Consider the following 56,269-nt stretch of genomic DNA (forward strand, 5'->3'; position numbering starts at 1 on the left):
CTCCGGCGGCCATACCCAGATCGTCGCGGTCACCGGCGTCGGCCAATATGTGCGGCTCGGCACCACGGTCGACGATGCCATCGGCGAGGCCTTCGACAAGGTCGCGAAGATGCTGGGCCTGCCCTATCCCGGCGGCCCGCAGGTCGAGCGCGCGGCCGCAGGCGGCGACGCCACGCGCTTTGCGTTTCCGCGGCCGATGCAGGGACGCCCGGATGCCAATTTCTCGCTGTCGGGACTGAAGACGGCGGTGCGCACCGAAGCGAGCCGGCTGACCGAGCTCACGCCGCACGACATCAGCGATCTCTGCGCGAGCTTCCAGGCCGCCGTGCTGGATTCGACGGCCGACCGGCTGAGCGTCGGCCTCAGGCTTTTCCGCGAGCAGTTCGGCGCACCGCGCGCGCTGGTCGCCGCCGGCGGCGTCGCCGCCAATCAGGCGATCCGCGGCGCCCTTGATGATGTCGCAAGGCAGGCCGGGACGCAGCTGATCATGCCGCCGCCCGCGCTTTGCACCGACAACGGCGCCATGATCGGCTGGGCCGGCGCCGAGCGCCTCGCGCTCGGCCTGACCGACACGATGGACGCGCAGCCGCGCGCACGCTGGCTGCTCGACGCCAACGCGACGGCGCCCGCGGGTTACGGCAAGACGCGGGCGGGATATTAGCGATGACCGCGCCGCAATCCGTCGCAGTAATCGGCGCGGGCGCCTGGGGCACGGCGCTGGCGACGGTGGCGGCGCGAGCCGGGCGAAACGTGACGCTGTGGGCACGCAATGCCGAGCATGCCGCGCGGATCGCATCGACGCGTGACAATCCAAGGCTGCCTGGCGTCCAGCTCGTGCCTGAGATCGTCGTCACGAGCGATCTGTCGCTTGCCGCGCGTGCGGACATGCTGCTGATCGCAACACCGGCGCAACATTTGCGCGGCGCGGTCAACATGCTGGCCTCGCACATCACGAAGCCAATGCCGATCGTCGCCTGCGCCAAGGGCATCGAGCACGGCACCCACAAGTTCATGACCGACGTGATCGCCGAGGCCGCGCCGCACGCGCAGCCGGCGATCCTGTCGGGGCCGAGCTTTGCCGACGACGTCGCACGTGGCCTGCCGACGGCAGTGACCCTGGCGGCAAGCGATGAGGCGCTGGCCAGCAGCCTGGTGCAGGCGCTGGGCTCGCCGACATTCCGCCCCTATCACTCCACCGACATCCGCGGCGTCGAGATCGGCGGCGCCGCCAAGAACGTGCTGGCGATCGCGGTCGGCATCGCGGTCGGACGCAAGCTCGGCGCCTCCGCGCAGGCGGCGCTCACGACCCGCGGCTTTGCCGAGCTGACGCGCCTCGGCCGCGCGCTCGGCGCACGCAGGGAGACGCTCACCGGCCTCTCTGGCCTCGGTGATCTCATTCTGACCTGCTCGAGCCCGCAATCGCGCAACTTCGCCCTCGGCCTCGCGCTCGGGCGCGGCGAGCAGCCTCCCGCCGGCAAGCTCGCCGAGGGCGAGTTCACCGCCCCTGTGCTGATCGAGCTCGCCGCTTCGCAAAACATCGAGTTGCCGGTATCGGAGGCGGTCGCATCCATCCTGAGCGGCCGGAGCACGATCGATGCCGCGATCTCGGGGCTGATGACGCGCCCCTTCAAGGCAGAGGAATAAGCATGGCGTACTGGCTCGTGAAATCCGAACCGTCGGTGTGGTCCTGGGACCAGCAGGTTGCAAAGGGCGCCAAAGGCGAAGCCTGGACCGGCGTGCGCAATTTCACCGCACGCCAGAACCTCGTGAACATGAAGAAGGGCGACAAGGCGTTCTTCTATCATTCCAACGAGGGCAAGGAGATCGTCGGCATCGCCGAGATCATCAAGGAGGCCTATCCCGATCCGACCGACAAGACCGGCAAATTCGTCTGCGTCGACATCAAGGCCGACAAGCCCCTGAAGACGCCGGTGACGATGGCCGCAATCAAGGCCGACAAGAAGCTCGCGGACATGGCGCTGGTGAAATATTCGCGCCTCTCGGTGCAGCCGGTGACGGCGGAGGAATGGAAGCTCGTCTGCAAGATGGGTGGGATTTAGTCGTATCTAGCCCTGGATCTGTAGGGTGGGCAAAGCGCAGCGTGCCCACCCTTCAGGATGAAAGCTCGCGGTGGAATGGTGGGCACGGCGCGCGTAAAGCGCGCCTTTGCCCATCCTACATATCTGGCAACGCAAACACCTCGCACGGCGCGGCAATGCCGCGGAGCTCATGCGTCCCGAGCGCGACCAGCGGCATCTCCGTCTCTGCAGCGACCGCGCCTGAGACCAGCACGGTCCGGCCCAGCGGCTTGCACAATCCCTCCAGGCGGCTGGCGAGATTGACCGCGGGGCCGATCGCGGTGAAGTCGAGCCGGTTGGCGGCGCCAATATTGCCCCAGAGCATCTCGCCGAGATGGAGCGCGGCGCCAAACGACAGCGGCGGCAATCCTTGCGCGCGGCGCTCCTTGTTGAGATACGCCATCCCGGCCTCGGCTGCGCCTGCAGCACGCAGAGCAGCGTCACAGGCGCGGCGCGGCGACGCCTCGAGCACCGGAAAGATCGCCAGCACGCCGTCGCCGATGAATTTCAGCACCTCGCCGCCGAAGGCGTGAACCGCGCCGGCGATGCGATCGAACCAGGCGTCGAGCGCCGCGATGACGTCGGCCGGCGGTGTGGTCTCCGACAGGCTCGTGAAATTGCGCAGGTCCGCATAGAGCAGTGCTGCCTGGATGGTCTCGCCGAGATCGCGGCGCAGAGGCGCCGCGAGCACCCGCTCCGCGCTGCGCGTGCCGAGGTAAGCATCGAGCGTCGCCCGCAAGGTGGCGCGCGCGGCGAGCACGGCAAGCGGCGTCGCGGCGAAACGCGCGGCCTGACGTAGTTGCTCGATCTCATCCGCCGTGAACGGACGCGGCCCGATCCAGCCGAGCAGCGGCCCATCGGACCGTCCGGCGACATCTTCATGCACCTGCCCGCGCGCGCTGTCGCGCAGCCAGCGGCGGCCGGCGTCGTCGGGGGGATCGGGCGCGAGGCCGCCGGGCGCGAAGCCGAGCGCTTCGATCACCTGGCCGCTATCGGCACGCCACAGCCAGGTCCGTTTCGCGATCAGGGGATGCGGCACCGCCAGCGTCAAGGCGCCTGCCGCGAGCGGCACGCCGTCGGCGACCAGATGCGCGCCGAGTTCCGCGAGCAGGCGGTCGGCCCCGGGACAATCCGAGGCGGCATCGAGGAGCCAGGCGAGGGTCGAAGAGAGGTGCATGGCCCGATGATGACGAAGCCGGGCCGTCTTTGTCACGGGCAAACCTTGACGGAGCGCCGGGCCGCCGCCATGTCCCATCGTCAGACCAGGGATGATCGCCGATGCCCGAGCCGTTCATAGTGCGACGCGAGACCCAGATCGCGGCCCCGCGCGCCACCGTCTTCGCCTATCTCACCGACCCCGAAAAGATCCTGAGCTGGATGGGCTCAGATGCGACCACCGAGCCGTATCCCGGCGGGCTCTATTTGCTCAAGGGCGTCAGCCCGCGCGGCGGTGTCGCCCGCGGTGTCTTCCGCGAGGTCGTGCCGGTGCATCGTCTGGCCTACACGTTCGGCTGGGAGGGCGGCCAGGAAGTTCCGCCCGGCTCGAGCCTGATCGAGATCGACCTGATCGAGCAGGACGGCGGCACGCTGCTGCGCATGACCCATAGCGGCCTGCCGAACGAAGCGCAGGCCGCCGCGCATGCGACGGGATGGGCGCACTATCTGGAGCGGCTCACGATCGCAGCCGCGGGCGGCGATCCCGGTCCGGACAAGGGTGTGTCAGAAAAGAAGTAGCGCTCGGTAGGGTGGGCAAAGGCGCGCCCTTCGCGCCGTGCCCACCACCTTTCACCATGAGCAAATGGTGGGCACGCTTCGCTTTGCCCACCCTACGAGAGTGCGGCGCGCCGTTACACCGCTGCGGTCGCCACCACCTGCGCTAGCAGCTGTTCACGCCTCGCCTGCGAGCGCTGGCCCTTCATGGTCGCGGCGAAGCGCTCGAGGATGCCCTCCTCGAAGGCGGTGACGATGGTGTCGTGGACGTAGCTCTTGCGGCAGATCGCCGGCGTGTTGGAGAGCTGGTCGGCGGCGGCGCGGATCGCGTCGAGCACCTGCTTCTTGCGGCCGCGCTGGCTGCTCGCCGGCGTGATCCGCGACAGCGATTCCACCACGACCGCGGAGGCCATCAGCGTACGGAAATCCTTCAGCGAAATCTTGATGCCGGCGATCTCGCGCAGAAGCGCGTTCACCTGGGTGGTGTTGACCGCGCGCACGATGCCGTAGGCATCGCGATACTGGAACATGCGCTTGCCGGGAACGCTCTGCAAAATGCCGATGGCGCGCACCAGCTTGGCGGCGTCGCACTCCTTGCGCACCGCTTTGCCGCCCTTGGCCTTGAAGGTCAGCACGAAGCAATCGTCTTCAAGCGTGACGTTGGACTTCAGCAGCGTGGTCGCGCCGCGGGTGCCGTTGAGGCGGGCGTAGGATTCATTGCCGGGACGGATCGCGGTACGCGCGATCAGCTCGATCACGGCCGAGAGCGCGAACTCGCGCGTCGGCTCGTCACCGGACAGGAACGCCGAGACCTTGCGCCGGATTTTCGGCAGCGCGCCGACGAGCTTTGCCAGGCGATGCGCCTTGCGCTGCTCGCGGACCTTCTCCCAATCGGCGTGATAGCGATATTGCAGCCGGCCCGCGGCATCGCGGCCCACCGCCTGCAGGTGCGAGTTCGGATCGGCGGAGTAGCGCACCTCGCGATAGGCCGGCGGCACTGCCATGGCGTGCAGCCGGCGGATGGTGCGGGCGTCGCGGATATGCGCGCCGTTGGGACGGACGAAGGAATAGCCCTTGCCGCGCTTGATACGGCGGATGGTCAGCTCGTTCTGGTCGCCGAGCCGCAAGCCCAGCTCCTTGGCGAGGGCCTCGACCGTCGCCGCAGGCGCCGTGTCGTAGGTCTTCTTCGGGCTCGGGCGCCTGAAACCGGTCGGTTTCGGCCATTGTCCGAGGGCCTTGGCCAGGGCAATGGCTGCAGGATCGGCTGAAGCGGGCCGCATCGTCCCGAGATTCTGCTGATCCATCATAGTCTTATGCCTTAGCCCAGTCTGTTATCGATCAATGCCGCTGTTCTGATTTTTGTTCCGAAGGGTCTCTTTGGACCCGGGTTGGCCATTTAGGGTGTTCCGAACGCTATTGCGAGTCCCGAATCAGTGGGGAACGGTTCCTAAATACCTCCGACTGACGCATAGGGGCTCTGCGGCGTCCCTTCTGGCGGCCTGGGTCAAGAGCCGAAAGGCGCCTGTCGGCCTGTTTCAGATTTGCGACAGCGGGCCTTCCGGACCTTGATCCTCCGCATGGCCGGCTGCCCGCCGAAGGTCCAGCTTGTGCTCCTTGTCGGGTCCGGTTAGCCCGACGCATAATCCGTCAAACGATGCTGTCGGCATTGCCTGAGCTTGCCGCATGTGGAGGGAAGCATGTCCGAGAAGATCTACGACGTCCCCGCGGAGTGGGCGAAGCGCGCCTGGGTAGACCAGGCCAAGTACAAGGAGATGTACGCCCGCTCGATCTCGGACCCGAACGGCTTCTGGGCGGAGCAGGCCAAGCGCATCGACTGGATGAAGGCGCCGACGAAAATCGAGAACGTCTCCTTCGCGCCCGGCAACATCTCGATCAAATGGTTCGAGGACGGAATCCTCAACGTCGCCTATAACTGCATCGACCGGCATCTCCACACGCGCGCCCACCAGACCGCGATCATCTGGGAAGGCGACGATCCCTCGCAGTCCCGCCACATCACGTACAAGGAGCTGCACGACGAGGTCTGCCGGATGGCCAACATCCTGCGCACCCGCAACGTCAAGAAGGGCGACCGCGTCACCATCTACCTGCCGATGATCCCCGAGGCCGCCTATGCGATGTTGGCCTGCGCGCGGATCGGCGCGATCCACTCCGTGGTGTTCGCGGGCTTCTCGCCCGACAGCCTTGCTCAGCGCATCAACGATTGCCAGTCCAAGGTCATCATCACCGCGGACGAAGGCCTGCGCGGCGGCAAGAAGGTGCCGCTGAAGGCCAATGTCGATGCCGCGCTCAGTAAAGCCGACGGCGTCGACTGGGTCGTCGTGGTCAAGCGCACCGGCGCCAAGGTGGACATGAACCCGACGCGCGACCTCTGGTACCACGAGGCCGCGGCGATGGTGACCACGGAATGCCCGGTCGAGCACATGCACGCCGAGGACCCGCTGTTCATCCTCTACACGTCGGGCTCGACCGGCCAGCCCAAGGGCGTGCTGCACACCTCCGGCGGCTATCTCGTGTTTGCCTCGATGACGCATCAATACGTCTTCGACTATCACGACGGCGACATCTACTGGTGCACCGCCGACGTCGGCTGGGTCACCGGCCACAGCTACATTCTCTACGGACCGCTGGCGAACGGGGCGACGACGCTGATGTTCGAGGGCGTGCCGAATTATCCGGATAATTCGCGGTTCTGGAACGTCATCGACAAGCACAAGGTCAACATCTTCTACACCGCGCCGACCGCGATCCGCGCGCTGATGCAGAGCGGCGATGAGCCGGTGAAGAAGACCTCGCGCGCCTCGCTCCGCCTGCTCGGCTCGGTCGGCGAGCCCATCAATCCCGAAGTCTGGGAGTGGTATCACCGCGTCGTCGGCGACGACCGCTGCCCGATCGTCGATACGTGGTGGCAGACCGAGACCGGCGGCATCCTGATCACGCCGCTGCCGGGCGCCACCAAGCTGAAGCCGGGCTCGGCAACGCAGCCATTCTTCGGCGTGATGCCCGAAATCGTCGATGCCGACGGCAAGGTGCTGGAAGGCGAGACCACCGGCAACCTCTGCCTGACGCGGTCCTGGCCGGGCCAGATGCGCACGGTCTATGGCGATCACGCTCGCTTCGAGCAGACCTATTTCTCGACCTACAAGGGCAAGTATTTTACGGGCGACGGCTGCCGCCGCGATGCCGACGGCTATTACTGGATCACCGGCCGCGTCGACGACGTCATCAACGTCTCCGGCCACCGCATGGGCACCGCCGAAGTCGAAAGCGCGCTGGTGGCGCATGAGAAGGTGTCGGAAGCGGCCGTCGTCGGCTTCCCGCACGACATCAAGGGTCAGGGCATCTACGCCTATGTCACCCTGATGGCCGGCGTGCAGCCGACCGACGAGCTGCGCAAGGAGCTCGTGACCTGGGTGCGCAAGGAGATCGGTCCGATCGCCTCGCCCGACCAGATCCAGTTCGCCCCGGGCCTGCCAAAAACCCGCTCCGGCAAGATCATGCGCCGCATCCTGCGCAAGATCGCCGAGGACGAGCCGGGGAGCCTCGGCGACACCTCGACACTCGCCGATCCTGCCGTCGTCGATGATCTCGTCAAGAACCGGCAGAACAAGAAGTCAGCGTAAGGCAAGCTCGTGGCCCGGACGCAGCGCAGCGCTTCTTCAGCGTTGAGCTGCTGAGCCGGGGCCCATCTAACGACAAGCGTGTGGCTTGCTGGGTCCCGGCTCTGCGCAGCAGCGTTTCACGCTGCAGCGCGTCCGGGACACGAGACTAGTTTTCGCGTCAGCCCCCAAAAGACAACAGCCATTCACACCCTCACGCTCTTGTCAGCGGGCGCGGTGGTGCGCCGGCATCTTTCCCGCCGAGTGTTGTTTTCAGGTCATTTACTTTATTTCGAACATTTCCTTTGTTCCCCCTGCTGGCCGGCCCTCGGCAGCCGCGCGTGGAAACCATTGGGTTAACGGGCGCGGTTAAGAATGAGCATCGATGAGGGCTTGGTGCGGCGGCGATTGCCGGGTTCTGCGTCATTTTGGACGATCCGTTTGGGGTTAAGGGGAAGCATCGATGTCGATGAGGATTGCTGTGGCGCTGGCCGCCACCATCGCGGCAGGGGCCTTGACGTCGACGGCGGCGCAGGCGCGGCCGGAAATGGTGGGGTCACACCTGGCCGACTATTCGCCGGGCACCATCGTGGTCAAAACCAGCGAGCGGCGGCTTTATCTCATCCTCGGCAACGGCCAGGCCGTGCGCTATCCGGTCGGCGTCGGCAAGGCCGGCAAGCAGTGGGCCGGCACGACGCGGATCGACGGCAAATATCTCAATCCGGCCTGGGCGCCGCCCGCCGAGGTGAAGCGCGACAAACCGAACATGCCCGACGTCATTCCGGGCGGCTCGCCGCGCAACCCGATGGGCGTTGCGGCGATGACGCTCGCCGGCGGTGAATATGCGATCCACGGCACCAACGTGCCGGGCTCGATCGGCGGCTTCGTCTCCTATGGCTGCATCCGCATGCTCAACGACGACATCACCGATCTCTATGGCCGCGTCTCCGTCGGCACGACGGTGGTCGTGACGCGCTGATCGAGGAGCTCGCGAGAAGACCGTCAAAGCCGCGTCGCTCGACGCGGCTTTTTGCTACCAGAAGCGCCAGCCCCGCGCGCACCAGCCGTCGCGATGGCCGCCATTGTAGCTGCGCACGTAGCCGCCCGCGAGCAGCGCGGCCGCGACGTCGGCGGTCCGTCTGGTCGCAACATCGGCGAGGACGCGCCCGTACTTGTCGGCACCGAGATTGCTGATCGTGACGCCGCCCTGGCCGAGTAGATCGCGCAATGCGCGGGTCGCAGCTTCGGCCTTATCCAGCTCCTCCTGGCAGGACGCCTTCAATTCAGGCGCATCGATGCCGCGCAGCCGAACGCGCGCAACGAGACCGCGGCCGTCACGGTGGCGCAGGCGCGCGAGAAAAGTGTCGCCATCGACGGTGCGGATGACCTCGACCGGACGGAGGTCGGCATTGCCGGTCTGCTGCAGGATAATTTCGGCATTCTGCCCCTGGTCGTCAGTCGCATGCGGCTGCGGCCAGTTTGTTCCGTGACGAAAGGTGATCACGATCGCCACCGCCACGCCGACCACGAACATCCATGGCAGCAGGCCCGAGAATTGGCGGCGGAACGGAGAACCGCTGAACGACGACCGATGAGGATTGATACGACCGGGGGAACGCATCGTTCCACGCTAGAGCTGAGTCGGGCAACCTCGCAAGCGCGTGCCTTCCACGCACTTCAATGCCGACTGCGTCGCTATCGCTGTTCCAAGCGCTCTCCGGCGGTGACCCCCTGTAGTTGCACGGGTTCATCGGCCGTACTTCTACGGTCACTATGGAATGTTACCCAATTTTCAATCTTTGGTTGCGAATACGATTGCTGTAGGGTGACGATCCAAGGAGGCAGAGGTGGGGACATTCAGGTTTCGCATCGGAACCAAGCTCGGCATCGTGACGGGCATAAGTGTCGTATTGGTCGGCGGCATGCTGATCAACCAGATGCTCGGTAACCGTTCGATCGCCGAATCCAATCGCCTGGTCACGATCAACTACCTCAACAAGGGCAATGCGCAGGCAGCGCAGACGGCGATGGCACGGGCGCAGCTCGCCGCTCTCGAACTCGGCTCGGCGCCGACAGCCGGAGAGGTCGACAGGCTCCTCGAGCTTCTCCGCACCCGAGGGGGCGAGGCCGGGTCGGAAATCGATGCCGCGACCGAGCGGGCGACCCGGAAGGTCACCCAGGACGCCTACCGTGAGACCAAAAAATTCGTCGAAGCGTATCTGACCAGTGGCATCGAGCTGGCGGGGGCGCAAAAGGCCCTCATTGCCGCTCCTGCCGGTGGTGCCAGGATTGCAGCGGAATCGGCGAAGGCAAGCATTCTCGCAGAGCACATGCGTCCGGCCGCTCTGGAAGTCAGCAAACGCATCGACGACCTCGTCGGCGTCGCCAACGAATTCGCCGCGCGCCGCAAGGGCGAGATGCTCACCGAGCTGGACCGGGTCGCCAATTTCGCATTGATCGTCGGCGTATTCGTCGTTCTGACGTTGGTCGGGTCCGCGGTGTTTTCCGTGATGAGTATCGCCAGGCCGGTCCGTCGCATCGGCGACGTGCTGCTGCAACTCGCGGGCGGCAACAAGGCGATCGAGATTCCCTACACGGGCCGCGGCGATGAAGTCGGCGACAACGCTCGCGCCGCCCAGACCTTCAAGGAAAATCTGATCCGCATCGAGCAGATGGAAGCCGAGACGAAGAATCAGGAAATCGCCGCGGCCGCTCAGCGCAAGCAGGAGATGACGCGGCTCGCGAGCGCATTCGAAACTGCGGTTGGCGGTATCATCGACTCCGTGTCGGCGGCCTCCCACCAACTCGAATCCGCCGCCGGCACACTGTCCGGCACGGCGGAACAGACCCAGCAGCTCTCGGGAATGGTCGCCGCCGCTTCGGAAGAAGCCTCCACCAACGTCGGAGCCGTGGCGTCCGCAGCCGAGGAAATGAGCACGTCGGTCGTCGAGATCGGCCGCCAAGTGCACGATTCCAGCCGCATCGCTAGCGACGCGGTCAAGCAGGCCGAGCGCACCGACGTCAGGATCAATGAGCTGCTCAAGGCTGCGGGCCGCATTGGCGACGTCGTCAAGCTGATCACCGCGATAGCCGAACAGACCAATCTCCTGGCCCTGAACGCAACGATCGAGGCGGCGCGGGCGGGCGAATCCGGCCGCGGCTTCGCGGTCGTCGCCAGCGAGGTCAAGGCGCTCGCAGCACAAACCGCGCGTGCGACCGAGGAGATCAGCGCACAGATCGCCGGCATGCAGGCGGCGACCGAGGATTCCGTCGGCGCGATCAAGGAGATCGGCGCAACCATCGCCCGCATCTCGGACATCTCGACGACGATCGCTGCGACCATCGAGGAGCAGGGCGCGGCGACGGCCGAGATTGCGCGCAACGTCAGCGAAGCCGCCAAGGGCACCGTCGAAGTTACGAACAAGATCGCGCAGGTCAGTCAAGGCGCCAGCGCCACCGGCGCGGCATCGGGACAGGTGCTGGCATCGGCGCGCTCGCTGTCGAGCGAAAGCAGCCTCTTGAAGACAGAGCTCGAGAAGTTCCTCAAGACCGTGCGCGCGGCCTGATCCGCAAAACGTCGGCGAGCATTCGCAGTGCTCGCGGGCGGTGGGCGGCACCCCCCCGGGATTCTCCGGGTTTGACGACAGCCATCCCACAACTATAGCCTGCATGTGATGCCGCAAGCAACCTCGTTTGCGGAACCACTAGAGTGAGCTCCCCCATATGAACATCGACGGGACTTTCCCCGATTCGCTCCAACGAATCGCCGATCTGATTCGGCAACAGCACGGCTCCCTCGATGCTTTGCCGCTTTCGCCGGTCGGCGAATTCCAGACCAGGACCGTCACGCTTGAGAGCTTGATGCGCGAGGTCACCGGGTGCCTTGCGGAGAATTTCCGGCATCGCCCGGCGCAAGACTTCCCGATGCTTTATTTTGCATGCGGCAAGGCTCGTGTCGGCTCGACGGCTCTGAGCAATCTGTTCGGCATGACGGGGATGCCGTCATATTACCAGCCGCTGAAGGCGATCTTGCGCGACGCGCTCGTCGGCCGCCCGCTGACGCCCTGGATCGTTCCATCGACCACCGACGAGCCGCACATCTTCAGCAAGGAAACGATCGGGCCCTACGTGCTTGCCGAGAGCCTGTTCAATCCGTTGCAGCTCTTGATCGAAGCGGGCTATCCGCGGCACCGGCTCCATCTCATCATGCTTGATCGGGAGCCGGCGAGTTCGCTGGCGTCGTGGCTCGACAAGCTGATCTCGCGCGCGCCAGCAGACGTGTTGCTGCGGCACTATGTGGTCGCAGCACTCAGCGCGGCTCGGATCTCTAGCTACGCCGAGCGGCAGGGCGTTCCCGTCACTCACTACGTCTACGAGGTGAGCAAGGAGGCTTTGTCGTCCGTGCGCGTCTTGTTCGACCGCCTCGGACTGTCCGGCAGCTTTACCGAGAATGCCGTGACGTCGTGGCGGGAGCCCGGACAAATGGAGGCGAACAACGCGCGCGTCATCTTCCCGAGCGAAGCGGCGATCTACAAGGTGCCCAATCTGCACACCTCCGACAGCGCCTATCGCTACCAGCGCCGCGCGACGGCCTCTCTCAGCGAAGCTCAGCTCGAAACTCTCGAGCGCTGTGGGGTCAATGAATCCTATCGCACCTCCGTTGCGGCCTGCGCTCGCGATCTCGGCCTGAATACGGCGATGTCGGCGCGACTGTTCGGCGATTGGTTTGCTGCGGCCGCGTGATGAGCATGCTGGACATCCCCACGACCGCCAGATCCGCCCTCCCTGAAAGGGCCGGCGGCAAGCAGCTTCACGTCACAAGCCATCTCCGACGGCTGGAGGCGGAAAGCATCCACATCCTGCGAGAGACGGCGGCCGAGTTCCGCAAGCCGGTCATGCTGTATTCGATCGGGAAGGATTCGTCGGTGCTGCTGCACCTGGCGATGAAGGCCTTTGATCCCGGCAAGCCGCCGTTTCCGCTGCTGCATGTCGATACGACCTGGAAGTTTCGCGAGATGATCGCGTTTCGGGATCGACGCGCGCGCGAGCTCGGCCTCGACCTGATCGTCCATACCAACGCTGACGGATTGAGCCAGGGCATCGACCCTTTCACCCACGGCTCGGCCCGCTACACCGACGTCATGAAGACGCAAGCGCTGCGACAGGCGCTGGACCTCCACGGCTTCGACGCCGCGATCGGAGGCGCGCGGCGCGACGAGGAGAAGTCGCGCGCCAAGGAGCGCGTGTTCTCGCACCGCAGCGCTGCGCATCGCTGGGATCCGAAGAACCAGCGGCCGGAGCTGTGGGGCCTGTACAACACGAGGCTCGCGCCCGGCGAGAGCATGCGGGTGTTTCCACTGTCGAACTGGACCGAGATCGACGTGTGGGACTACATCCTGCTCGAGGACATCCCGATCGTTCCGCTCTATCTCGCAGCTTCGCGCCCCGTGGTCGAGCGCGACGGCGCGTTGATCATGGTGGACGACGACCGGATGCCGCTCCAGCCTGGCGAAGAGCCGCAATGGCGCTCCGTCAGGTTTCGCACCCTCGGCTGCTATCCCCTCACCGGCGCAACGAGCTCAACGGCGGCAACGCTGCCCGAGATCGTGCAGGAGATGATGGCATCGCGCACCTCCGAACGACAGGGACGCATGATCGACCGGGACAGTCCCGCATCGATGGAGCGCAAGAAGGCGGAAGGTTATTTCTGATGTCCTATCACGAGGCACCGACGATCGCCGCGACCGATGCGCCGCGGCTCGAGCATGACGATCGGCCGACTCTGCGTTTCGTCACCTGCGGCAGCGTCGACGACGGCAAGAGCACGCTGGTCGGCCGGCTGCTCTACGATTCGAAGACGCTGCTCGACGACCAGCTCGACGCGCTCGCCTCGGAGAGCAAGACCGCCGGAACCACCGGCGGCGACCTCGACTTCGCGCTGCTGGTCGACGGGTTGCAGGCCGAGCGCGAGCAGGGCATCACCATCGACGTGGCCTACCGCTTCTTCGCCACGAAGCTGCGCCGCTTCATCGTCGCCGACACGCCGGGACATGCGCAATATACCCGCAACATGGCGACCGGTGCCTCCAATGCCGACCTCGCCGTGGTGCTGGTCGACGCGCGCAAGGGCGTGATCACGCAGACGCGGCGCCACAGCCACATCCTGTCGCTGCTCGGCATCCGCCACGTCGTGCTCGCCGTGAACAAGATGGACCTGATCGGATTCGACGGTGATCGCTTCGCTTCCATCACCGCCGAATACCTGACTTTGGCCGGCCAGCTCGGGATCTCCCAGGTCCAGTGCATCCCGGTCGTGGCGCCCGACGGCGACAACATCGTCGCCGCGAGCACGCGCATGCCCTGGTACACGGGGCCGACCATTGCGGCCTATCTGGAATCCGTGGACGCGGCCGGGGACGCCTCGCAGCAGCCGTTCCGGCTGCCGGTGCAATGGGTGAGCCGGCCGCATGCGGATTTTCGCGGCTTCTGCGGACGGATCGCGAGCGGGACGATCGCGGTGGGCGATGCAGTCCGCGCGCAGCCGTCGGGACACCAGACCCGCATCGCACGCATTCTCACGCCCGCCGGCGAACGCAATCACGCAGGGCCGGGCGAGTCCATCACCCTCACGCTCGCCGACGAGATCGACGTCAGTCGCGGCGACGTGCTGACCGCCGGATCTGCCGCGCCGGTGTCGGACCAGCTCGCGGCCCATCTCGTCTGGTTCGATGACGAAGCCATGGTCGCCGGCCGGCGCTATCTGCTCCGGTGCGGCGCCGCCTCGACCGGTGCGGTGATCACGACGCTCAAGCACCGGATCGCCATCGACACCATGGCGCGGGAAGGCGCCACCACGCTCGACGTCAACGAGATCGGCTATGTCCATCTCGATCTCGACCGGCCGCTGGTGTTCGAGGCCTATCGCGACAACCGCGACATGGGCAGCTTCATCCTGATCGACCCGATCAGCCATCGCACCGCCGCGGCGGGAATGATCGACATGTCGCTCCGCCGCGCCACCAACGTTCATTGGCAGCGGCTTGCGGTCGACAAATCCGTGCGAGCCCGGCTGAAGCAGCAACGGCCCTGCGTGCTCTGGTTCACGGGGCTGAGCGGCGCCGGCAAATCGACCATCGCCAATCTCGTCGACAGCCGGCTTGCCGAGCTCGGGCGCCATGCCGCGTTGCTCGATGGCGACAATCTTCGTCACGGCATCAACAGCGACCTCGGCTTTTCCAATGCGGAGAGAACGGAGAACGTCAGGCGCGTCGCGGAGATCGCGGCACTGTTCGTCGATGCCGGCTTGATCGCGCTGGTGGCGCTGATCTCGCCGTTTCGCAGTGAGCGCGAGCTGGCCCGCCAGCGGCTCGAGGCGGGTGAGTTCATCGAGATCCACCTCGCGACGCCGCTTGCCGAATGCGAGCGCCGCGATCCCAAGGGGCTCTATCGCAAGGTCCGGGCGGGCGAGCTGCCGGCATTCACCGGCATCGATCATCCCTACGAAGCGCCGCTGGCACCGGACATCACCCTCGACACCTCGGAGCTGTCGAGCGAGGCGGCCTGCGAACGCATCATCCGCTACTTGCGAGAGCACAATTACCTGTGACGACCGGGACGAGCCATGCCGGCGTTATCCGACCGCAAGTTCAGAAGTCGGAAGCGATGCCCTTGCGCTCCCAATCGCCGTAGCGGGTGGGCTCGGGCCCCTGCGGACCCTGCAACTCCTTCGCCTTGACCTCGGCCTCGTTCTTGGCCTGGGCGGCGGCCGCAGCCTGCCGGCGCGCCTCGGCCTCGGCCAGCGCACGCTGGGCGGCCGGCGACAGCGGCTTGCGATCGGGAACGGGGTCACTCATCGCCGCGCGTTCTAGCGCAGGACCGGGCGTAACGCGATGCCCAATAACGCATTCCTGAAATCGGCTCGGAGCGCTGAAAAACCCGCAAGCGATTCTTACATTTGGCATATTCGCGTGTCAGAGATCGAGTTCTCAAGGCATGCGCCCATTGCGGCGGAACTGCCGCTCGTTCAGAACCTTGCTTCCGCATGCCATCTCAACGTTTCGTCCCTCCGTCCGAAGTGCCCGGCCTTGCGGCGCGACGGATTGCCGCCGACATCGTCGACGGCGTGCTGCACAAGCACCGCACGCTCGACGACCAGCTCGACGGCGGCGGTGCCCATCCCGGACTGAAGACGCTGGCCGACCGCGACCGCGCGCTGATGCGGCGCCTGGTCGCCACCGTGCTGCGCCGGCTCGGCACGCTCGGCCATGTGCTGTCCCGCCTGCTCGACAAGGGCATCCCCTCCGAAGCGCCGCGGGCGCAGAGCGCACTTCTGATCGGAGCCGCGCAAATCCTTTGGATGGACGTGCCGGATCACGCCGCGGTCGATCTCTCCGTCCGCCTCGTGCAATCCGACCGCCGCGCCGCGCGCTATGCCGGCCTCGTCAATGCCGTGCTGCGCCGCTGCGCGCGCGAGGGCAAGGCGCTGGTCGAGGAGGTCGCGACGCAATCGCTGGATCTGCCGCCATGGCTGCTCGCGCGCTGGAGCGCGCATTATGGCGAGGCGACCGCACGCGACATGGCATCCGCGCTCGGCCACGAGCCTTCGCTCGATCTCACGGTGAAATCGGATCCCGCGCAATGGGCGAGCCGCCTGCATGGCGAGACGCTGCCGACGGGAACGGTGCGGATGCTGCTGCACGGTGCGGTGACCATGCTGCCCGGCTTCGCCGAAGGACAATGGTGGGTGCAGGACGCCGCCGCCGCGCTACCGGCGCGGCTGTTCGGCGACGTCAAGGGCAAATCCATTGCCGATCTCTGCGCCGCCCCCGGCGGCAAGACCGCGCAGCTGGCGCTATCAGGCGCGCATGTGACGGCGATCGACCGCTCGCCCGCGCGGGTGGCGCGTTTACGCGAAAACCTGACGCGGCTGTCGCTGCAGGCCGAGACCGTCGTCGCTGACGCCGTCGAATGGGCCGGCCCGGCCGAGGCATTCGACGGTATTCTGATTGATGCGCCCTGCACCTCCACCGGCACGATTCGCCGGCATCCCGACGTCGCATGGCTGCGGCAGGACTCCGACATCGCCCCCCTGGCCGCGCTCCAGCAGCGGCTGCTGAAGAAATCCGTCTCGCTGCTCAAGCCGGGCGGGACACTGGTCTATTGCACCTGTTCGCTGGAACCCGAGGAGGGCGAGCAGGCGGTGGCGGCGCTGCTCGCCGCCGAGCCCGCGCTTCGCCGCGCCCCAATCATGGCGTCGGAGGTTGCGGACCTCGGCGAAATCCTCAACCGGGACGGCGATCTGCGCACCCTGCCCTGCCATCTCCCGAACGCCGATCCCAGGCTCGGCGGGCTCGACGGATTTTTCGCGGCCCGGCTCGTTAAATCCTGATTTTGCACTGGATTTTGCGACCACGACGCTGATTCGCGCCGTTCAAGGTGGTGTCAGACGTCCGATTTTGGGATTAATAAGGATTCGTCACTGATCCTCTCCCCCATCAAGGCAAGGCGTGTCGGTCGCTCAACGCAGACGTATCTCGACGCTGGTCATGAACCGCTTCGCGCGGAACATGCTCGCGCGCGCGAGCGGCGGTTCCGTTGCGCTGTCGCGGGTCTGGCCCGGCCGCACCGACCGGCTGATCATCGCTCCGCACGATCTGCGTACCGCGGATGCGACCCGTGCCGCCGAGATCTATGCCGGCCGCTTCGTCTTCGCCGGCAAGATCGTCAACTGCCACGGCCGATCGATCTTCGATCTCGAGCCGCCGTCCGAGGATTGGGAGGTTGCGCTGCTCGGCTTCGGCTGGCTGCGGCATTTGCGCGCCGCCGACACGGCGCTGACGCGGGCGAATGCGCGCGCACTCATCGAGGACTGGATCGGCAACCCCGCCAACAAGCGCCGTCCCGTCGCACGCCGCGCCGACGTGCTGGCGCGGCGCGTGATCTCGCTGCTGTCGCAGGCGCCGCTGGTGCTGAACGAGACCGACAACAAGTTCTACCGCCGTTACTTGCGCGCCCTCGCGCGCGAGATCCGCTTCCTGCGCTACACCATGGTCGACATTCCGGACGGGGTGCCGAAACTGCAGGTGCTGATCGCGCTGTGCTATGCGTCCCTGTGCCTCGCCAACCAGACACGTCATATCCGCACCGCCTCGAAGAAGCTGTCCGACGAATTGCAGCGGCAGATCCTTCCCGATGGCGGCCACATCTCGCGTAATCCGGGCGCGCTGATCGAACTGTTGATCGACCTCTTGCCGCTGCGGCAGACTTTTGCCGCGCGCAACATCGCGCCGCCGCCGGCGCTGCTCAATGCGATCGACCGCATGATGCCGATGCTCCGCTTCTTCCGGCACGGCGACGGCAATTTCGCCCTGTTCAACGGCATGAGCGCGACGTCCTCTGACCTGCTCGCCACGCTGCTCGCCTATGACGACACCCATGGCGCGCCGATGGCGAACATGCCGCATACCGGCTTTCAGCGCCTCGATGCCGGCCAGACCACCGTCATCATCGACACCGGCCCGCCGCCGCCGGCGGGCGTCAGCCACGACGCCCATGCCGGCTGTCTGTCGTTCGAACTGTCCTCCGGCATCAGCCGCATCGTCACCAATTGCGGCATGCCGACCACGGGCCGCGACAATTGGCGGCCCTTCGCGCGCAGCACGGCGGCGCATTCGACGCTGACCTATCACGAGACGTCGTCATGCCAGTTCGTCGAGATGTCGGCGATGAAGCGGCTCCTGCACGGCGCGCCCGTCACCAGCGGCCCGGTCGAGGTCGAGAGCTATCGCGAGGTCGTGCAGAACGGCACGCTGCTCACGACCTCGCATGACGGCTATCTCGGCAAGTTCGGCGCGATCCACCGCCGCGTGCTGATGATCGCCAATGACGGGGCGCGCATCGACGGCGAGGACACGCTGTCGCCGCCGCAGGGCGGACGCTTCAAAGGCGCCGATGCCGATTTCGCGCTGCGCTTCCATCTGCATCCGGCGGTGAAGGCGAGCCGGCTGTCGGATGCGCGCGGCGTCATGCTGGTGCTGCCGAACCGCGACGTCTGGACCTTCGAGGCATTGGACGACAAGGTCGATCTCGAGGACAGCGTATTCCTGGCCGGCAATGACGGCCCGCGCCGCACCGCCCAGATCGTGATCCGTCAGAACGCCCGCCAGGCCCCCTCGATCCGCTGGAGCTTTGTCCGCTCCACCGCCTCGCCCGCGGTGACCAATGCCCGCCGCAACGCCCGGCGCGAGCCGGAACTTCCGTTGTAAACAGGCGCGATCCGGCCCCATCTACCCGTTGAGAGCGACGCCAAAAGCTGCTATCGAGCGCTCGCTCGCGCGACTGGCGACCTTGGATGGAGCACCATCGGGAAGCGCGGGACGTATCCGCCGCGCGCCTGGGCATAGACACTCCCTGAACAGAGGATCTTGCTCATGACTGATCATCCCCGCCGCGTCACCCGCGCTCTCCTTTCCGTCTCCGACAAGACCGGCCTGATCGAGTTCGCCAAGGCGCTTGCCGCGCACGATGTCGAGCTGGTCTCGACCGGCGGCACCGCCAAAGCGATCGCCGCGGCCGGCCTCAAGGTGAAGGACGTCTCCGAGCTGACCGGCCTCCCCGAGATGATGGACGGCCGCGTCAAGACGCTGCATCCGAAGGTGCATGGCGGCCTGCTCGCGATCCGCGACAACAAGGACCATGCGGAGGCGATGAAGGCGCACGGCATCGCGCCGATCGACCTGCTCGTCGTCAATCTCTATCCGTTCGAAGCGACCGTCGACAAAGGCGCGGGCTTCGAGGATTGCATCGAGAACATCGACATCGGCGGCCCCGCGATGATCCGCGCCGCTGCGAAGAACCATGACGACGTCGCCGTCGTGGTCGAGGCGCAGGACTATCAGGCCGTGCTCGACGAGCTCGCCGCCAACAAGGGTGCGACCACGCTGGGCTTGCGCCGTCGGCTGGCCGCAAAGGCCTATGCGCGCACCGCGGCCTATGACGCCGCAATCTCCAACTGGTTCAACCGTCAGCTCGAGATCGACGCGCCCGACTTCCGCGCTTTCGGCGGCCGGCTGATCCAGTCGCTGCGCTACGGCGAGAATCCGCACCAGAGTGCCGCATTCTATGCGACCCCGGACAAGCGCCCCGGCGTCTCCACCGCGCGGCAGCTCCAGGGCAAGGAGCTCTCCTACAACAACATCAACGACACCGATGCGGCCTATGAATGCATCGGCGAGTTCGACGCCAAGCGCACCGCGGCCTGCGTCATCGTCAAGCACGCCAATCCCTGTGGCGTCGCCGAAGGACCGAACCTCGTCGAGGCCTATCGCCGCGCGCTGGCCTGCGATTCGACGTCCGCGTTCGGCGGCATCATCGCGATGAACCGTCCGCTCGATGCCGACACCGCGCGCGAGATCACCAAGATCTTCACCGAGGTCATCATCGCACCCGACGCCAGCGAAGAAGCGATCGCCATCATCGGCGGCAAGAAGAACCTGCGCCTGCTGCTCGCCGGCAGTCTGCCCAATCCGCGTGCGCCGGGCCTGACCGCCAAGACGGTGGCCGGCGGTCTACTGGTGCAGAGCCGTGACAACGCGGTCGTCGACGACATGACGTTCAAGGTGGTGACCAAGCGCGCGCCGACCGACGCAGAGATGCGCGACCTGAAGTTCGCGTTCCGGGTCGCAAAGCACGTCAAGTCCAACACCATCATCTATGCCAAGGATCTCGCCACCGTCGGTATCGGCGCGGGCCAGATGAGCCGGGTGGATTCCGCGCGGATCGCGGCGCGCAAGGCGCAGGATGCTGCTAGCGAGCTGAAGCTCGCCGAGCCGCTCACCAAGGGTTCGGTGGTGGCCTCGGATGCGTTCTTCCCGTTCGCCGACGGGATGCTCGCCTGCATCGAAGCCGGCGCCACCGCCGTGGTGCAGCCTGGCGGCTCCATGCGCGACGACGAGGTGATCAAGGCCGCCGACGAGCACGGCATCGCCATGGTGTTCACGGGCACGCGGCACTTCAGGCATTGACACGATCTGCGTAGCGGGCTGCAAGAGCTACGACGATCCTGTCGACCTCGTCATTGCGAGCGCAGCGAAGCAATCCAGAATCTTTCCGCAGAGGAAGTCTGGATTGCTTCGTCGCTTCGCTCCTCGCAATGACAGGGGGTGAGATCGCGTAATGTGGCTACTTCCGCACCCGCATCAACAGCCCGAGACCCGCGACGAAGAACACGACCAGCACGGCCATGCCGGCCTTCTGGCTGGCGGTCAGCGCGGTGACCATGCCGATCAGGAGCGGGCCGATGAAGGACGTCACTTTCCCGGTCAGCGCGAACAGGCCGAAATACTGCGCGATGCGGTCTTTTGGTGCGAGGTGGATCAGCAGCGTGCGGGAGGCGGCCTGGAGCGGGCCGCCGGCTGCGCCGATCAGGCAGCCCAGCACGAGATAAGCGCGCTCGGCCGCACTCGAGAACAGGGGAGCGCCGGCCTGCGGCAGCGCGGTCTTGACGAACAGCACACTGTCCTTGTCGACCAGGAGGATCGCGGCCACCGACAGCAGCAGGACCAGCAGGCTGCCGGCGATGACGCGCTTCGGCCCGAGACGATCATCCAGCTTGCCGCCGAGCCAGGCGCCGAGCGCACCGGCAATCGCGAGCATGATGCCGAACGTCCCGATCTGGATCGTGTGCCAGCCGAAGGTGCCGGCGGCATAGATGCCGCCGAAGGCGAACAGCGACACCAGACCATCGGTGTAGATCATGTTGGCGAGCAGGAATGCCGCGAGCGATTTCTGCCTCGGCAGACTCTCGATCGACTGCTTCAGCTCCGACAGACCCTCGCGTAGCGCCTCGCGCAACGGCCGCTTCGCCGGGTAATCCGGCGTGAACAGGAACATCGGCGTCACGAAGATGATGAACCACAGCGCGGTCAGCGGGCCGGCGGCACGGTCGCCCTGATGCGTGACGGGATCGAGCCCGAACAACGGCGTGAAGCCGAGCAGCGTGCGGCCGGTCTCGGGATTGGCAGCGAGGAAGCCGAGCACGATGATCAGGCTGACGATGCCGCCGATGTAGCCCGTGGCCCAGCCGGTGCCGGAGAGCCGGCCGATCCGTTCCGGTGGCACCAGGGTCGGCATCATCGCATTGTTGAAGACGGTGGCGAATTCTGCACCGATGCTGGCGAGCGCCACCGCAGTGAGCAGCGGGGGAATGACGGCGGCATCGCCGGGCTTGCCGATCCACAGCGTGCAGGACGCCAGCACCAGAACCGCACCGAACCCCGCGATCCACGGTTTCCTGCGGCCGGCGGCGTCGGCGATCGCTCCCAGCACCGGCGACAGCAGCGCGATCGCAAGGCCCGCCGCAGCCATCGCAAAGCCCCACAGCGACTGTCCGGTGGCGGGATTTGGTGCCACGCTGGTCGCGAAATAGGGCGCGAACACGAAGGTCGTGATCAGCGTGAAATAGGGCTGCGCAGCCCAGTCGAAGAAGATCCAGCTGACGACGGCAGCGCGCGGCGGGTAGGACCGCGGCGCGCCAGCCATACGCACATCCGGGGCGATCGTCGTCATCACGCAGTCCTCATCACAAACAGTTTTGTCTCTCTCGGCGCAAACCGTATAGCATTACCGAGACAGCTGTGAACCGGGTCGAGCGTGCGACGGTAATTTCGATGATGTCGTCATATACAACACGGCGAACCTTTTTCGCGATCGTCGCCAGTCTGGCGTTCGCTCTCACGCCGGCGGCCGCTCAGGATGCGCGGACGGGCTATGTCCCGCCGGCACGCGATGCGGTGCGGGCCGTCGCCGCCGAGCACGGCATGGTGGTGGCGCAGGAGAAGATCTCCGCGCAGATCGGCGCCGACATCCTGCGGCGCGGCGGCAATGCCATCGACGCCGCAGTCGCGACCGGCTTTGCGATGGCGGTGACCTATCCGCGTGCCGGCAATATCGGCGGCGGCGGCTTCATGGTGATCCATTCCGCCGACCGCAATGAAGACATCACGATCGACTATCGCGAGACCGCGCCGGCCGCGACCACGCCGCAGATATTCCTCGGCGCCGACGGCAAGCCTGACACGACGAAGTCACGGGATTCCGCGCTCGGCATCGGCGTGCCCGGCACCGTCGCGGGCCTCGCCCTCGCGCTCGACAAATACGGCTCGGGTCAGTTCACGCTGGCGCAACTGCTGGCGCCCGCGATCGCGCTCGCACGCGACGGCTTCATCGTCAGCGACGACATGGCCGATACTTTGCCGAGCTGGCACCGGCGGCTGGCGCGCTGGCCTTCCTCGGCCAAGATCTTCTCACGTCCGGATGGCACGCCGCTGGGCGAAGGCGATCGGCTGGTGCAGGGCGATCTCGCCGAAACGCTGGCAGCCGTCGCCGCGCAGGGGCCGCGCGGATTCTACGAGGGGCCGGTCGCCGATAAACTCGCCAAGGCCGTGACCGATGCCGGCGGCATCATGACGCCGGCCGACCTCAAGGCCTACGAGCCGGTCGTCCGCACGCCGGTGCGCGGCAGCTACCGCGGCTATGACATCGTCTCGATGCCGCTGCCTTCGTCCGGCGGCGTCGTGCTGATGGAGACGCTCAACATCCTCGAAGGCTTTCCTCTGGCCGATTTGAAGCAGGGGTCGGCGGCGTCGCTGCATCTCTTGATCGAAGCCATGAAGCGCGCCTATGCCGACCGCGCCCGCTATCTCGGCGATCCCGCCTTCGTCAATGCGCCGATCGAGACCCTCATTGCGAAGGACTACGCCGCCAAGCTGCGCGCGGGCATTTCCCCCGAACGCGCTACGCCCTCGAAGGAGCTCGTGGCCGCTTCTGCCACGCCGCGTGAGGGCAGCAACACCACGCATTTTTCCGTCGTCGATGCCCGCGGCAACGCCGTCAGCAACACTTACACGCTGAACTTCAGCTACGGCGTCGGCCTCGTCGCCGACGGCACCGGCGTGCTGCTCAACAACGAGCTTGACGATTTCACCGCGGCAGTCGGCGCCTCCAACGCCTATGGCCTCGTCGGCTTCGAAGCGAATCTGCCCGGACCCGGTAAGCGGCCGCTGTCGTCGATGTCGCCGACCATCGTGCTGAGGGACGGCAAGCCGGTGCTGGTGACGGGCTCGCCCGGCGGCAGCCGCATCATCTCGACCGTGCTCCAGGTGATCGTGAACGTGCTCGACTACAAGATGGATGTTGCGGCCGCCGTGGCAACGCCGCGGCTGCACCATCAATGGCTGCCGGACGAGGTGCGCCTCGAGCGCGGCTTTCCCGAGGGCGTGCTGCTCGAGCTGAAGGCGATGGGGCACCTCGTCGTCGAGCCGATGGGGCAGACATCGGCCAACTCGATTCTGGTGACGCCGAACGGGCCACTCGGCGCAGCCGATCCGCGCACACGCGGCGCGGAGGCGGCGGGGCAGTAACTGCTTCCGGAATGACGGGGTGAGGGACTTTACCGCCCGACCTGATACGGCCCGCCCTTCTCAAGCGCGCGGTTGTACGCAGGCCGGGCGTGGATGCGCTCCAGGAACGCCATCGCCTTGGGATGGCCCTGCTCGAGCCCGCCGCGGGCTTGGGCGGCTTCGAGCGGAAAGCTCATCTGGATGTCGGCCGCGGTGAACTCGCTGCCGGCGAACCACTCGCTCTTCGCAAGCTCGCCTTCCCAATAGTCCATGTGCTGCTTGATCTGCGGATTGACCAGCGCGGTCAGCGCCTGGTTGCAGACCTTGCGCACCAGCGGGCGCAGCAGCGCCGGCGCGCGCTTCGGCATCAGCGTGAACAGCAGCTTCAAGAGCAGCGGCTGCATCGCGGATCCTTCCGCATAGTGCAGCCAATAGGTGTAGCGCAACCGCTCGGGCGTGTTCGCCGGGGGGATCAGCCGTCCGTTGCCATAGGTCGCGATGAGATATTCGATGATCGCGCCCGACTCGGCGATGGTGTTGCCGTTGTCGGTGATGACGGGCGATTTGCCGAGCGGGTGGATGGCGCGCAGCTCCTTCGGCGCACGCATGTCCGGCTGGCGCTGATAGCGCACGATCTCGTAAGGCACGCCCAGCTCCTCGAGCAGCCACAGCACGCGCTGCGAGCGGGAGTTGTTGAGGTGGTGAACGGTCAGCATCGTGAGGTCCCCGGGCTAGGCGTGGTCGGTCGGCCGGGTCGTTCGTGCCAGCCCGGCAACGCAATGTCGAGCCGTCGCTGCGGATATTTTCACCCGGGTATATTGACGCGGATAATTTACCCGGGTATTAAACCGGCAGCTCGGTCAATATGGCAATGATTCCAATGCAAGGGACCTACACAGCTTTCGCCGGCCAGCGCCGGCTGGCCTCCGGCACGGTGGGCGATGTCGCGCTTGCCGTCAAACGGGCCACGCAGCCGCTGGACCAGCCGATCATCATCTTCGACGACGGCACGGGCCGGTCGATCGATTTCGACCTGCGCGGTGACGACCGCGAGGTGCTGGCCCGGCTTGCGAAGCTTGCCCCGCCGTCGGCTGAGGCGACGGAAGCGCCCGCAGAGCCGCGCGGACGCGGCCGGCCGAAGCTCGGCGTGGTCGCGCGCGAGGTGACCTTGCTGCCGCGGCACTGGGAGTGGCTCAACGCGCAGGCCGGCGGTGCTTCGGTCGCTCTACGCAAGCTCGTCGACGAGGCGAGGCGCGCCAGCGGCGACAAGGACCGCGAGCGTCAGGCGCGCGATGCGGCCTACCACTTCATGTCGACAATGGCCGGCGACCTGCCGCAGTTCGAGGAAGCTTCGCGCGCGCTGTTCGCAGATGACCGGCGGCGCTTCACCGGGCTGATCGCCGAGTGGCCGGCCGATATCCGCGACCACATCGTCAAGCTCGCCTACAGCGACCGCGCTTAAACCGCGCATCGCTTTTCACAACCCCATCGACGGCCGAGCCGCGCATTGCGCGGCAACGGCTTCGCACGCCCTGATGAAAGGCCAATGCCATGTCTGCCGCAAAACCGCTCTGGACCACATTCCTCCGCTTCCTCGTCCCCCTGATGCTGGGCAACGCCCTGCAATCGCTGTTCGGCACCGTCAGCAACGTCTATCTCGGCCAGATGATCGGCGTCGACGCGCTCGCCGCCGTCTCGGCGTTCTTCCCGGTGATGTTCTTCCTGTTCGCCTTCGTCATGGGCCTGAGCACCGGCGCCACCGTGCTGATCGGCCAGGCCTTCGGCGCCGGCGAGCATGGCCAGATCAAGATCATCGTCGGCACCACGCTCGCCGCCGGCCTGCTGCTCTCGATTGCGATTGCACTCGTCGGCGGGCTCTTCAGCCGGCACTTGATGGTGATGCTCGCGACGCCCGCGGACATTCTCGATGAGGCCAGCGCCTATGCGCGCATCATGCTGTTGACCATGCCGCTCGGCTTCGTCTTCCTGCTGATGACGGCGATGATCCGCGGCGTCGGCGACGGACTGACGCCGCTGCTGGCGCTGGCCTTGTCGACGGCGATCGGCCTGATCCTGACGCCGATGCTGATCCACGGCACGTCCGGATTGCCGCCGGTCGGCATCACCAGTCCTGCCTGGGCGGCTACGACCGCCAACGCGCTGACGCTGATCGTACTCGCCGTCTATCTGCTGCGGAAAAAGCACGCGCTCGCGCCGGACGCGACGCTGCTGCGTCACCTGCGGCTGAGCGGCGCCGTGTTCGGCAAAATTCTCGGCATCGGCCTGCCGAGCGCGATCGGCATGGTGGTGATGGCGATCGCCGAGCTTGTGCTGCTCGGCCTCGTCAACGGCTTCGGCTCGAATGCCACCGCGGCCTATGGCGCCGTCAACCAGGTGATGGGCTATGCGCAGTTCACGGCGATGTCGATCTCGATCGCGGTCTCGATCCTCGGCGCCCAGGCCGTCGGCGGCGGCGACCGGGCCCGGGTCGACGGCATCGTGCGGATGGGCCTTGCGTTCAACATCGTCCTGACCGGCGGGCTGGTGGCACTGATCTACCTCGCGCCGCGCGCAGTGCTCGGAATCTTCATCACCGACGGCGCCGTGCTGGACCTGGCGAAGGGATTGCTCAACATCGCCTTGTGGAGCTCGGTGCCGTTCGGGCTCGCCACCGTGTTCTCGGGCGCGATGCGCGGCGCCGGCGTCGCGTTGACGCCGATGCTGCTGTCGATCTTCGCGATTGCCGCAATCGAGCTGCCGGCCGCAATCATCCTCAGCCATGCCGTCGGCCTGACCGGCGTGTGGGCTGCCTATCCCATCGTGTTCTGCGTCATGTTGATTCTGCAGATGGGCTATTACCACCTGGTGTGGCGCAAGCGGGCGATCCCGCGCCTGATCTGACCGTCAAAGTATTATGACCGTCATTAAACGATGGACCTGTGGCGCGCCCTGCGCCACAATGAGGAAAAGCCAACTCAAAAAGCCAGGCCAGGGAGAATGATCTTGACCCGCACCGCCCCGCAATTCCTGTTCGATTTCGGTAGCCCCAACGCCTATCTCAGCCATCTGGCGATACCGGCCATCGAACGGCGGATCGGCGTCAAGTTCGAATATGTGCCGATCCTGCTCGGCGGCATCTTCAAGTCGACCAACAACAAGTCGCCGGCCGAGACGCTCGCCGGCATCAAGAACAAGCGCGAGTTCCAGCAGATCGAGACCGAGCGCTTCATCAAGCGCTTCCATGTCCAGCCCTATGTCTGGAATCCGCACTTTCCCGTCAACACGCTGAATTTGATGCGCGCGGCGATCGCGGCGCAGCTCGAGGGAGTCTTCGAAAAATATGTCGAGGCCGCCTTCCACCACATGTGGCGCGAGCCGAAGAAGATGGACGATCCCGAGATCGCGGCGAGGGCGCTGGCCTCATCCGGCCTCGATGCGCAAAAGTTGTTTGCCCGCAGCCAGGAACCCGAGGTCAAGGGCAGACTGATCAAGAATACCGAGGAGGCGGTCGCCCGCGGCGCCTTCGGCTCGCCGACCTTCTTCGTCGGCAATGAAATGTTCTTCGGCAAGGAGCAGCTGCGCGAGGTCGAGGAGATGGTGAAGGGCGAGTAGTCAATGGCGAATGGCGAGTAGTGGAAACGTTACTCGCGTTTCGTCATCTGCTATCCTATTCGCTAGTCCCTATTCGCCATTCGCCATTGTCCGAAGAACAACAATAACGGAGCTTGTCTCATGCGTATCCTCGTGGTCGGCGCCGGCGCCATCGGCGGCTATTTTGGTGGCAGGCTGTTGCAGGCCGGCCGCGGCGTCACCTTCCTGGTCCGGCCGCGCCGCGCCGGCGAGCTCGCGAGCGCCGGCCTCGTCATCAAGAGCCCGAACGGCGATGTGACCTTGAAGAACCCGCCGACGGTTCAGGCCGACGCGATCAAGGACAAGTTCGACGTCGTGCTGCTCAGCTGCAAGGCGTTCGACCTCGACGATGCCATCAAGTCGTTCGCCCCGGCGGTGGGGCCCAACACCGCGATCATCCCGATGCTCAACGGCATGAAGCATCTCGACACGCTGGATGCCATGTTTGGCAAGGAGCGCGTGCTCGGCGGCCTCTGTGCCATCGCGGCGACGCTGAACGAAAAGCGCGAGGTGGTGCAGCTCCAGCCGATGCAGTCGATCACTTACGGCGAGCGCGACGGCGCGATGTCGGACCGGGTGAAGGCGATCGACGAGGCCTTCAGGAGCGGCATCAATGGCGCCAGCGCCAGCCAGAACATCATGCAGGACATGTGGGAGAAGTGGGTGTTCCTGTCTTCGCTCGCGGCAAGCACCAGCCTGATGCGGACGTCCGTTGGCAATATCCTCGCCGCGCCCGGCGGCCGGGATTTCCTGCTCGGCATGCTGGATGAGACCAGCTCGGTCGCTGCTGCATCGGGCTACCCGCCGGGCGGGCCGTTCTTCGAGCGCGTCAAAGGCAATCTCACCACCGAGGGCTCGCCGCTGACGGCGTCGATGTTCCGCGACATCAAGGCGGGCCTGCCTGTCGAAGCCGATCACGTCATCGGCGACCTCATCGCGCGCGCCGACGCCGCCAAGGTACCGGTGCCGAAGCTGCGCATCGCGTATACGCATCTGAAGGCGTATGAGAGGCAGCGGGCGGGGTAGGGCGTCATACACCGCCGTCGTCCCGGGGCTCGCGCTACGCGCGCCCCGGGACGACAGCTGAGTTTATGGCGACAGCTCCGCGCTACTGCAAATGCGCGAGATAGTGCGAGACGGCGGTGATCTCCTCGTCGCTCATGTGATAGGCGACGTCGGCCATCGCGGCGACGCCGCCGCCGACACGCTGGCCGGCTTTGTAGTCATGCAGCGCCTTGACGAGATATTCCTCGCGCTGGCCGGCGAGCCGCGCCACCGCCTTGGTGCCGGCATAGCTGTCCGTATGGCATGAGGCGCAGCGGCGGCCGGCGGCGACCTGCGCGCCCTTTTTCGACAGGTCCGGATCCCCGTCCTCGGGTGCCTTCGGCGGCGTCAGCGAGGCGAAGTAGGCACCGAAATTGCGGATGTCCTCGTTGGTGATCTCCTCGACGATCGGCTGCATCTGGTCGTTCTTGCGCGAGCCGGCGCGGAAGAACACGAGCTGCCATTGCAGGAATTGATCGGGCTGGCCGGCGAGCGAGGGGATGTTCTCGGTCTGCGAAATGCCGTTCTCACCGTGGCAGCCGGCGCAGGCGGCGGCCTTCTCCTTGATCGCGGCATTGTCGGCGGCCTCGGCTGGGATGAAGGCGATCAATGCGAGCGATAGCGCGCCGATTGCGGACCAAGAGAGCTGACGGCGCATGATTGGAGATCCGTTCTGTACTGCGTCATTCCAGGGCGCGTCACTTGGCGCGCGCCCGAATCCATAATCCGCGTTCGTGGTTATGGGTTCCGGACTTGCGCGCAAGTGGCGCGCAGTCCGGAACGACAGCGTGAGGCTTCAAAATGAAAGAGGCTGCGGCCGTTACCCGGTCGCAGCCTCTCCGTCAGGTCGCTACTTCTTGCTGTAGCTGATGCGATAGATCGCGCCGGCCCAATCGTCGGCAACGAGGATCGATCCGTCCTTGGCAAGGATGATGTCGTTGGGACGGCCGAGATAGCCCTGGTCGCCCTCGAGCCAGCCAGAAGCGAAGATCTCCTGCTTCGGGTTCTTGCCGTCGGGCCCGACGATCACGCGCACGATGCGCGCGCCCTGGTACTTGTGGCGATTCCAGGAGCCGTGCTCGGCGATCAGGATGTTGTTCTTGTAGTCGGCGGGGAACTGGTCGCCGGTGTAGAACTTCATGCCGAGCGGCGCGACATGGGCACCGAGATTCAGCACGGGCGGCGTGAACTCGGAGCATTTGTGGCCCATCGCGAACTTGTCGTCGGGAAGATTGCCCTGATGGCAATAGGGATAGCCGAAATGCTCGCCGATCCTGTTGATCATGTTCAGCTTGTCCGAGGGCAGATCATCGCTGATCCAGTCGCGGGCATTCTCGGTGAACCAGAGCTTGCCGGTGCGCGGGTCGACGTCGGCGCCGACCGAGTTGCGGACGCCGAGCGCCCAGATTTCGGCGTTGCCGGTCTTGGGATCGACGCGCCGGATCTGCGACACGCTGGTCGGCGGAATGCCGATGTTGAAGGGCGGTCCGAACGGCAGGAAGAACCAGCCTTCCTTGTCGACCGCGATGTACTTCCAGCCATGCGCGGCATAGGACGGCATGTCGTCATAGACGACCTTGCCTTCGCCGAGATTGTCGAGCTTGTTTTCGGCATCGTCGTAGCGGATCAGCTTGTCGACCGCGATGACATAGAGCGCGCCATCCTTGAAGGCGAGACCGGTGGGCATGTTCAGGCCCTTGAGGACGGTCTTGACCTCCTTCTTTCCGTTGTTGTCCTTGATGGCATAGACGTTGCCGAGACCGAACGAGCCGACGAACAACGTGCCCTTGTCACCCCAGGCCATCTGCCGCGCGGCCAGCACGCCCGAGGCGTAGACTTCGATCTTGAAGCCCGACGGCAGCTTGATCTTCTTGACGATGTTGGCGAGCTCGGCGTCGGAGGCGCCGGTCGGCGGGCCCGAGGGCGGCGCGAGTCCCTTCTGCGCCTCGGTCTCGTCGCCGAGGAACCAATCGTCCGGCGGATGGGTCCAGAATTCCTTGGTGCCGGATTCGTATTTCTTCAGCGGCTTGTTCTTGTCCTGTTGTTGCGCGTTGCCGGCACCGGTCCCCGCGAGAAGGGCCACGGCCGCAAGCGCCAACACGGATCGATGGAACATCGATATCATCGCATCACTCCCCTAAGGCAGCCGTGAGGGCTGCGCGTTATTTTGTTTTGCTAGTCGAGAGGCGAAGTTTTGAGCCCGTCGGGACGACAGACGCAAAAAGGTTAGCACATCTGCCCATCGTGAGAAGCGCGCCGGATGCAGCGCGGCTGCGCTCATCAAAAATTGAGACGGAATGTGAATGAAGGGATGAACGCTGCGACGACCGCGTTCCCGCTGCAACGCGGAATCAAGCGCGCACGCGCATCGTCGTCAGGCGCTCCGCCGGGGTGGACATACAAAAGCGCGAAAACAACCCCATGCACCGTAGAAACGACGCAAGTTGATCCGCACCCGGTGACGCCGGACAGTCATTTGAAGCGTCGAGCAAAATAGCAATTGCGGCGCTTACGAGGCGACGGGGTAGGGTCCGTCGTCAAACAGCGTGTCGTGATAGCCTTTCGATCCGACCTCGCGTGCCAGCGTGCTGCGGACATCGCGACCATCGCGCAGGCCGCGCAGCACATGCGCGAAGTCGAATTCGGGCCGCCAGCCGAGCTCCCGCCGCGCGCGCTCGTTGACATAGACCCGGTCGATCGCGGGGAAGAGTCGCCAGCCGCGCGCTGCATAGAGCTGCGCACACTCCGGATAGAGCTCGCGCACGACAGCGGCGGCATCGCGCGCCAGCGATCCGAGATGACGTTGCTCGAACGGGCTCGTCGCCGAGACGATGTAGCGGGCGAAGCCGATGCCGGGCGCGCGCTCGACGGCGAGCAAATGTGCGCTCACCGCGTCCGCGATATCCAGCCGGCGATAGAGCAGCTCATTGGCCTGCGCGTTCTCCAGCGCGTAGGCCGATCGCATCGCCGGATCGTCGTCGTCCTCCGGAAAAAAGCGCGAGGTCCGCAAGGTAACGACCGGCAACGCGCGCTCGCGAAAGAACAGCTCGCAGACGTTTTCGGCCATCAGCTTGGTCGTGCCGTAGATGTTCTTCGGTACCGACGCCAGCTCCTCGGTGACCCACACCGCCGCCTGTCCCGCCTCGGGCCGCAGCTGCGAGCCGAACGCGCTGGTGGTGCTGGTGAAGACGAAACTCTTCACGCCGGCAGCCGCTGCCGCCTCGAGCAGGTTGAGCGTGCCTGACACGTTGGTGTCGACAAAGTCCTGCTTGGAATGGGTCGCCACATGCGGCTTGTGCAGCGTCGCGGTGTGGATCACGGCGATGACGCCGTTCATCTGCTCCCGTACGAAGGCGGGATCGACGATCGAGCCGACGGCGTCGGTGAAGGGGGAGGGCTTGAGATCGAGCCCGCGGGCGGATGAGCCGCGCGCCTGGAGCGTCCGCAGAATCGCTTCCCCAAGGTGACCCGCGCTGCCGGTGACCAGAATTGTCATTGCAAATACAGCGGCAGGCAGCACGGAGAACCACGCTCCGTTCCGATCGACGCCTCTACAAATGCCGAAGCTACGGTTGGGTTACCTGCTGTTCTGCGCATCACCTTGCTCGCCCTTGCGCTTGGCTTCTTGCGCTTCGTATTGAGCGTTGAGCGTTGGATTGCTCGTCTCGCCTGCGACGGTGTCGGCGTTCCCGCCATCCAACCCCGGCGCGCCCTTGATCGCGTCCGCAATGTCTTCCTGCTCCGAGCGCTTTCGGATGAATGGCTTGAGGTAAGCGTCAAGTTTGCCCTTGCCGGGTTCTTCGAGTTCTTGCGTCAGGGCGGCGAGATATTGGTCTTTGTCCGTGGCGGCCCAATCAATGCCGACGTTTGCCCGGCGGGCAAGTTCCGCATGAATCAGCATGATAGTGCGGCCATTGCCGTCGAGGAAGGGATGGCCATAGGCGAGATAGCCCATCACTTCGCCGAGCCGTTCCGCCATGAACGCCTTGTCTTGTCCCTTTTCAAGCGCGTAGCCGATCGCTTTGCTGATGTCATTGGGATGGGCGAAGATGACGGCGCCCTTCTTCACAAAGATATGGGACGCGTTCGTTTGGCGATCCTCTCCAGCCCACGGGAACACCGCTTCGAAGAGCGTTTTGTGTGTTCGCAGGACATCGACATAGCCCAAGGACGACCGCGCCTTGAGATGATCCAAGGCTGCATCGATGCCGGTCAGGAAAGAATTGTGCAGGAGGCGCTGAACGATTTCGGGATCTTTGGCCTTCGCGACGTTGCGCAGATAGCCGCGCGTCGCAAAATCCCCGAACGGATCAAACGTCACGGACGGCTTTCGCGAAGATAGCGCGCCTGCAGGCGTACCGCCTGAACACGATCCAAGATCCCGGCGCGCTGGAGCGCGACAATTGAATTCTCGATCGGATCGAAGTTCACGTCGTCGCCGGAGAGCCGCGTCACGTGATGGGCAAAGACGTCGTTTGAGGTGACGACCGCAGCTACGTTATTCGCGGCCGCTAACCGCTGGATTACGCCAGCAGTGTACCGGACCTTGGTGGCGGAACGTTGGGCGGACATGGATGCTCCTGCCCCTAGAATATAGTATTGAAGGCCCGAAAATCCATTGAGTTACGCCTTCGAGGTCCCTGGCGAACCGGTAGGCCCCCGAAGACCCTCCAAATTGCTACCTGTCCCAGGCGGCCGGGAAAGCAAAACGCCCTAGGCGATGGCTCTAGCCTGACAGCCGGCTTGCGCTTCCTCATCCGGAGTATTGAGAATTTTCATGCAGCCTCCCGGAATTGGAGAGCACTTCACAGTGCCAGCCTAGGGAGGACTGGAGCGGGCGAAGGGGCTCGAACCCTCGACCCCGACCTTGGCAAGGTCGTGCTCTACCACTGAGCTACACCCGCATCCTGTGTCGGTCGCGTGACGCGCCGGCAACGGCTGTCGTATGCCAAAAGCGGGAGGGGAATGCAACAGCTACCGGCGGCATCAATTCGCATTTGAGGGCCCCATATGGAGCCCGAAGCTGTCCAAATCGGGCGGAAATGTCCCGGAACCGGCGAATCGGCGGGCCTGGATTGAAATTCGGCCCATTCGGCCCAATTTAGGAGCCGACCACAAGCATATGACGCGGCGGCGTGCTAAAGAGCCGCCATTCCAGACATGACGAGGGAATCCCGTGACGATCATCGACCAGGGTAACGGAGCGGCGGGCCCGGCTGCGGCCGACCTGATCAAGGACACCACCACCCAGACCTTCGTGAAGGACGTCATCGAGGAATCGAAGCGCCAGCCCGTGCTGATCGATTTCTGGGCGGAATGGTGCGGCCCCTGCAAGCAGCTGACCCCGGTCCTGGAGAAGGCGGTGAATGCGGCCAAGGGCAAGGTCAAGCTGGTCAAGATGAACATCGACCACCATCCGGCGATCCCGGGCCAGATGGGCATCCAGTCGATCCCGGCCGTGATCGCCTTCGTCAACGGCCAGCCGGCCGACGGCTTCATGGGCGCGGTGCCGGAGAGCCAGGTCAACGCCTTCATCGAGCGGCTGACCAAGGGCGTCACCGCGCCGGGCGAGGTCAACGTCGCCGAGATCGTGCAGGAGGCCGACGCGGTGCTCGCCGAGGGCGACGCGGCGGCGGCCGCGCAGATCTATGCCGAGGCGCTGCAGCATGATTCGACCAACATCGCGGCGCTTGCGGGCCTCGCGAAGTGCTACGCCGTCTCCGGCGCGATGGAGCAGGCCAAGCAGACGCTGGCCATGGTGCCGGAATCCAAGCGCAACGACCCGGCCGTGAAGGCCGTGCAGACCGCGATCGATCTCGCCGAGCAGGCGAAATCGCTCGGACCGGTCGCCGAGCTGGAACAGAAAGTCGCCGCAAATCCGCTCGATCATCAGGCCCGTTTCGACCTTGCCACCGCGCTCAACGCCCAAGGCAACCGCGCGGCGGCGACCGAGCAGCTGCTCGAGATCGTCAAGCGCGACCGCAAATGGAACGACGACGGCGCCCGCAAGCAGCTGGTGCAGTTCTTCGAGGCCTGGGGCGGCACGGATGATGCAACCGTCGAAGGCCGCAAACGTTTGTCGACGATCCTGTTTTCGTAACGGCCTTTTTTGAGCATGATCTGTTCGGAAAACCGCTCCACACTTTTCCGGATCATGCGCTAGCAACGCCAGTGGGACCGGGCAGATGCCGATCAACATCGAATATCGCGGGCCCGCCGACCTCCCGGAGATCATCCCGGTCTTTCCGCTGCCGGGCGCGCTGCTGCTGCCCCGCGGCCAGATGCCGCTCAACATCTTCGAGCCGCGCTACCTCGCGATGGTCGACGATTCCTTCCGCGACGGGCATCGCCTGATCGGCATGATCCAGCCCGACGTCGCGCATTCACGGAAGGATTCCGACAAGCCGGCGCTGTTCCGCGTCGGCTGCGTCGGCCGCATCACCCAGCTCGCCGAATCCGGCGACGGCCGCTACATCCTCGAGCTCACCGGCGTTTCCCGCTTCAAGGTGGTCGAGGAGCTCGAGGTGCTCACCCCCTATCGGCAGTGCAAGGTGGACTTCTTCGCCTTCGTCGACGACTTCACCGCGCGCATGGGGGAGGAGGAGGTCGACCGCGAGGCGCTGCTGGCGGTGCTGGCGGACTTCCTGAAGGCCAACAATCTCAAGGTCGACTGGGAAGGCGTCGAGAGCGCGCCCAACGAGGCGCTGGTCAATGCGCTGGCGATGATGTCGCCCTATGGCCCCGCGGAGAAGCAGGCGATGCTGGAGGCGCCCGACCTGAAGACCCGCGCCGAGATCCTGATCGCCGTCACCGAGATGGACCTCGCCAAGAAGCGCACCAGCGGCGATCCGCCGCTGCAGTGAAGGTCCCGCCCGACCTAAAGCGCGAAGCGACTAGGATGAATCCTCATCGCGCTTTGGGTTTTTGTTTGAGCATGATCTTTTCGGAAAACCGCTACGCACTTTGCGCTGACGCGGCCCTTCGGGTCCGGATCATGCTCTAAGCGGCAAACTCGCCCGCCTCGACCTTTCGGTCCACCAGCCGCGCGATCGTCGAGGCCCGCATCGGCGGGCTGAGGTAGAAGCCCTGCGCCTCGACGCAGCCCTCTTGGCGCAGGATGTCCAGCTGCTCGGCGGTTTCGACACCTTCGGCGGTGGACGTCTTGCCGAGGCTCGTGGCGAATTGGACCACGGCCCGCGCGATCCGATGAGGCTCCTCCATCGGACTGGACAGCTCGCTGACGAAGCTGCGATCGATCTTGATCTTGTCGAACGGAAACTTCTGCAGAAAGCTGAGCGACGAATAGCCGGTGCCGAAATCGTCGAGGGCAATCCGCACCCCGAGCTCGCGCAGCTGGCTGAGTGCTGCGAATACGGTCCCGCTGTCGTGCATGATGACGGTTTCGGTGACCTCGAGCTCGAGCCGGTCTGACGCAATCCCCGAAGCCGCCAATGCGCCCACGATCGTCGACACGAGCTCCCTGCTCCTGAATTGCGCTGGAGACAGGTTGACCGCGATCTTCAGGTCGGAACGCCATTTTGCCGCTTCGGCGCAGGCGGTTCTCAAGACCCATTCCCCCAGCGGCAGGATCAAGCCGGTTTCCTCTGCGACGGGAATGAATTCGCCTGGCGAGACCAGACCGCGCTCGGGGTGATGCCAACGCAGCAACGCCTCGAAGCCGCAGGTCTCGCCGCTGTTCAAATTGACGAACGGCTGGTAGTGGAGCTCGAATTCGCTTCTCGCAAGCGCCTTCCGCAGATCCCGCTCCAGGTTGCGGCGCGCACGCAGGAGCTGGTCCAGCTCCGGCTCGAAGAAGCGGAATGCGCCACGTCCGGCGCTCTTCGCCGAGTAGAGGGCCAGATCCGCGCTCCTGAGGACCGTGTCGGAATCGGCGCCGTCCTGGGGTGCAAGGGCTATGCCGATGCTGGTCCCCACGATGACCTGATGATCGCCGAGATCGAACGGCGCGCTGAGCGCGGCATGAATCGCCTCGGCGAGAGAGGCCGCGTCCGCGGCCGGATTGGTCACGTAATCGACGATTGCGAATTCGTCGCCGCCCAATCGGGCGACGAACGTCGTCTCCCTGACGCAATCCAGCAAGCGCGTGGCCACCGACCGCAGCAGCAGGTCACCCGCCGGATGTCCGAGCGTGTCGTTGACCTCCTTGAAGCGGTCGAGATCGAGCAAGAGAACCGCCAAATGGAGGTTTCCGCCACGCGTATCGGCAAGAGCGGGCTCCAGACGCGCCTTGAGCAGCACGCGGTTCGGCAGCTCCGTCAGCGCATCATGTTGCGCCATGTAGGTGATCTTGGCTTCGGACCGGCGTTGCTCGGTGACATCCAGGTGCGTGGCCACCCAGCCGCCGCCGGCCATCGGCTGCCGCGTCACGCAGATCAGCCGGCCATCGGCGAACGCGTCGATGCGGCTCGACACGGCATGGATCGGCAGTGCATCGAGCTTGGCGATCTGCCGTTCGGCGGCGAAATCGCTGGCCTCGCCTTCGAGTATGCCGCTGGTGACGCGATGTCTGATGATATCGCGGTGCGGAGTTCCCGCGCGCAGCAATTCCGACGGCAGCCGGTACAGCCGGGCGTAACGCTCGTTGCAGATGACGAGCCGCTTCTCGGCGTCGAACATGCAAAGGCCCTCGACCATGTGGTTGATGGCCGTGTCCAGCCTCAGCTTCTGTTCCTTGAGGTCGTTCTGCGACCCTTCGAGCTGCTGCCGTGCGATGGAAAGCTGGCTGATGATCTCCTCGAACCTGGCGGTTCTGGTCGCCAGACGACGATCGGCAAGCACGCCGATCAGGCTCATCCCCAGCACGGACAATGCGACACCGGCGATGGCGAGCGCGAGGAAGGCCGGAGAAAGCGAAAGCGTATCGGTCGCGCGCGCCGGATCCGGTGTGATCTGCACGGCGCCCATGGCCGTGAAGTGATGCGAGACGATGGCGAGCGTCAGCAGGACGGCCGCGGCGAGCGTGCCCCGATAACCCTGGCGGGTGAGCGCGACCGCCAGCGCAGCGTAGCCGAGGCACATGCCCAGAACGATGGAGAGGAGGACGAGGTCGACGGACCAGGAGACTCGGCCCGGCACTTCAAGAGCCCACATCCCGATATAGTGCATGCTGGCAATGCCGCCGCCGATGATGATGCCGCCAGCCGCCGCGCGCCAGCGGCCGGACGTGACGACCGCGACGCCGAAGCCGACCGAGGTCAGCAGCATTGCCGCTGCGAGAGAGGACGCGGTCAACACGATGCCGTAGCCCGTCGTGACGCCGGGCTCGTAGGCGAGCATCGCGACGAAATGCGTGGCCCAGATGCCGTATCCGATGGCCGCGCCGGCAATGGCGATCCAGATCCACCGGGTTCTCGCGCGCGTCGCGATCGCGCGGTGAAAGATGCTGACCGCGACGATGCTGGCAACGAAGCAGACCAGGGCAGCGAGTACGACGAGCCGCCAATCGTGCTCGGTCGTAAGGCAGGAGAAAACGCGGAACATCCAGTCTCGCCTCATCGTCGATATTGTCGATGCTGGACGGGCTAATCGCCATTCGCGTTAATTTTGTGCCGCGCCTGATTGCACGCTTAGCGGCATGCTAACGTCGTCCGTAAAATTTGATCTGTCGGGCTAACGCGCTTCGCGCTTGTCGCGCGGGGAAACCGCTATGCGCGTTTCCGGCTCATGCTCTAAAGGTGGCCGCGGATGCGCTTGCGTCCGGTGATCATTGCGCGGATCAGGTTCTCGCGCTGCAGGATTCCCATCAGCATCACGCCAACGACGTGGAGCACGACCAGAACGATGACGGCATCCGATGAATAATGGTGAGCGTCTTCGACCCACCACACGCCGAAGAACGTGACGGTCACCGACATCGCTCCCGTGATGGTCGAAACGGCGAGCGAGGCCAGCAGCGCGACCAGCATCAGCGTGCCGGCGGGATTGAGCCCGATGTAGCGGCCGGTGATGCCGCGGCGCAGATTCCAGAGATAGCGGGGCGAAGCGCGCAGCCGGACGCCGACCATGCGGAAGCGCGAATAGCGGCTTCCCCAGACGCCCCAGACCAGGCGAAACGCGAGAAGCCCCAGCACGGTATAGCCGACCATGCGGTGAAGGCCGTCATAGACGGTCGGCGTGAACCACGCGGCCAGAACGCCGGCCGCGAGAGCCCAGTGCCAGAGGCGCAGCGGCAGGTCCCAGACAGCGATCGTCCGCGGCGCGGCTCGCTCGGCGGGGGTCCGATCGGACACCCCGCGAGCTTCTGGCATCGCTTCTTCAATCAAGCAAAGACCATCCTCGAGCCCTGCTTTGCGCAGAACGCGTCGCGCAGCCGACCTATAGCAACCTACTTGGCGATCGTGTGCTTCAGGCTGAGATCTTCGGGGCTGTAGAACAGCTCGTAGAGCTTGCCTTCCTTGACGCCGTAGACCTCGTAGCAGGAGCCTTCGACCTTGGAGCGCCGCACCTCATAGCCAAGTGCCTTGGCCTTGGCTTCGGCTTCGCTGGCCGGCTTCCACGACGCCTTGTCGAGCTTGGTGCAATTCTTGAAACCGTCGGCCATGGCCGTCGATCCCGCGCCAATCCCGATCGTCAGTGCAATGGCAACAACTCGAATGACCTTCACGAACTTCTCCTCTCTGTCGTGGGCGCTGCGCGGAGCCGCGGAGCACACCGAAGGAAGCAAAGAGGGGGGTGAAGTCAACAATGAGGGGCTTGGTCCGCTTTAGATAAGTTCTATTGTAGAGTTTAGACTGGTTCTAACATGAGCCACAATGTGAGGGCTTCCTGCGGAGAATGCGGATCTTGGGCCACCGCTGCGGCCTTACGCCTCATCGGTGGAAGCGCAGCTAGTACCCGGCAACCGACATCACGACGACCGCACTGAGCGCCATCCACCCGAAATGCCGGCCGCGCGTCGCCCAGGCGTTGGCGAGGGCGGAAAGGCCGAGCACACAGGCCATGGTGGCGACGATCCAGTGGCGAGCCGGCTCCGATTGCATCCACGGCACCGCAATCAGCAGCATGCCACCGCCGATCCAGGCTACGGTCGAGGTCTGCCACACCAGCCGGATCAGGGTGCGGAGCCGCTCCGGCTCGATGCGCACGCGGGCGAAGACCTTGGCCTCGCCGAGGTAGCCGTGGATGAGGGCCGAGGCGATGGTCACGACGCCGGCGCACTGGAGCAGCAGATCACGCATCAACGCCTCCATACACTGATGTATGGATCGATAGCGCCTGGCCAGTCGCCTGTCGATACACTAGTGTATGGTACGATTCCGGGAAGTGACATGAACCAACAGCTCTCCGCCGACGACTGGACCAGCCAGGGCCTCAAGGCACTGGCCAGAAGCGGCTTCACGGCGCTGAAGGCCGATCCGCTCGCCAAGGCCATGGGCGTGTCGCGCGGCAGCTTCTATTGGCATTTCGCCGATCTGGCCGCGTTTCACGCCGCGGTGCTGAAGCGCTGGCGCGAGATCGCGGCCGAGCAGATCATCGCCGACGTCGAAGCGGCCAGCGACGAGCCGCTCAGGATGCTGCTGCGGAGATCCTTCGGCGCGCGGCTCGACCTCGAGCGCGCCGTGCGCAATTGGGCGGCGTTCGATGCGAGCGCGCAAGGGGCGGTGCGCGCAATCGACCGCCGCAGGCTCGACTACATCGAAGAGCTGCTGCAAAAGCGTGGGCAGGCCCCGGCAACGGCGGTGGCCCGCGCGCAGATCCTGTACTGGACATTTCTCGGTTTCGCCCTGTCGGGCCCGTCAATCACGGCCACGCGGCTGCAGGCCATGCTCGACGAGCTCCTGGCGATGGTCTGCGCCTAAAGCATGATCCGGAAAGTGCGAAGCGGTTTTCCGGAAAGATCATGCGTAAACAACAACCTGAGGCCGTGATGGCGGGTGCGAATTTCTATGGTAAAGGCAGGCGAGTGCCGGAGACTCCCATGAACGCGCCCACCGAACGTCCCGAACCCAGCGTCGATCCAAAACTGCTGGAGATCCTGGTCTGCCCGCTGACCAAGGGCCCGCTGGAATTCGATTCCGCAAAGCAGGAGCTGATCTCGCGCAGCGCCAAGCTCGCTTATCCGATCCGGGACGGCATCCCGATCATGCTGCCGGAAGAGGCGCGCAAGATCGATTGAGCGGATGGCCGTATCGCACGACGGCCATGCAACACTCTCGCTGTCGTCCCGGGGCGCGAAGCGAGCCCGGGACCCATAACCACAGGGAGTGGTTACGACGCGAGCTGGTAACTCCGGGTCTTCGCCAAACTACATCCTGTGGCTATGGATCCCGGGCTCGCGCTACGCGCGTCCCGGGATGTACAGGAGAGGTTGCGGCTACAACGCCTCGCCCTTCAACAGCCGCGGCACCTCGCCGGTGAGGCCGGCGGCCTGGCGGATGAAGAGGTTCTTCAGCGGCGGGGCGCGGTCGACGAGGCCGAGGCCGATGTCGCGCACCGTGCGCAACAGCGTCGACTGGTTGGAGAACAGGAAATTCAGCGAGTTGGTGGCGACGCCCATCGCCATCGTGTCGAAGCGGCGCCAGCGCTGGTAGCGTTCGAGCACGTCCGCCCCGCCGATATCCATGCCCAGCCGCGCGGCATCGACCACCACTTCCGCGAGCGCGGCGACGTCCTTCAGGCCCATGTTGAGGCCCTGACCCGCGATCGGATGGATGACATGGGCGGCATCGCCGACCAGCGCAAGGCGCTCGGCGATGAAGGACCGCGCGACGAAATAAGACAGCGGAAAGGCCCGCGGCTTGTCGAGCACCTTGACCTCGCCGAGATGCAGGCCGAAGCGCTGCTCGAGCTCCGCATGGAATTCCTCGTCGCTGAGGGCGATGATGCGCGCGGCCTCCGTGCGGCGCTCGGTCCACACCAGCGAGGAGCGTTTGCCGGTGAGCGGCAGGATCGCGAAGGGACCGGCCGGCAGAAAGTGTTCTTCGGCGCGGCCCTCATGATCGCGCTCATGGCCGACGGTGACGACGATGCCGGATTGGTCGTACTCCCAGCCATGGGTGGCGATGCCGGCGCGCTCGCGCAATTTCGAGCGCGCGCCATCGGCGGCGACCAAGAGGCTCGCCGCGATCACGCTGCCGTCGCCGAGCGTCACGTCGATGCCGTCGGAGCGCGCATCGTAAGACGCGACCGGGGTGGCGCGGAGATCGATGCCTTCGGCCTCCGCACGCACCACCAGCGCATCGATCAGCCGACGGTTCTCGACCATATGCGCGAAGGGCTCGCCCGGCGCGACGTCGCCGGCAAAGTTCAGGAACACCGGACGGGTGGCGTCCTCCAGTTTGGAATCGGTGACGACCATGTCGAGGATCGGCTGGGCCTCGCCCCGGACGTCGCCCCAGGCGCCGATGGTCTCGAACAGGCGGCGGCAGGCGGCGACGATCGCGGTGGCGCGTGGGTCGCGGCTCGGCCGCGTGCCGAGCGCGGGATCGGCGACGACGACGGGGATCTCGGGCCCGAGCCCCTGACGCAGCGCCAAGGCCAGCGCGAGGCCGGCAAACGCGCCGCCACCAATGACAATGCTACCCTGTACCGACATACCAAGCTTCCCGGTCAATTCTCGGTCTTGCTAGCAGACTTGAGCTGGGCGAAACAGTGCGGTGAAACGAGGGCAGCTAGCCCCATTGTGTCATTCCGGGGCGCGACGAAGTCGCGAGCCCGGAATGACGACTTCAGAGAGCTGTGTTCATGTCCAAAGGCCTGATCGACCTGATCGCGATCCTCGACCTCGAGCAGCTCGAGGTGAACCTGTTCCGCGGCAACAGCCCGAAGACGAGCTGGCAGCGGGTGTTCGGCGGCCAGGTGATCGGGCAGGCGATGGTCGCGGCCTGCCGCACCGTCGAGGGCCGGCTGCCGCATTCGCTGCATTGTTACTTCATCCTGCCGGGCGATCCGCAGATCCCGATCATCTACCAGGTCGAGCGTCTGCGCGACGGCAAGAGCTACTCGACCCGCCGCGTCACCGCGATCCAGCACGGCAACGCGATCTTCTCGATCATGGTGTCCTTCCACGCCGAGGAGGAGACTGCGTTCGACCACCAGGACAAGATGCCTGATGTGCCGCCGCCGGAAAAGCTGACGGCGGAGGAGGTGGCAAAGCAGCCGATGTTCAAGGAGATGCCGGACTTCATCCGCCGCTACTACGAATCCGATCGGCCGATCGAGCTGCGTCCGGTCGAGCTCGGCCGCTATTTCGGCCAGAAGATCGACGACGGCCGCATCCACGTCTGGATCAGGACCGCCGCGAAGCTGCCTGACGATCCGGCGCTGCACATGTGCGCGCTCGCCTATGCCTCGGACTTCTCGCTGCTCGACGCGATCATGGCGCGCTATGGCCGTACGCTGTTCGACAAGCGCATGATGCCGGCGAGCCTCGACCACGCGATGTGGTTTCACCGCCCGTTCCGCGCCGACGAATGGCTGCTCTATGCGCAGGATTCGCCGAGCGCGCAATCCGGCCGCGGCCTGACCCGCGGCTCGATCTTCAAGCCGGACGGCACGCTGGTCGCCTCCGTCGCGCAGGAAGGCTCGGTGCGCGAGCGGAAGACCTGATCGCTGCAAGCGCGACGAGTAGCGCTTGAAGCCTTTCAGATCAGGCCCCGAGCGAGCCGCGCGGCGCGAGCTCGGTCTGCGAGGCGAACCAGTTCATGATCCAGCGATACACCCACGGGATCGGGATGATGAGACTGCACAGGAGCGCAGCCACGATGCCGCGCCAGAGAATGTCGAGACCCGAGCCCTTGAAAACGATCTCGCGCCGCGTGCCCTCGATGCTGCGGCAGAACCAGCGCATCTGGGCCGCGGCCACCCAGGCCCAGCCGATGATGGTGATGATGGAAATCGCGAACAGCAGATTCCAGCCGACATAGGCCCAGACCGAACCGGTAAAGCTCAAGCCCAGCGGCTGCCCGTTGGAGGCGAGGTTCGCGATCATCCATTTGATCAGCAGCCAGTAGAGCACGATCTGGACGATGAACAGCAGATTGCTCAGCAATTGGCTGCCGACGAAGCCGAGCGCGATGGCCAGGACGATGAAGCCGAAAAACCAGGGCACCAGCGTCATCGCGCTGCCGGTGAAGCTGAGATTGGGGCGCCCGGGGACCTTGATGCAGGGCACGATCCATTTCGTGTACCAGACGAACAGCCACGGCACCGGGATGATGAAGCACGAGCCGATCGCGAGCACGAGCGTGCGCCAGGTGAAGTCCCAGATGCCGAAATCGACGGCGAGTGATCCGCCGCGCACTGCGCCGCCATAACCACCGCCACCCATCACCGGGGGCCCGCCGCCTGGGACCATCGGCGGCGCGCCGCCGCCAATCAGGCCGGGAATTTCGGCGGCCTTCTGCCAGCCGGCCATGCCCTCGGTCCACACCAGCGTGTCCGGGCGCACCACGCCCTGGGCGACGAGATCGCGGAATTGCCCTTCCGGAAAGGGCCCCTGCTGCTTGCCCTCGGATGCGTAGAACCAACTCGCCATGGAACGTCCCCCTCGAACTTACGTATGTACCGGCCGGGACGCTTTGGTTCACGCCTGGGTTCACCGCATCCATGCCAAAAATGCATTGTGAAGGATGAACAGCTGCCCTGTACAGAGGCGGTCGTTCACATGGCCACCCTTGGCCAAACGTTTTTCCGCTTCAATCTGCAACTTTTTTGTGCCATTTGCCCGGAAAGATGCCAGATTGACGCAGCGCCGGGGACATGCGGCGCGGCGCATCCCGGGGAATAGGCCAGACCATGAAACTCGTCGTCGCGATCATCAAACCCTTCAAGCTCGATGAGGTCCGCCAGGCCCTGACGGCAATCGGCGTGCACGGCATGACCGTGACCGAAGTGAAGGGCTATGGCCGGCAGAAGGGCCACACCGAGATCTATCGCGGCGCCGAATATGTCGTGAACTTCCTGCCGAAGCTGCGCATCGAGATCGCGGTCGCCTCCGACGTCGCCGACAAGGCGGTCGCCGTGATCACCGCGACGGCGCGCACCGGGCAGATCGGCGACGGCAAGATCTTCGTCACGCCGATCGACCACGCGCTGCGCATCCGCACCGGCGAGACCGACAGCGACGCGCTCTGACTTTTTGTTTTGACGCGTTTTCTTCACGCGAACCGGTATCCACTTCGCTCGAAAACGCTCTGACACGACTGCTTCGATCGCACCGGGCAACGACGCCACAGCGTGCGACGCCAATTGATGCCGGGGGGAATGACATGGCGGGATTGTTGCGCCGCGCAGCTGCTATGGCTGCGCCAATCGGATTTGTGTCCGTCGTAGCTTCGCCGGCGTACGCGGCGGCCAATGAGATCAACACCGCCGACACGGCCTGGATGATCGTCGCGACCGCGCTGGTGCTGATGATGACGATCCCCGGGCTCGCGCTGTTCTATTCCGGCATGGTGCGCAAGAAGAACGTGCTCGCCACCATGGCGCAGAGCCTCGCCGCGGTGACGCTGATCTCCATTCTCTGGGTGGCGTTCGGGTATTCGCTGTGCTTCGTCGGCGACGGCCCCTGGATCGGCACGCTCGATCGCTGGTTTCTCGCCGGCATGACTTTGGACAGCGTCAACCCTGCGGCCAAGACGATCCCGGAAGCGCTGTTCATGCTGTACCAGATGACGTTTGCCATCATCACGGTGGCGCTGGTCGCAGGCTCGGTCGCCGACCGCATGCGGTTCTCGGCTTATCTCCTGTTTTCCGTCGCCTGGTTCATCTTCGTCTACATTCCGCTGGCGCATTGGGTGTGGGGCGGCGGCTTCCTCAACAGCATGGGCGTGCTCGATTTCGCCGGCGGTCTCGTCGTGCATCTGTCGGCCGGCACCGGCGGCCTCGTTGCGGCCAAGGTGATGGGACGCCGTCACGGCTACGGCACCGAGAATCTCTCGCCGTTCGATCTGTCGCTCGCGGTGATGGGCACCGGCCTGTTGTGGGTCGGTTGGTTCGGCTTCAACGGCGGCTCGGCGGGCGCGGCCAATTCGCGCGCAGTGATGGCGATCATCGCGACCCATCTTGCCGCTTGCGCGGGCGCGCTGACCTGGGGCGCGATCGAGTGGTCGACGCGGCGCAAGCCCTCGGTGCTGGGCATGATCTCCGGCGCGGTCGCAGGCCTCGGCACCATCACGCCGGCCTCGGGCTTCGTCGCGCCATGGCACGGCATCGTCATCGGCATCATTGCCGGTGCGGTCTGCTACTGGGCCTGTACCTGGCTGAAGCACCGCTTCGACTACGACGATTCGCTCGACGTCTTCGGCGTCCATGGCATCGGCGGCCTGACCGGGACCCTGCTCGGCGGCGTGTTCGCCACCAGCGCAATCGGCGGCACCGCCGGCCTGCTGGAGGGCCATCCGCAGCAGCTCCTGATCCAGTTTTACGGCGTCGCCGTGACCTTCGTCTGGTCGGCGGGCGTCAGCTTCATCCTGCTCAAATTGGTCGGCCTGTTCGTGCCGTTGCGCGTATCCCGTGAGCACGAGCTCGAGGGACTGGATATTTCGCAGCACGGTGAAGCCCTGCAATAGGCGCTGCTACTACGTAATTACCTTCCTGCTGCCCGACACGTGAGCAACATTGTGTCGGGAGGCTGTCGTGCCCTCGTTTTGAGCAGGTGTGATCACCTTTTAAGCGCGACGTAATAACGCACTGCATTGCAATACCCGTCAAACGCGAAAACGCCCGTCTTCATAGTCCGTTAGGCAACACGCCTGATCTGGCACGGCATTTGATTCTAGGGGTCCCGGCTGTGCCCGCGTAGTGAAACTTCTCCCTCGTGGCGAACCAGTCGAGAACGCCCGGCCACGTCCGGACCGGGCCCAAGCGGGGATAGGACCCATGAAAATTGTTATGGCGATCATCAAGCCATTCAAGCTTGAAGAAGTCCGTGACGCCCTGACCGCCATCGGCGTTCACGGTCTCACGGTGACGGAAGTCAAGGGGTATGGCCGCCAGAAGGGCCATACGGAAATCTATCGCGGCGCTGAATATGCCGTGAGCTTCCTGCCCAAGATCAAGATCGAGGTCGCTGTCGCCTCCGACCAGGTCGACAAGACCATCGACGCCATCACGTCCGCCGCGAAAACCGGACAGATCGGCGACGGCAAGATCTTCGTCATCAACCTCGACCACGCCGTGCGCATCCGCACCGGCGAGGCCGATGCCGCGGCCCTCTGATTTCGCGCTCAACCTTATCCAAGCAGGAGTAAATAATATGACGTTCAAGCGTCCCCATGGCGCGGGATTGGCGGCTCTCGCAGTCGGCCTGTTCGCTGCGACCGCAGCCTACGCCGAGCCAACGGTCAACAAGGGAGACAACGCCTGGATGCTGACATCGACAGTGCTCGTGCTGTTGATGACGATCCCCGGCCTCGCGCTGTTCTACGGCGGTCTCGTCCGTTCCAAGAACATGCTCTCGGTCCTGATGCAGGTGTTCTACACCGTCTGCGTCGTCACCGTGATCTGGGCCGTGTACGGCTACAGTCTCGCCTTCACCGGCGGCTCCGACTTCATCGGCGGCTTCTCCAAGGCCTTCATGATGGGCGTCACCACCGATTCGAAGGCCGCGACCTTCTCGGTCGACGCCAACATCTCGGAGCTCATCTACATGTGCTTCCAGATGACCTTCGCGGCGATCACGCCCGCCCTCATCGTCGGCGCCTTCGCCGAGCGCATGAAGTTCTCGGCGATCGCGCTCTTCATTCCGCTCTGGGTCACGCTGATCTACTTCCCGATCGCGCACATGGTCTGGTACTGGCCCGGCCCGGACATGATCCAGGACGCTGCCAAGGCGCTCGCTGCGGCGGGTGATGCGGCGGCGAAGACCGCGGCACAGGCCAAGCTCGACGAGATCAACGCCGACGCCGGCTGGATCTTCAAGATGGGCGCCATCGACTTCGCGGGCGGCACCGTGGTTCACATCAACGCCGGCATCGCAGGCCTCGTCGGCGCTCTCCTGATCGGCAAGCGCGTCGGCTACGGCAAGGAGCTGATGGCTCCGCACTCGCTGACCATGTCGATGATCGGCGCCTCGCTGCTCTGGGTCGGCTGGTTCGGCTTCAACGCCGGCTCCAACCTCGAAGCCAGCGGCGGCGCTGCGCTCGCCATGACCAACTCCTTCGTCGCCACCGCGGCCGCTGCGCTGTCGTGGATGTTCGCGGAGTGGATCATCAAGGGCCATCCCTCCGTGCTGGGCGTCATCTCCGGCGCGGTCGCGGGTCTCGTGGCCGTCACGCCTGCGGCTGGCTTCGCCGGCGTGATGGGCGCGATCGTCCTCGGCCTCGTGGTCGGCGTGGTCTGCCTGTTCTTCTGCACCGTCGTGAAGAACGCGCTCGGCTACGATGACTCGCTCGACGTGTTCGGCGTGCACTGCATCGGCGGCATCGTCGGCGCCATCGGCACCGGCATTCTCGTCAACCCCGCCCTCGGCGGCGCCGGCATCATCGACTACACAGCGATCCCGCCGAAGGTCGCCGACTACGACTTTGCGGTTCAGGTGCTCGCTCAGCTCAAGGCTGTCGCCACCACGCTGGTGTGGTCGGGCGTCGGTTCGGCGATCCTCTACAAGGTGGTCGATGTGATCGTTGGCCTCCGCGCCAATGTCGAGAGCGAGCGTGAAGGGCTCGATATCACCGAGCACACCGAGCGCGCCTACAACATGTAACCCTCTCCTCCCGGACGCGGTCTCTTCGGAGACCGCGTCCACAACTACGGTTCGGGCACATACCCGGCAATGCCCTGACCGTTGAGGGGCTCCGGCGCAAGCTGGAGCCCCTTTCTTTTGACCGGGGCGTTGAAGAAAAGGGTTGCCATTCCGCGCGGGCGGCGCAGAAATATCGACCACAAAGATAACAAACGGGAGGTCGTCATGCGTTTGGAAGGCGGATGCTATTGCGGCGAGGTGCGCTACGTGGCCGAGGGCGATGCGATGATGCAGGCGCAGTGTCATTGCCGCGAATGCCAGTACATCTCGGGCGGCGCGCCCAACACCTTCATCGCGATGCCGGCGGCCGGCTTCACCTACATCACCGGTCAACCCAAGCAGTTCCGGCGCAAGGACCTCGAACGCCCCGTCACGCGCGAATTCTGCGCCGAGTGCGGCACGCATCTCGTGACCAAGGTTCCGGGCCTGCCCGCCGCGATCCTGAAGGTCGGCACGCTCGACGAGCCGGCGCAGTTCCAGCCGCAGATGGCGATCTACACCTGCGACATGCAGGAATTCCACACGATCCCCGAGGGCATGAAGACGTTCGAGAAGCTGCCGGGGCGCTGAAGCCGCCATGACGGTGCGCTCCCTCTCCCGCAAGCCAAGCGGGAGAGGTGAGGGAACCAGCCCGCCAGGTCGCTTCCATCCTGTTGTTGTCCGGCCCGATTATTCCCGCGCTGGACGCGGGCGGCGGCCGATGGTTAATCGCGTCTTAACCTCGCCCTATCTATGGTGAACTGAACCGCTTCCCGCCGGCGCCTTGGTGCGACCGGCCGTTCCAAGAGTACTGGCGCCCAGAATGGTCATGACCGCTTCATCCCGTGCGCCGCAGGCCAGTGGAAGCTCCGATTCCGAACGCTCGCCCTTCGTCCGGCTGAATGAGCTCTTGGCCCCGCATCAGCCGGGCAAGCCTTTGATTTCGCTTGCGGTCGGCGAGCCCCAGCATCCCGTGCCCGACTTCGTCGGGCCGGTGCTGGCCAAGCACATCGCCGATTTCGGCCGTTACCCGATGAACCAGGGCACCGAGCCGTTCCGCAACGCCGCCGGCGCCTGGCTGTCATCGCGCTTCAAGCTGCCGCGGTCGCTCGACCCCAAAACCGAGATTCTCGTCCTCAATGGCAGCCGCGAGGGGCTGTTCCTCGCCGCGATCGCGGCCGCCCGCTATGTCGGCCCGCGTCCGGGCAAGCCCGCGATCCTGATGCCGAACCCGTTCTATCCGGTCTACGGCGCAGGCGCTCTTGCGGCCGCTTGCGAGCCGATCCATCTGCCGACGACCGTCGAGAACGGCTTCCTGCCCGATCTCGACGCCATCGACGAAGCGACGCTGGCGCGCACGGTGGCGTTCTACCTGGCTTCGCCCGCCAATCCGCAGGGCTCGGTCGCGAAGCCGGATTATTTCAAGCGCTTGAAGCAGCTCGCCGACCGCTATGGCTTCGTGATCCTCAGCGACGAGTGCTATTCCGAGATCTACACCCGCGAGGCTCCCGGCAGCGCGCTGGAATGCGCCGGTCCCGACTTCACGCGCGTGGTTGCATTCCAGTCGCTATCCAAGCGCTCCAACCTGCCGGGCCTGCGCGTCGGCTTCGCCGCCGGCGACAAGAAATTGATCGGCATGTTCCTCGAGCTGCGCAACATCGCAGCACCCCAGGTGCCGGTGCCGCTCCAGCATGTCGCGACTGTCGCCTATGGCGACGAGGCGCATGTCGAGGAGAACCGGCGGCTGTACCGGATCAAGTTCGATCTCGCCGACCAGATCATCGGCAATCGTTACGGCTATCGCCGGCCCGATGCCGGCTTCTGCGTCTGGCTCAACACCTCCGAGATCGGCGACGACGTGTCGGTGACGCTCAAGCTGTTCAGGGAAGCCGGCGTGCGCGTGGTGCCCGGCAGCTTCCTGGCGCGACGGCAGCCTGACGGATTCAATCCCGGCGCAGGCTATATCCGCCTTGCGCTGGTGCAGGACGGCGAGACCACGGCGCAGGCGCTGCACCGGCTGGTCGAGACTCTGGGTTAGGCGGGGCCCGTGAGCATGTCGGCAATCGAACGTGTCATTCCTCTGGTCGGCCATCTGCCGCCCTCGATCCGCGAGGGGCTTGCGCGGCGCGTGCGCGAGCTCACCGGCCTCGGCCTGATCGCGCTGGCGGGCGTCGCCGCCGCGGCACTGATGACGTGGTCGGTGCAGGATCCCAGCCTCAGCCACGCGACCTCGCGGCCGATCCGCAACATCCTCGGCTATGCCGGTGCGATCGGCGCCGATCTCGCGATGCAGATCCTGGGGCTCGGCGCGATCATGCTGGTGCTGACCGTTGCGGTCTGGGGCTGGCGCATGATGACGCATCGCCCGTTCGATCGCGAGGCGTTGCGGCTCGGCTCCTGGGTTCTCTGCACGGTGATCGCGGCAGGCTTCGTCAGTTGCTTTCAGCACGGCGGCGCCTGGCCGCTGCCGACCGGCCTCGGCGGCGTGGTCGGCGATGCCCTGGTGCGCGCGCCCGCGGTGATCTTCGGGCCGGCCGGCACGATCTATCGCATCGTGCTGGGCACGATCCTGTTCGCCGCGATGACCGCGACTTTCCTAATCGCCTGCGGCCTCGGCGCACGCGAGCATGACGACGAGCTCGCGGAGATCGAGGAAGACGACAAGCCGCTCGACCAAGACGAGGAGAGCGATCGCGGCTCGGTCTCGCTGGGCTGGCTATTCCATGCGCTGATGAGCACCAAGGCGCGGCTGATCTGGTTGCTAGGCGCTGCCTACCGCTCGCTGGTCTCGAGCGGTCCGAAGACCAAGGCTGTCGCCTTCAGCCGCCAGGAGCCCAATCTCGGCGGCGGCCGCTCAGCGCCGTCTATCTCGCCGCAGTCTCACGACGAGGACGACGAGGACGAGCACGAAGAGGACGTGGAAGACGAGGAGGAGGAAGAGGAGGAGCCCGCCGCGCGCGCCCCGAAGAAGAAGGCTGCGCCGAAGGCCGCTTCCAAGAAATCCTCCGACAAGTTCGATCTTCCCTCCGTCTCCATGCTGGCCGCGCCGAAGGCCGGCGATCGCCAGCCGCTCAGCAAAGCCGAGCTGGAGAACAATTCCCGTTCGCTCGAAGGCGTACTGCAGGATTTCGGCGTGCGCGGCGAGATCGTGAAGGCCAATCCCGGCCCCGTTGTCACGCTGTACGAGCTGGAGCCGGCGCCCGGCATCAAGTCCTCGCGCGTGATCGGCCTTGCCGACGACATCGCCCGCTCGATGAGCGCGCTCTCGGCGCGCGTCGCGGTCGTGCCCGGCCGCAACGCCATCGGCATCGAATTGCCGAACGCGCATCGCGAAAAGGTTTACCTGCGCGAATTGCTGGTGGCGAAGGAGGCAACCGATACGGTGGCAAAGCTGCCGCTCTGCCTCGGCAAGACCATCGGTGGCGACCCTGTCATCATCGACCTCGCGCGCACGCCGCACATGCTGATCGCCGGCACCACCGGTTCGGGCAAGTCGGTCGCGATCAACACCATGATCCTCAGCCTCGTCTACAGGCTGCGCCCCGATCAGTGCCGCCTGATCATGGTCGATCCGAAGATGCTCGAGCTCTCCGTCTATGACGGCATTCCCCATCTGCTCACGCCTGTCGTGACCGACCCGAAGAAGGCGGTGGTCGCGCTGAAATGGGCCGTGCGCGAGATGGAGGAGCGCTACAAGAACATGGCCAAGCTCGGTGTGCGCAACATCGACGGCTACAACACGCGCCTGCTCGAATTGAAGGCCAAGGGCGAGGAGCCGACGCGGACCGTGCACACCGGCTTCGACAAGGAAACCGGCAAGGCGATCTACGAGGAAGAGAAGCTCTCGCTCGACCCGCTGCCCTACATCGTCATCATCGTCGACGAAATGGCCGACCTGATGATGGTCGCCGGCAAGGACATCGAAGGCGCGGTGCAGCGTCTCGCGCAGATGGCCCGCGCCGCAGGCCTGCACGTGATCCTGGCGACGCAGCGTCCGTCGGTCGACGTCATCACCGGCACCATCAAGGCGAACTTCCCGACCCGCATCGCATTCCAGGTCACGTCCAAGATCGACAGCCGCACCATTCTGGGCGAGATGGGCGCCGAGCAGCTGCTCGGCCAGGGCGACATGCTCTACATGGCGGGCGGTGGCCGCATCAGCCGCGTGCACGGACCTTTCGCCTCCGACGAGGAGGTCGAGAAGGTGGTGCGTCACCTCAAGACGCAGGGACAGCCGGAATATCTCGAAGCCGTCACGGCCGAGGAGCCGACCGAGGACGAGGACGGTGCCGTGTTCGACGCCACCGGCATGGGCGGGGATGGCGGCGGCGATCTCTTCCAGCAGGCGGTTGCGATCGTCAAGCGCGACCGCAAGGCCTCGACCAGCTACATCCAGCGTCGTCTGCAGATCGGCTATAACCGCGCCGCATCGTTGATGGAGCGCATGGAACTGGAGGGCATCGTCGGTCCCGCCAACCATGCCGGCAAGCGCGAGATTCTGGTCGAGGAAGAAGACAGCCATATGTGAGGCGAGGCGCCTCTGAACATCATTTCACGCAAATTCGATATCTGCTTTTGCCCGAAATCACGGTAAAAGGGCGCCCAGCCATACAGGACGACGCGTTGATCAGACATCCGGACATTCGATTCACTGCCACCATCGCCGCACGAAGCGCGCGCATGGCCGGCGTGCTTCTCGTCACCGCCGCGATGGTGACCGCCGCGTCGTTCGCGCAGACCGTGCCGGTGCCGAAACCCGCGCCGAAGGGGCGTGACGGTGGCGCGTCCGCCGGCGGGCCGGCCGTCACCGGCGCGACGCAGGCGCCGCCCAATCCGGTGATCCCGGATCCGCGGCGCAACGTGCCGAGCAGCATCTTCCAGACGTTCGACGCCAACCAGAAGGCGCAGGCGGCCAAGGTCAGCGCCTATCTGTCGTCGCTGCAGACATTGGTCGGGAATTTTGTCCAGGTCGGCCCCGACGGCAGCAAGACGCAGGGCGATTTCTACATCCAGAAACCCGGCAAGGTGCGCTTCGAATATGACGCGCCGAGCCCGATCGACATCGTCGCCGACGGATCCTCGCTCGTGGTGCGCGACCGCAAGCTCGCGACCCAGGACGTCTATCCGCTGTCGCAGACGCCGCTGCGCTTCCTGCTCTCCGATCGCATCGACCTGATGAAGGACACCAACGTCGTCAACGTCTCGGCCGACGACGTCTTCGTCAGCGTCACCATCGAGGAGAAGCAGGCCCTGGTCGGCACCAGCCGCCTCCTGCTGATGTTCGGCGCCAAGGACGGCCAGCTCAAGCAGTGGACCGTCACCGATCCGCAGGGCTACGACACCACGATCGCGGTCTACAATCTGGATTCGAGCAAGAGGCTCGACCCCAACATGTTCAAGATCGATTTCACCAATTACAGCACGCCGTCGCCGGGTTGAGCGCTCCGCTGCCGTAGGGTGGGCAAAGCGAAGCGTGCCCACGATTCTCGGACTTGAAAAGACGGTGGGCACGGCGCTTTGCGCCTTTGCCCACCCTACGAGAGCTTGCTAAGACGCATTCCCCATGCGTCTTTCCCTGACAACCTGGAACATCAATTCGGTGCGGCTGCGCATCGACCTGGTCGCGAAGTTTCTCAAGAGCGCGCGGCCGGAGGTGCTCTGCCTGCAGGAGACCAAGTGCATCGACGACGCCTTTCCGCTGAAGCGCTTCAAGCGGCTCGGCTACGAGCACATCGCGCTGAACGGGCAGAAGGGCTATCACGGCGTCGCCATCGTCTCGAAGATCCCGTTCGAATCAAAGGACATCCGCACCTTCTGCGACAAGGTGGATTCGCGCCACATCTCGGTGTCGTTCGGCGACAAGGCGGGCATCGCAAGACCGCTGGTGCTGCATAATTTCTACGTGCCCGCGGGCGGCGACATTCCCGATCCCGTTGCGAACGAGAAGTTCGATCACAAGCTCCGCTTCCTCGACGAGATGACGGCGTGCGAGCCGCTGCATCCGCGCGGTGAGGATCGCCACATCCTGGTCGGCGATCTCAACGTCGCCCCGCATGAGAACGACGTGTGGTCGCACAAGCAGCTGCTGAAAGTCGTGTCGCACACGCCGGTCGAAACCGAGAAGCTGAAGGCGGCGCTCGAAGCCGGCGAATGGGTCGACGTCGCGCGCGATCGCATTCCGATGTCGGAGAAGGTCTATACGTGGTGGAGCTATCGCTCCGCCGACTGGACCGTCGGCGATCGCGGCCGCAGGCTCGACCATATCTGGGTCTCGCGCGCGCTGAAGGACGCGGTGCAGGATTTCAGGATTCTGCGCGACGCCCGCAGCTGGGAGCGTCCGTCGGACCATGTCCCCGTGACGGTGACGCTGGAGGTTTAGCCCCGCCTGTCATTCCGGGCTCGCGACTTCGTCGCGCCCCGGAATGACGAGCGGAGAGAGCTCAGCTCGTCAGCTTCGCGCCCGCCATCAGGATATCGCTCGCGATCTGGCTGGAGCGCACCGCGAATTCGTCGCGCAGGCGCACCGCCGCGGCGGGATCGCTTTCGAGCACGCGCTGGAACAGGCTGCGTGCGACGCGGATGACGGAGGAATGCTCCAGCGCGATCGCGCTCGACGGCCGCTTCATCGGCACCACCAGCGCGAGCTCGCCGATCAGCGCACCGGGGCCGGCGATCATTTCGGCGCCGGCGCCGTCCTCGACCCGGAAGGCGCCGCGCTGGACCACGAAACCGGCATCGGCGTCGTCGCCGAGATTGAACAGCACGTCGCCGCGTACGAAGTCACGCTGCTCGGAGCCGATCGCCAGCATGCGCAACGAGGCGTCTCCCAACAGGCGCAGTGTCGGGACACGCTCGAGAAGCGCTACATCATCGTCGATTGACATTCAGGTCCGAGGCTCGAAGGCATGCGATCTAAAACGATTCGCACGCCGTCGAAGCGTATCACGGCACCAGCTTGTAGCCACCGGCTTCCGTGACCAGGATCTCCGGGTTGGCCGCGTCCTTCTCGATCTTCTGGCGCAGGCGGTAGATGTGGGTTTCCAGCGTGTGGGTGGTAACGCCGGAATTGTAGCCCCAGACCTCCTGGAGCAGGGTCTCGCGCGACACCGGCATCTGGCCGGCCCGATAGAGGAAGCGGAGGATGGCGGTTTCCTTCTCGGTGAGCCGCACCTTGCGGGCATTGGCCGCGGTCAGCATCTTCGAGCCGGGACGGAAGGAGTAGGGGCCGACCGAGAACACCGCGTCCTCACTGGCCTCGTGCTGGCGGAGCTGGGCGCGGATGCGGGCCAGCAGCACGGCGAAGCGGAAGGGCTTTGCCACATAGTCGTTGGCGCCGGATTCCAGGCCCAAAATCGTGTCCGAATCGGTGTCGTGCCCGGTCAGCATGATGATCGGGGCCTTGAAGCCGCCCTTGCGCAGGGAGCGGACGACCTCGCGGCCATCGGTGTCGGGCAGGCCGACATCCATCAGGACCAGATCGGGGGAGTTGGCCTTCGCGGCGCTGGCGCCCTTGGCGCCGGTATCGACGGCGGAGGCCTCGAATTCTTCGTGTAGCGATAATTGCTCCACCAACGTATCGCGCAGATCGGTATCGTCATCCACGATCAGGATCTTGCGGGCATTGGCCATGGGGGGTCATCCTTTTGGGGTCCGGCTCGGCGCGCATCCATGCCGCACCCAGCCGCGAGGGAAGTTTAAGGTCGCCGTTATTATTGTTGTTCGTGTTGAAGTAGTGGGCTGTTACCGATTCACAAGCCAGAAGCACTCTAACTCAGAATAGCAGGCCGTTTTGATGAATGTCCTGTAATGAATTCGACATTGCGCGTTCACATGAAAAATAAAGCAGCTTCAGTCGGTTACACCAGGAATCGACGTGCCGGGCCGCTGTCGGCGATCCGCGTTAAGCCTGCTGCCGGTAATCCGCGGCGGGGCTGGCTGACGGCCGGAGCGCTGACCATTCCGGTTGCGCTGGGGCGAGGCGGCATCCTCGCCAACAAGCGCGAAGGCGATGGCGGCACCCCCAGAGGCAGCTTCCGGCCCAGGCAATTGTGGTGGCGGGGCGACCGGCACAGCCGTCCCCGGACATTCCTGCCGGCCCGGATCATC

At 65.2% G+C, this 56,269-nt stretch carries 52 protein-coding genes, 1 tRNA gene and 1 riboswitch (2 of these 54 cut by a window edge); of the genes, 33 read left to right on the forward strand and 20 right to left on the reverse strand.

Annotated features, from left to right (window positions below; translation table 11 throughout):
• The 3 genes in view from tsaD to N2602_RS00540 are tightly spaced (at most 2 nt apart) and all read left to right on the forward strand, a layout consistent with a single transcriptional unit that may run on beyond the window.
• Window positions 1-661: the 3' portion of a tRNA (adenosine(37)-N6)-threonylcarbamoyltransferase complex transferase subunit TsaD gene (gene tsaD / locus N2602_RS00530; RefSeq protein ID WP_260383814.1), read on the forward strand. Its footprint begins 407 nt before the window's first position; 661 of the gene's 1,068 nt are visible here — the last part of the coding sequence; the start codon falls outside the window, past its left edge; the stop codon is at window positions 659-661.
• A gap of 2 nt (window positions 662-663) precedes the next feature.
• Entirely contained in the window at window positions 664-1,644 is a 981-nt protein-coding gene (locus N2602_RS00535; protein ID WP_260381433.1) for an NAD(P)H-dependent glycerol-3-phosphate dehydrogenase, read from the forward strand.
• A gap of 2 nt (window positions 1,645-1,646) precedes the next feature.
• Entirely contained in the window at window positions 1,647-2,060 is a 414-nt protein-coding gene (locus N2602_RS00540) for an EVE domain-containing protein (RefSeq protein ID WP_260381434.1), read from the forward strand.
• Window positions 2,061-2,175: 115 nt separating this feature from the next.
• Here the strand turns inward: N2602_RS00540 and N2602_RS00545 are convergent, their stop codons facing one another.
• Window positions 2,176-3,255: an adenylate/guanylate cyclase domain-containing protein gene (locus tag N2602_RS00545; protein ID WP_260383815.1), complete on the reverse strand. Its 1,080-nt coding sequence runs from the start codon at window positions 3,253-3,255 to the stop codon at window positions 2,176-2,178.
• A gap of 101 nt (window positions 3,256-3,356) precedes the next feature.
• Here N2602_RS00545 and N2602_RS00550 point away from each other — a divergent pair, with 101 nt between their 5' ends.
• Window positions 3,357-3,812, forward strand: coding sequence for an SRPBCC domain-containing protein (locus N2602_RS00550; protein ID WP_172787875.1), 456 nt, complete (start codon window positions 3,357-3,359; stop codon window positions 3,810-3,812).
• A 113-nt stretch (window positions 3,813-3,925) separates the two neighbouring features.
• Here N2602_RS00550 and N2602_RS00555 read toward each other — a convergent pair whose 3' ends face one another.
• Window positions 3,926-5,095 (reverse strand): DNA topoisomerase IB, encoded by a 1,170-nt coding sequence (locus N2602_RS00555; RefSeq protein WP_260381435.1) that lies wholly within the window; start codon window positions 5,093-5,095, stop codon window positions 3,926-3,928.
• A gap of 390 nt (window positions 5,096-5,485) precedes the next feature.
• On the opposite strand from N2602_RS00555, the gene acs reads away from it, so the two are divergent.
• Window positions 5,486-7,432 (forward strand): acetate--CoA ligase, encoded by a 1,947-nt coding sequence (acs, locus tag N2602_RS00560; RefSeq protein ID WP_260381436.1) that lies wholly within the window; start codon window positions 5,486-5,488, stop codon window positions 7,430-7,432.
• 439 nt (window positions 7,433-7,871) lie between these two features.
• Entirely contained in the window at window positions 7,872-8,387 is a 516-nt protein-coding gene (locus tag N2602_RS00565; protein ID WP_172787872.1) for a L,D-transpeptidase, read from the forward strand.
• 54 nt (window positions 8,388-8,441) lie between these two features.
• On the opposite strand, the gene N2602_RS00570 is transcribed toward N2602_RS00565, so the two are convergent.
• Window positions 8,442-9,029 (reverse strand): thermonuclease family protein, encoded by a 588-nt coding sequence (locus N2602_RS00570; RefSeq protein ID WP_260381437.1) that lies wholly within the window; start codon window positions 9,027-9,029, stop codon window positions 8,442-8,444.
• Between the two features lie 226 nt (window positions 9,030-9,255).
• On the opposite strand from N2602_RS00570, the gene N2602_RS00575 reads away from it, so the two are divergent.
• The 4 genes from N2602_RS00575 (at window position 9,256) to cysN (ending at window position 15,014) form a co-directional block, all read left to right on the forward strand.
• Complete coding sequence (locus N2602_RS00575; protein ID WP_212257904.1) at window positions 9,256-10,974, forward strand: methyl-accepting chemotaxis protein; 1,719 nt, start codon at window positions 9,256-9,258, stop codon at window positions 10,972-10,974.
• Between the two features lie 157 nt (window positions 10,975-11,131).
• Complete coding sequence (locus N2602_RS00580; RefSeq protein ID WP_260381438.1) at window positions 11,132-12,151, forward strand: sulfotransferase family protein; 1,020 nt, start codon at window positions 11,132-11,134, stop codon at window positions 12,149-12,151.
• 5 nt (window positions 12,152-12,156) lie between these two features.
• Window positions 12,157-13,119 (forward strand): sulfate adenylyltransferase subunit CysD, encoded by a 963-nt coding sequence (gene cysD / locus N2602_RS00585; protein WP_260381439.1) that lies wholly within the window; start codon window positions 12,157-12,159, stop codon window positions 13,117-13,119.
• Window positions 13,119-15,014, forward strand: coding sequence for a sulfate adenylyltransferase subunit CysN (gene cysN, locus N2602_RS00590; protein ID WP_260381440.1), 1,896 nt, complete (start codon window positions 13,119-13,121; stop codon window positions 15,012-15,014). Before cysD ends, cysN begins: the two co-directional genes overlap by 1 nt.
• Window positions 15,015-15,054: 40 nt before the next feature.
• Here cysN and N2602_RS00595 read toward each other — a convergent pair whose 3' ends face one another.
• On the reverse strand, window positions 15,055-15,261 hold the full coding sequence (locus N2602_RS00595) for a DUF1674 domain-containing protein (protein ID WP_260381441.1): 207 nt from the start codon (window positions 15,259-15,261) through the stop codon (window positions 15,055-15,057).
• A 188-nt stretch (window positions 15,262-15,449) separates the two neighbouring features.
• Here N2602_RS00595 and N2602_RS00600 point away from each other — a divergent pair, with 188 nt between their 5' ends.
• From N2602_RS00600 to purH, 3 genes are all read left to right on the forward strand, one after another.
• Window positions 15,450-16,796, forward strand: coding sequence for an RsmB/NOP family class I SAM-dependent RNA methyltransferase (locus N2602_RS00600; protein WP_260381442.1), 1,347 nt, complete (start codon window positions 15,450-15,452; stop codon window positions 16,794-16,796).
• 157 nt (window positions 16,797-16,953) lie between these two features.
• Entirely contained in the window at window positions 16,954-18,672 is a 1,719-nt protein-coding gene (locus tag N2602_RS00605) for a heparinase II/III family protein (protein ID WP_212257894.1), read from the forward strand.
• Window positions 18,673-18,731: 59 nt separating this feature from the next.
• A riboswitch (ZMP/ZTP riboswitch) is annotated at window positions 18,732-18,813 on the forward strand.
• Between the two features lie 24 nt (window positions 18,814-18,837).
• Window positions 18,838-20,430, forward strand: a complete 1,593-nt coding sequence (gene purH, locus N2602_RS00610; RefSeq protein ID WP_260381443.1) for a bifunctional phosphoribosylaminoimidazolecarboxamide formyltransferase/IMP cyclohydrolase — start codon at window positions 18,838-18,840, stop codon at window positions 20,428-20,430.
• A 157-nt stretch (window positions 20,431-20,587) separates the two neighbouring features.
• Here purH and N2602_RS00615 read toward each other — a convergent pair whose 3' ends face one another.
• Window positions 20,588-21,973 (reverse strand): MFS transporter, encoded by a 1,386-nt coding sequence (locus N2602_RS00615; protein ID WP_172787862.1) that lies wholly within the window; start codon window positions 21,971-21,973, stop codon window positions 20,588-20,590.
• 101 nt (window positions 21,974-22,074) lie between these two features.
• Here N2602_RS00615 and ggt point away from each other — a divergent pair, with 101 nt between their 5' ends.
• Window positions 22,075-23,826: a gamma-glutamyltransferase gene (gene ggt, locus N2602_RS00620; RefSeq protein ID WP_260381444.1), complete on the forward strand. Its 1,752-nt coding sequence runs from the start codon at window positions 22,075-22,077 to the stop codon at window positions 23,824-23,826.
• 29 nt (window positions 23,827-23,855) lie between these two features.
• Here ggt and N2602_RS00625 read toward each other — a convergent pair whose 3' ends face one another.
• Window positions 23,856-24,521: a glutathione S-transferase family protein gene (locus N2602_RS00625; RefSeq protein ID WP_172787860.1), complete on the reverse strand. Its 666-nt coding sequence runs from the start codon at window positions 24,519-24,521 to the stop codon at window positions 23,856-23,858.
• 164 nt (window positions 24,522-24,685) lie between these two features.
• Between N2602_RS00625 and N2602_RS00630 the strand changes: the two genes are divergently transcribed.
• From N2602_RS00630 to panE, 4 genes are all read left to right on the forward strand, one after another.
• Window positions 24,686-25,267 carry a DUF2239 family protein gene (locus N2602_RS00630; protein WP_260381445.1) on the forward strand — a complete coding sequence of 194 codons (582 nt, stop codon included), beginning with the start codon at window positions 24,686-24,688 and terminating at the stop codon, window positions 25,265-25,267.
• A gap of 89 nt (window positions 25,268-25,356) precedes the next feature.
• Window positions 25,357-26,706: an MATE family efflux transporter gene (locus N2602_RS00635; protein ID WP_260381446.1), complete on the forward strand. Its 1,350-nt coding sequence runs from the start codon at window positions 25,357-25,359 to the stop codon at window positions 26,704-26,706.
• Between the two features lie 102 nt (window positions 26,707-26,808).
• Entirely contained in the window at window positions 26,809-27,417 is a 609-nt protein-coding gene (locus N2602_RS00640) for a 2-hydroxychromene-2-carboxylate isomerase (protein WP_260381447.1), read from the forward strand.
• A 120-nt stretch (window positions 27,418-27,537) separates the two neighbouring features.
• Complete coding sequence (panE, locus tag N2602_RS00645; protein WP_260381448.1) at window positions 27,538-28,461, forward strand: 2-dehydropantoate 2-reductase; 924 nt, start codon at window positions 27,538-27,540, stop codon at window positions 28,459-28,461.
• 82 nt (window positions 28,462-28,543) lie between these two features.
• On the opposite strand, the gene N2602_RS00650 is transcribed toward panE, so the two are convergent.
• The 6 genes from N2602_RS00650 to N2602_RS00675 all read right to left on the reverse strand — a co-directional run bounded on the left by N2602_RS00650 (window position 28,544) and on the right by N2602_RS00675 (window position 33,383).
• Window positions 28,544-29,137, reverse strand: coding sequence for a c-type cytochrome (locus N2602_RS00650; protein ID WP_260381449.1), 594 nt, complete (start codon window positions 29,135-29,137; stop codon window positions 28,544-28,546).
• A 192-nt stretch (window positions 29,138-29,329) separates the two neighbouring features.
• Complete coding sequence (locus N2602_RS00655) at window positions 29,330-30,604, reverse strand: sorbosone dehydrogenase family protein (protein ID WP_172787854.1); 1,275 nt, start codon at window positions 30,602-30,604, stop codon at window positions 29,330-29,332.
• Window positions 30,605-30,988: 384 nt separating this feature from the next.
• Complete coding sequence (locus N2602_RS00660) at window positions 30,989-31,975, reverse strand: NAD(P)-dependent oxidoreductase (protein ID WP_260381450.1); 987 nt, start codon at window positions 31,973-31,975, stop codon at window positions 30,989-30,991.
• 81 nt (window positions 31,976-32,056) lie between these two features.
• On the reverse strand, window positions 32,057-32,800 hold the full coding sequence (locus N2602_RS00665; protein ID WP_260381451.1) for a Fic family protein: 744 nt from the start codon (window positions 32,798-32,800) through the stop codon (window positions 32,057-32,059).
• Complete coding sequence (locus N2602_RS00670) at window positions 32,797-33,051, reverse strand: hypothetical protein (RefSeq protein ID WP_260381452.1); 255 nt, start codon at window positions 33,049-33,051, stop codon at window positions 32,797-32,799. Before N2602_RS00670 ends, N2602_RS00665 begins: the two co-directional genes overlap by 4 nt.
• 257 nt (window positions 33,052-33,308) lie before the next feature.
• Window positions 33,309-33,383, reverse strand: a tRNA-Gly gene (locus tag N2602_RS00675).
• A 272-nt stretch (window positions 33,384-33,655) separates the two neighbouring features.
• Between N2602_RS00675 and trxA the strand changes: the two genes are divergently transcribed.
• Complete coding sequence (gene trxA / locus N2602_RS00680; protein WP_260381453.1) at window positions 33,656-34,579, forward strand: thioredoxin; 924 nt, start codon at window positions 33,656-33,658, stop codon at window positions 34,577-34,579.
• Between the two features lie 85 nt (window positions 34,580-34,664).
• Window positions 34,665-35,342 carry an LON peptidase substrate-binding domain-containing protein gene (locus N2602_RS00685; RefSeq protein WP_172787851.1) on the forward strand — a complete coding sequence of 226 codons (678 nt, stop codon included), beginning with the start codon at window positions 34,665-34,667 and terminating at the stop codon, window positions 35,340-35,342.
• A 136-nt stretch (window positions 35,343-35,478) separates the two neighbouring features.
• On the opposite strand, the gene N2602_RS00690 is transcribed toward N2602_RS00685, so the two are convergent.
• From N2602_RS00690 to N2602_RS00705, 4 genes are all read right to left on the reverse strand, one after another.
• The gene (locus N2602_RS00690; RefSeq protein ID WP_260381454.1) at window positions 35,479-37,980 is read right to left on the reverse strand and encodes an EAL domain-containing protein; all 2,502 of its coding nucleotides are present in this window, start codon (window positions 37,978-37,980) and stop codon (window positions 35,479-35,481) included.
• A gap of 188 nt (window positions 37,981-38,168) precedes the next feature.
• A complete protein-coding gene (locus N2602_RS00695) occupies window positions 38,169-38,762 on the reverse strand; it encodes a cytochrome b/b6 domain-containing protein (RefSeq protein WP_172787849.1) in 594 nt (197 codons plus the stop codon).
• Window positions 38,763-38,824: 62 nt separating this feature from the next.
• Window positions 38,825-39,103, reverse strand: a complete 279-nt coding sequence (locus N2602_RS00700) for a PepSY domain-containing protein (protein WP_025033089.1) — start codon at window positions 39,101-39,103, stop codon at window positions 38,825-38,827.
• 223 nt (window positions 39,104-39,326) lie between these two features.
• Window positions 39,327-39,677, reverse strand: a complete 351-nt coding sequence (locus N2602_RS00705; RefSeq protein WP_172787848.1) for a hypothetical protein — start codon at window positions 39,675-39,677, stop codon at window positions 39,327-39,329.
• A 90-nt stretch (window positions 39,678-39,767) separates the two neighbouring features.
• On the opposite strand from N2602_RS00705, the gene N2602_RS00710 reads away from it, so the two are divergent.
• Entirely contained in the window at window positions 39,768-40,298 is a 531-nt protein-coding gene (locus tag N2602_RS00710) for a TetR/AcrR family transcriptional regulator (RefSeq protein WP_260381455.1), read from the forward strand.
• 119 nt (window positions 40,299-40,417) lie between these two features.
• Window positions 40,418-40,615, forward strand: coding sequence for a Trm112 family protein (locus N2602_RS00715; RefSeq protein WP_027535355.1), 198 nt, complete (start codon window positions 40,418-40,420; stop codon window positions 40,613-40,615).
• A gap of 198 nt (window positions 40,616-40,813) precedes the next feature.
• Here the strand turns inward: N2602_RS00715 and N2602_RS00720 are convergent, their stop codons facing one another.
• Complete coding sequence (locus N2602_RS00720; protein ID WP_260381456.1) at window positions 40,814-42,034, reverse strand: ubiquinone biosynthesis hydroxylase; 1,221 nt, start codon at window positions 42,032-42,034, stop codon at window positions 40,814-40,816.
• 149 nt (window positions 42,035-42,183) lie between these two features.
• On the opposite strand from N2602_RS00720, the gene tesB reads away from it, so the two are divergent.
• Window positions 42,184-43,047 carry an acyl-CoA thioesterase II gene (gene tesB / locus N2602_RS00725; protein ID WP_172787845.1) on the forward strand — a complete coding sequence of 288 codons (864 nt, stop codon included), beginning with the start codon at window positions 42,184-42,186 and terminating at the stop codon, window positions 43,045-43,047.
• Window positions 43,048-43,087: 40 nt separating this feature from the next.
• On the opposite strand, the gene N2602_RS00730 is transcribed toward tesB, so the two are convergent.
• Window positions 43,088-43,975 (reverse strand): DUF4339 domain-containing protein, encoded by an 888-nt coding sequence (locus N2602_RS00730; protein WP_172787844.1) that lies wholly within the window; start codon window positions 43,973-43,975, stop codon window positions 43,088-43,090.
• A 260-nt stretch (window positions 43,976-44,235) separates the two neighbouring features.
• Here N2602_RS00730 and N2602_RS00735 point away from each other — a divergent pair, with 260 nt between their 5' ends.
• The 9 genes from N2602_RS00735 to xth all read left to right on the forward strand — a co-directional run bounded on the left by N2602_RS00735 (window position 44,236) and on the right by xth (window position 54,542).
• On the forward strand, window positions 44,236-44,574 hold the full coding sequence (locus N2602_RS00735) for a P-II family nitrogen regulator (protein ID WP_008142802.1): 339 nt from the start codon (window positions 44,236-44,238) through the stop codon (window positions 44,572-44,574).
• A 134-nt stretch (window positions 44,575-44,708) separates the two neighbouring features.
• On the forward strand, window positions 44,709-46,010 hold the full coding sequence (locus N2602_RS00740) for an ammonium transporter (RefSeq protein WP_260381457.1): 1,302 nt from the start codon (window positions 44,709-44,711) through the stop codon (window positions 46,008-46,010).
• A gap of 310 nt (window positions 46,011-46,320) precedes the next feature.
• Window positions 46,321-46,659, forward strand: a complete 339-nt coding sequence (locus N2602_RS00745) for a P-II family nitrogen regulator (protein ID WP_008142813.1) — start codon at window positions 46,321-46,323, stop codon at window positions 46,657-46,659.
• Between the two features lie 37 nt (window positions 46,660-46,696).
• A complete protein-coding gene (locus N2602_RS00750; protein WP_212257864.1) occupies window positions 46,697-48,145 on the forward strand; it encodes an ammonium transporter in 1,449 nt (482 codons plus the stop codon).
• 204 nt (window positions 48,146-48,349) lie between these two features.
• A complete protein-coding gene (locus N2602_RS00755) occupies window positions 48,350-48,754 on the forward strand; it encodes a GFA family protein (protein ID WP_172787841.1) in 405 nt (134 codons plus the stop codon).
• Window positions 48,755-48,986: 232 nt separating this feature from the next.
• Window positions 48,987-50,201 (forward strand): aminotransferase class I/II-fold pyridoxal phosphate-dependent enzyme, encoded by a 1,215-nt coding sequence (locus N2602_RS00760; RefSeq protein WP_172787840.1) that lies wholly within the window; start codon window positions 48,987-48,989, stop codon window positions 50,199-50,201.
• 9 nt (window positions 50,202-50,210) lie between these two features.
• On the forward strand, window positions 50,211-52,691 hold the full coding sequence (locus N2602_RS00765) for a DNA translocase FtsK (protein WP_212257862.1): 2,481 nt from the start codon (window positions 50,211-50,213) through the stop codon (window positions 52,689-52,691).
• A gap of 152 nt (window positions 52,692-52,843) precedes the next feature.
• Entirely contained in the window at window positions 52,844-53,602 is a 759-nt protein-coding gene (locus N2602_RS00770) for an outer membrane lipoprotein carrier protein LolA (protein ID WP_172787899.1), read from the forward strand.
• Window positions 53,603-53,726: 124 nt separating this feature from the next.
• Complete coding sequence (gene xth / locus N2602_RS00775; protein ID WP_260381458.1) at window positions 53,727-54,542, forward strand: exodeoxyribonuclease III; 816 nt, start codon at window positions 53,727-53,729, stop codon at window positions 54,540-54,542.
• Between the two features lie 61 nt (window positions 54,543-54,603).
• Here xth and N2602_RS00780 read toward each other — a convergent pair whose 3' ends face one another.
• Together N2602_RS00780 and N2602_RS00785 are read right to left on the reverse strand one after the other, a co-directional pair.
• A complete protein-coding gene (locus tag N2602_RS00780) occupies window positions 54,604-55,047 on the reverse strand; it encodes a cyclic nucleotide-binding domain-containing protein (protein WP_018646009.1) in 444 nt (147 codons plus the stop codon).
• Between the two features lie 58 nt (window positions 55,048-55,105).
• The gene (locus N2602_RS00785) at window positions 55,106-55,792 is read right to left on the reverse strand and encodes a response regulator transcription factor (protein WP_008142830.1); all 687 of its coding nucleotides are present in this window, start codon (window positions 55,790-55,792) and stop codon (window positions 55,106-55,108) included.
• A gap of 201 nt (window positions 55,793-55,993) precedes the next feature.
• Between N2602_RS00785 and N2602_RS00790 the strand changes: the two genes are divergently transcribed.
• On the forward strand, window positions 55,994-56,269 hold the beginning of the coding sequence (locus tag N2602_RS00790) for a L,D-transpeptidase (RefSeq protein ID WP_260381459.1). Its footprint extends 294 nt past the window's final position; 276 of the gene's 570 nt are visible here — the first part of the coding sequence; its start codon is at window positions 55,994-55,996; its stop codon lies beyond the right edge, outside the window.

Source organism: Bradyrhizobium sp. NC92, from assembly GCF_025200865.1.
Lineage (GTDB): Bacteria > Pseudomonadota > Alphaproteobacteria > Rhizobiales > Xanthobacteraceae > Bradyrhizobium.

Excerpts from the sequence above, each read along its gene's own strand:
- N2602_RS00550 (WP_172787875.1), top strand. The coding sequence starts at position 3,357 with ATGCCCGAGCCGTTCATAGTGCGACGCGAGACCCAGATCGCGGCCCCG.
- N2602_RS00755 (WP_172787841.1), top strand. The coding sequence starts at position 48,350 with ATGCGTTTGGAAGGCGGATGCTATTGCGGCGAGGTGCGCTACGTGGCC.
- N2602_RS00710 (WP_260381455.1), top strand. The coding sequence starts at position 39,768 with ATGAACCAACAGCTCTCCGCCGACGACTGGACCAGCCAGGGCCTCAAG.
- N2602_RS00705 (WP_172787848.1), bottom strand. The coding sequence starts at position 39,677 with ATGCGTGATCTGCTGCTCCAGTGCGCCGGCGTCGTGACCATCGCCTCG.
- purH (WP_260381443.1), top strand. The coding sequence starts at position 18,838 with ATGACTGATCATCCCCGCCGCGTCACCCGCGCTCTCCTTTCCGTCTCC.
- N2602_RS00615 (WP_172787862.1), bottom strand. The coding sequence starts at position 21,973 with ATGACGACGATCGCCCCGGATGTGCGTATGGCTGGCGCGCCGCGGTCC.
- N2602_RS00715 (WP_027535355.1), top strand. The coding sequence starts at position 40,418 with ATGAACGCGCCCACCGAACGTCCCGAACCCAGCGTCGATCCAAAACTG.
- N2602_RS00625 (WP_172787860.1), bottom strand. The coding sequence starts at position 24,521 with ATGCTGACCGTTCACCACCTCAACAACTCCCGCTCGCAGCGCGTGCTG.
- N2602_RS00685 (WP_172787851.1), top strand. The coding sequence starts at position 34,665 with ATGCCGATCAACATCGAATATCGCGGGCCCGCCGACCTCCCGGAGATC.
- N2602_RS00600 (WP_260381442.1), top strand. The coding sequence starts at position 15,450 with ATGCCATCTCAACGTTTCGTCCCTCCGTCCGAAGTGCCCGGCCTTGCG.
- N2602_RS00595 (WP_260381441.1), bottom strand. The coding sequence starts at position 15,261 with ATGAGTGACCCCGTTCCCGATCGCAAGCCGCTGTCGCCGGCCGCCCAG.
- N2602_RS00735 (WP_008142802.1), top strand. The coding sequence starts at position 44,236 with ATGAAACTCGTCGTCGCGATCATCAAACCCTTCAAGCTCGATGAGGTC.
- acs (WP_260381436.1), top strand. The coding sequence starts at position 5,486 with ATGTCCGAGAAGATCTACGACGTCCCCGCGGAGTGGGCGAAGCGCGCC.
- N2602_RS00535 (WP_260381433.1), top strand. The coding sequence starts at position 664 with ATGACCGCGCCGCAATCCGTCGCAGTAATCGGCGCGGGCGCCTGGGGC.
- N2602_RS00720 (WP_260381456.1), bottom strand. The coding sequence starts at position 42,034 with ATGTCGGTACAGGGTAGCATTGTCATTGGTGGCGGCGCGTTTGCCGGC.
- N2602_RS00565 (WP_172787872.1), top strand. The coding sequence starts at position 7,872 with ATGTCGATGAGGATTGCTGTGGCGCTGGCCGCCACCATCGCGGCAGGG.
- N2602_RS00570 (WP_260381437.1), bottom strand. The coding sequence starts at position 9,029 with ATGCGTTCCCCCGGTCGTATCAATCCTCATCGGTCGTCGTTCAGCGGT.
- N2602_RS00660 (WP_260381450.1), bottom strand. The coding sequence starts at position 31,975 with ATGACAATTCTGGTCACCGGCAGCGCGGGTCACCTTGGGGAAGCGATT.
- N2602_RS00605 (WP_212257894.1), top strand. The coding sequence starts at position 16,954 with ATGAACCGCTTCGCGCGGAACATGCTCGCGCGCGCGAGCGGCGGTTCC.
- N2602_RS00545 (WP_260383815.1), bottom strand. The coding sequence starts at position 3,255 with ATGCACCTCTCTTCGACCCTCGCCTGGCTCCTCGATGCCGCCTCGGAT.
- N2602_RS00635 (WP_260381446.1), top strand. The coding sequence starts at position 25,357 with ATGTCTGCCGCAAAACCGCTCTGGACCACATTCCTCCGCTTCCTCGTC.
- N2602_RS00655 (WP_172787854.1), bottom strand. The coding sequence starts at position 30,604 with ATGATATCGATGTTCCATCGATCCGTGTTGGCGCTTGCGGCCGTGGCC.
- N2602_RS00780 (WP_018646009.1), bottom strand. The coding sequence starts at position 55,047 with ATGTCAATCGACGATGATGTAGCGCTTCTCGAGCGTGTCCCGACACTG.
- N2602_RS00770 (WP_172787899.1), top strand. The coding sequence starts at position 52,844 with ATGGCCGGCGTGCTTCTCGTCACCGCCGCGATGGTGACCGCCGCGTCG.
- cysN (WP_260381440.1), top strand. The coding sequence starts at position 13,119 with ATGTCCTATCACGAGGCACCGACGATCGCCGCGACCGATGCGCCGCGG.
- N2602_RS00730 (WP_172787844.1), bottom strand. The coding sequence starts at position 43,975 with ATGGCGAGTTGGTTCTACGCATCCGAGGGCAAGCAGCAGGGGCCCTTT.
- N2602_RS00740 (WP_260381457.1), top strand. The coding sequence starts at position 44,709 with ATGGCGGGATTGTTGCGCCGCGCAGCTGCTATGGCTGCGCCAATCGGA.
- N2602_RS00580 (WP_260381438.1), top strand. The coding sequence starts at position 11,132 with ATGAACATCGACGGGACTTTCCCCGATTCGCTCCAACGAATCGCCGAT.
- N2602_RS00670 (WP_260381452.1), bottom strand. The coding sequence starts at position 33,051 with ATGTCCGCCCAACGTTCCGCCACCAAGGTCCGGTACACTGCTGGCGTA.
- xth (WP_260381458.1), top strand. The coding sequence starts at position 53,727 with ATGCGTCTTTCCCTGACAACCTGGAACATCAATTCGGTGCGGCTGCGC.
- N2602_RS00785 (WP_008142830.1), bottom strand. The coding sequence starts at position 55,792 with ATGGCCAATGCCCGCAAGATCCTGATCGTGGATGACGATACCGATCTG.
- panE (WP_260381448.1), top strand. The coding sequence starts at position 27,538 with ATGCGTATCCTCGTGGTCGGCGCCGGCGCCATCGGCGGCTATTTTGGT.
- N2602_RS00540 (WP_260381434.1), top strand. The coding sequence starts at position 1,647 with ATGGCGTACTGGCTCGTGAAATCCGAACCGTCGGTGTGGTCCTGGGAC.
- N2602_RS00745 (WP_008142813.1), top strand. The coding sequence starts at position 46,321 with ATGAAAATTGTTATGGCGATCATCAAGCCATTCAAGCTTGAAGAAGTC.
- N2602_RS00650 (WP_260381449.1), bottom strand. The coding sequence starts at position 29,137 with ATGCGCCGTCAGCTCTCTTGGTCCGCAATCGGCGCGCTATCGCTCGCA.
- N2602_RS00690 (WP_260381454.1), bottom strand. The coding sequence starts at position 37,980 with ATGTTCCGCGTTTTCTCCTGCCTTACGACCGAGCACGATTGGCGGCTC.
- ggt (WP_260381444.1), top strand. The coding sequence starts at position 22,075 with ATGATGTCGTCATATACAACACGGCGAACCTTTTTCGCGATCGTCGCC.
- N2602_RS00630 (WP_260381445.1), top strand. The coding sequence starts at position 24,686 with ATGCAAGGGACCTACACAGCTTTCGCCGGCCAGCGCCGGCTGGCCTCC.
- cysD (WP_260381439.1), top strand. The coding sequence starts at position 12,157 with ATGCTGGACATCCCCACGACCGCCAGATCCGCCCTCCCTGAAAGGGCC.
- N2602_RS00760 (WP_172787840.1), top strand. The coding sequence starts at position 48,987 with ATGGTCATGACCGCTTCATCCCGTGCGCCGCAGGCCAGTGGAAGCTCC.
- N2602_RS00750 (WP_212257864.1), top strand. The coding sequence starts at position 46,697 with ATGACGTTCAAGCGTCCCCATGGCGCGGGATTGGCGGCTCTCGCAGTC.
- tesB (WP_172787845.1), top strand. The coding sequence starts at position 42,184 with ATGTCCAAAGGCCTGATCGACCTGATCGCGATCCTCGACCTCGAGCAG.
- N2602_RS00555 (WP_260381435.1), bottom strand. The coding sequence starts at position 5,095 with ATGATGGATCAGCAGAATCTCGGGACGATGCGGCCCGCTTCAGCCGAT.